This window comes from Pseudaminobacter soli (ex Li et al. 2025) (assembly GCF_003012705.1).
Classification (GTDB): domain Bacteria; phylum Pseudomonadota; class Alphaproteobacteria; order Rhizobiales; family Rhizobiaceae; genus Pseudaminobacter; species Pseudaminobacter soli.
This window is the reverse complement of sequence record NZ_PXYL01000014.1, coordinates 1-57,671: the sequence shown is the minus strand read 5'-3', so window position 1 is coordinate 57,671 and position 57,671 is coordinate 1. Positions and strand designations below refer to the sequence as shown.

42 protein-coding genes, 4 pseudogenes and 1 riboswitch (1 of these 47 running past the window's edge) are annotated in these 57,671 nt (G+C 65.8%); of the genes and pseudogenes, 32 read left to right on the top strand and 14 right to left on the bottom strand.

The features are described from left to right. A protein-coding gene (hglS, locus tag C7I85_RS22385) for a 2-oxoadipate dioxygenase/decarboxylase HglS (protein ID WP_106726244.1) crosses the window boundary here: on the bottom strand, positions 1 to 1,303 show its 5' portion. The gene continues 98 nt to the left of window position 1, outside the view; 1,303 of the gene's 1,401 nt are visible here — the first part of the coding sequence; the start codon lies at positions 1,301 to 1,303; its stop codon lies off the left edge, out of view. Positions 1,304 to 1,409: 106 nt separating this feature from the next. Here hglS and C7I85_RS22380 point away from each other — a divergent pair, with 106 nt between their 5' ends. Beyond that, positions 1,410 to 2,324 (top strand): LysR family transcriptional regulator, encoded by a 915-nt coding sequence (locus tag C7I85_RS22380; RefSeq protein ID WP_106726243.1) that lies wholly within the window; start codon positions 1,410 to 1,412, stop codon positions 2,322 to 2,324. A gap of 15 nt (positions 2,325 to 2,339) precedes the next feature. Here the strand turns inward: C7I85_RS22380 and C7I85_RS22375 are convergent, their stop codons facing one another. Next, positions 2,340 to 3,668, bottom strand: a complete 1,329-nt coding sequence (locus C7I85_RS22375; protein ID WP_106726242.1) for an NAD(P)/FAD-dependent oxidoreductase — start codon at positions 3,666 to 3,668, stop codon at positions 2,340 to 2,342. A 211-nt stretch (positions 3,669 to 3,879) separates the two neighbouring features. Here C7I85_RS22375 and C7I85_RS22370 point away from each other — a divergent pair, with 211 nt between their 5' ends. After that, positions 3,880 to 5,016, top strand: coding sequence for a molybdopterin-binding protein (locus C7I85_RS22370; protein ID WP_245445049.1), 1,137 nt, complete (start codon positions 3,880 to 3,882; stop codon positions 5,014 to 5,016). Beyond that, on the top strand, positions 5,013 to 6,950 hold the full coding sequence (locus C7I85_RS22365) for a molybdopterin biosynthesis protein (RefSeq protein ID WP_106726241.1): 1,938 nt from the start codon (positions 5,013 to 5,015) through the stop codon (positions 6,948 to 6,950). Before C7I85_RS22370 ends, C7I85_RS22365 begins: the two co-directional genes overlap by 4 nt. Before the next feature lie 4 nt (positions 6,951 to 6,954). On the opposite strand, the gene mobA is transcribed toward C7I85_RS22365, so the two are convergent. Further along, positions 6,955 to 7,581, bottom strand: a complete 627-nt coding sequence (mobA, locus tag C7I85_RS22360; RefSeq protein ID WP_106726240.1) for a molybdenum cofactor guanylyltransferase MobA — start codon at positions 7,579 to 7,581, stop codon at positions 6,955 to 6,957. Further along, the gene (locus C7I85_RS22355; protein ID WP_106726239.1) at positions 7,574 to 8,467 is read right to left on the bottom strand and encodes a formate dehydrogenase accessory sulfurtransferase FdhD; all 894 of its coding nucleotides are present in this window, start codon (positions 8,465 to 8,467) and stop codon (positions 7,574 to 7,576) included. The genes mobA and C7I85_RS22355 overlap by 8 nt, the downstream gene beginning before the upstream one ends. A gap of 159 nt (positions 8,468 to 8,626) precedes the next feature. On the opposite strand from C7I85_RS22355, the gene C7I85_RS22350 reads away from it, so the two are divergent. The 4 genes from C7I85_RS22350 to fdhF all read left to right on the top strand — a co-directional run bounded on the left by C7I85_RS22350 (position 8,627) and on the right by fdhF (position 14,738). Beyond that, a complete protein-coding gene (locus C7I85_RS22350; protein WP_106726238.1) occupies positions 8,627 to 9,883 on the top strand; it encodes a molybdopterin molybdotransferase MoeA in 1,257 nt (418 codons plus the stop codon). Between the two features lie 44 nt (positions 9,884 to 9,927). Beyond that, a complete protein-coding gene (locus C7I85_RS22345; RefSeq protein ID WP_106726237.1) occupies positions 9,928 to 10,173 on the top strand; it encodes a sulfurtransferase TusA family protein in 246 nt (81 codons plus the stop codon). A 96-nt stretch (positions 10,174 to 10,269) separates the two neighbouring features. After that, the gene (locus C7I85_RS22340; RefSeq protein ID WP_428832891.1) at positions 10,270 to 11,952 is read left to right on the top strand and encodes an NAD(P)H-dependent oxidoreductase subunit E; all 1,683 of its coding nucleotides are present in this window, start codon (positions 10,270 to 10,272) and stop codon (positions 11,950 to 11,952) included. Then, entirely contained in the window at positions 11,952 to 14,738 is a 2,787-nt protein-coding gene (gene fdhF / locus C7I85_RS22335) for a formate dehydrogenase subunit alpha (RefSeq protein ID WP_181257276.1), read from the top strand. Before C7I85_RS22340 ends, fdhF begins: the two co-directional genes overlap by 1 nt. Positions 14,739 to 14,867: 129 nt before the next feature. Here the strand turns inward: fdhF and C7I85_RS22330 are convergent, their stop codons facing one another. Beyond that, entirely contained in the window at positions 14,868 to 15,317 is a 450-nt protein-coding gene (locus C7I85_RS22330; protein WP_106726234.1) for a universal stress protein, read from the bottom strand. Between the two features lie 261 nt (positions 15,318 to 15,578). On the opposite strand from C7I85_RS22330, the gene C7I85_RS22325 reads away from it, so the two are divergent. Both C7I85_RS22325 and C7I85_RS22320 read left to right on the top strand, forming a co-directional pair. Beyond that, positions 15,579 to 16,703, top strand: coding sequence for a metallophosphoesterase family protein (locus C7I85_RS22325; protein ID WP_106726233.1), 1,125 nt, complete (start codon positions 15,579 to 15,581; stop codon positions 16,701 to 16,703). Beyond that, positions 16,690 to 19,311 carry an AAA family ATPase gene (locus C7I85_RS22320; RefSeq protein ID WP_106726232.1) on the top strand — a complete coding sequence of 874 codons (2,622 nt, stop codon included), beginning with the start codon at positions 16,690 to 16,692 and terminating at the stop codon, positions 19,309 to 19,311. The genes C7I85_RS22325 and C7I85_RS22320 overlap by 14 nt, the downstream gene beginning before the upstream one ends. A 2-nt stretch (positions 19,312 to 19,313) precedes the next feature. Here the strand turns inward: C7I85_RS22320 and C7I85_RS22315 are convergent, their stop codons facing one another. Then, the gene (locus C7I85_RS22315) at positions 19,314 to 20,528 is read right to left on the bottom strand and encodes a GGDEF domain-containing protein (RefSeq protein ID WP_106726231.1); all 1,215 of its coding nucleotides are present in this window, start codon (positions 20,526 to 20,528) and stop codon (positions 19,314 to 19,316) included. Between C7I85_RS22315 and C7I85_RS31075 the strand changes: the two genes are divergently transcribed. From C7I85_RS31075 to hemN, 6 genes are all read left to right on the top strand, one after another. Continuing rightward, entirely contained in the window at positions 20,527 to 20,694 is a 168-nt protein-coding gene (locus C7I85_RS31075) for a hypothetical protein (RefSeq protein ID WP_181257274.1), read from the top strand. The genes C7I85_RS22315 and C7I85_RS31075 overlap by 2 nt on opposite strands. 337 nt (positions 20,695 to 21,031) lie before the next feature. Continuing rightward, positions 21,032 to 21,352 carry a quaternary ammonium compound efflux SMR transporter SugE gene (sugE, locus tag C7I85_RS22310; RefSeq protein WP_106726230.1) on the top strand — a complete coding sequence of 107 codons (321 nt, stop codon included), beginning with the start codon at positions 21,032 to 21,034 and terminating at the stop codon, positions 21,350 to 21,352. Positions 21,353 to 21,363: 11 nt separating this feature from the next. Continuing rightward, complete coding sequence (locus C7I85_RS22305; RefSeq protein WP_106726229.1) at positions 21,364 to 21,591, top strand: hypothetical protein; 228 nt, start codon at positions 21,364 to 21,366, stop codon at positions 21,589 to 21,591. 8 nt (positions 21,592 to 21,599) lie between these two features. Beyond that, a complete protein-coding gene (locus C7I85_RS22300) occupies positions 21,600 to 23,525 on the top strand; it encodes an autotransporter assembly complex protein TamA (RefSeq protein ID WP_428832888.1) in 1,926 nt (641 codons plus the stop codon). After that, positions 23,522 to 28,132, top strand: a complete 4,611-nt coding sequence (locus C7I85_RS22295; RefSeq protein ID WP_106726228.1) for a translocation/assembly module TamB domain-containing protein — start codon at positions 23,522 to 23,524, stop codon at positions 28,130 to 28,132. Before C7I85_RS22300 ends, C7I85_RS22295 begins: the two co-directional genes overlap by 4 nt. 99 nt (positions 28,133 to 28,231) lie before the next feature. Then, the gene (hemN, locus tag C7I85_RS22290; RefSeq protein WP_106726227.1) at positions 28,232 to 29,581 is read left to right on the top strand and encodes an oxygen-independent coproporphyrinogen III oxidase; all 1,350 of its coding nucleotides are present in this window, start codon (positions 28,232 to 28,234) and stop codon (positions 29,579 to 29,581) included. Between the two features lie 9 nt (positions 29,582 to 29,590). Here the strand turns inward: hemN and phnF are convergent, their stop codons facing one another. After that, positions 29,591 to 30,352: a phosphonate metabolism transcriptional regulator PhnF gene (gene phnF, locus C7I85_RS22285; RefSeq protein ID WP_245445047.1), complete on the bottom strand. Its 762-nt coding sequence runs from the start codon at positions 30,350 to 30,352 to the stop codon at positions 29,591 to 29,593. 91 nt (positions 30,353 to 30,443) lie between these two features. On the opposite strand from phnF, the gene phnG reads away from it, so the two are divergent. From phnG to C7I85_RS22245, 8 genes and pseudogenes are all read left to right on the top strand, one after another. After that, a complete protein-coding gene (gene phnG / locus C7I85_RS22280; RefSeq protein ID WP_106726226.1) occupies positions 30,444 to 30,914 on the top strand; it encodes a phosphonate C-P lyase system protein PhnG in 471 nt (156 codons plus the stop codon). After that, positions 30,914 to 31,519, top strand: coding sequence for a phosphonate C-P lyase system protein PhnH (gene phnH / locus C7I85_RS22275; RefSeq protein ID WP_106726225.1), 606 nt, complete (start codon positions 30,914 to 30,916; stop codon positions 31,517 to 31,519). Before phnG ends, phnH begins: the two co-directional genes overlap by 1 nt. A 3-nt stretch (positions 31,520 to 31,522) precedes the next feature. Then, on the top strand, positions 31,523 to 32,632 hold the full coding sequence (locus C7I85_RS22270) for a carbon-phosphorus lyase complex subunit PhnI (protein WP_106726224.1): 1,110 nt from the start codon (positions 31,523 to 31,525) through the stop codon (positions 32,630 to 32,632). Positions 32,633 to 32,634: 2 nt separating this feature from the next. Further along, positions 32,635 to 32,745: pseudogene (locus tag C7I85_RS22265) on the top strand (FosX/FosE/FosI family fosfomycin resistance thiol transferase); the annotation flags it as partial. After that, entirely contained in the window at positions 32,742 to 33,620 is an 879-nt protein-coding gene (locus C7I85_RS22260; protein WP_106726223.1) for an alpha-D-ribose 1-methylphosphonate 5-phosphate C-P-lyase PhnJ, read from the top strand. The pseudogene C7I85_RS22265 and the gene C7I85_RS22260, both read left to right, overlap by 4 nt. Beyond that, positions 33,617 to 34,393, top strand: coding sequence for a phosphonate C-P lyase system protein PhnK (gene phnK / locus C7I85_RS22255; protein WP_106726222.1), 777 nt, complete (start codon positions 33,617 to 33,619; stop codon positions 34,391 to 34,393). The genes C7I85_RS22260 and phnK overlap by 4 nt, the downstream gene beginning before the upstream one ends. Before the next feature lie 2 nt (positions 34,394 to 34,395). Further along, positions 34,396 to 35,103, top strand: coding sequence for a phosphonate C-P lyase system protein PhnL (gene phnL / locus C7I85_RS22250; RefSeq protein ID WP_106726221.1), 708 nt, complete (start codon positions 34,396 to 34,398; stop codon positions 35,101 to 35,103). Continuing rightward, on the top strand, positions 35,100 to 35,717 hold the full coding sequence (locus C7I85_RS22245; protein ID WP_106726220.1) for a DapH/DapD/GlmU-related protein: 618 nt from the start codon (positions 35,100 to 35,102) through the stop codon (positions 35,715 to 35,717). Before phnL ends, C7I85_RS22245 begins: the two co-directional genes overlap by 4 nt. A 976-nt stretch (positions 35,718 to 36,693) precedes the next feature. Here the strand turns inward: C7I85_RS22245 and phnE (C7I85_RS22240) are convergent. The 5 genes from phnE (C7I85_RS22240) to C7I85_RS22220 all read right to left on the bottom strand — a co-directional run bounded on the left by phnE (C7I85_RS22240) (position 36,694) and on the right by C7I85_RS22220 (position 42,119). Beyond that, positions 36,694 to 38,031 (bottom strand): phosphonate ABC transporter, permease protein PhnE, encoded by a 1,338-nt coding sequence (phnE, locus tag C7I85_RS22240; protein ID WP_106726219.1) that lies wholly within the window; start codon positions 38,029 to 38,031, stop codon positions 36,694 to 36,696. A 2-nt stretch (positions 38,032 to 38,033) separates the two neighbouring features. Further along, positions 38,034 to 38,993, bottom strand: coding sequence for a phosphonate ABC transporter, permease protein PhnE (phnE, locus tag C7I85_RS22235; RefSeq protein WP_106726218.1), 960 nt, complete (start codon positions 38,991 to 38,993; stop codon positions 38,034 to 38,036). A 77-nt stretch (positions 38,994 to 39,070) separates the two neighbouring features. Next, positions 39,071 to 39,985: a phosphonate ABC transporter substrate-binding protein gene (gene phnD, locus C7I85_RS22230; protein ID WP_106726217.1), complete on the bottom strand. Its 915-nt coding sequence runs from the start codon at positions 39,983 to 39,985 to the stop codon at positions 39,071 to 39,073. A 75-nt stretch (positions 39,986 to 40,060) separates the two neighbouring features. Continuing rightward, positions 40,061 to 40,903: a phosphonate ABC transporter ATP-binding protein gene (phnC, locus tag C7I85_RS22225; protein WP_106726216.1), complete on the bottom strand. Its 843-nt coding sequence runs from the start codon at positions 40,901 to 40,903 to the stop codon at positions 40,061 to 40,063. A gap of 157 nt (positions 40,904 to 41,060) precedes the next feature. Continuing rightward, positions 41,061 to 42,119, bottom strand: coding sequence for a succinylglutamate desuccinylase/aspartoacylase domain-containing protein (locus tag C7I85_RS22220; protein ID WP_106726215.1), 1,059 nt, complete (start codon positions 42,117 to 42,119; stop codon positions 41,061 to 41,063). Between the two features lie 143 nt (positions 42,120 to 42,262). Here C7I85_RS22220 and C7I85_RS22215 point away from each other — a divergent pair. Both C7I85_RS22215 and C7I85_RS22210 read left to right on the top strand, forming a co-directional pair. Then, positions 42,263 to 43,582 (top strand): annotated as a pseudogene (locus C7I85_RS22215) (amidase); the annotation flags it as partial. 192 nt (positions 43,583 to 43,774) lie between these two features. Beyond that, positions 43,775 to 44,179 (top strand): Fur family transcriptional regulator, encoded by a 405-nt coding sequence (locus C7I85_RS22210; RefSeq protein ID WP_106726312.1) that lies wholly within the window; start codon positions 43,775 to 43,777, stop codon positions 44,177 to 44,179. Between the two features lie 18 nt (positions 44,180 to 44,197). Here C7I85_RS22210 and C7I85_RS22205 read toward each other — a convergent pair whose 3' ends face one another. After that, the gene (locus tag C7I85_RS22205; RefSeq protein ID WP_106726311.1) at positions 44,198 to 45,256 is read right to left on the bottom strand and encodes a D-TA family PLP-dependent enzyme; all 1,059 of its coding nucleotides are present in this window, start codon (positions 45,254 to 45,256) and stop codon (positions 44,198 to 44,200) included. A 128-nt stretch (positions 45,257 to 45,384) separates the two neighbouring features. Further along, a riboswitch (cobalamin riboswitch) is annotated at positions 45,385 to 45,591 on the top strand. A 171-nt stretch (positions 45,592 to 45,762) separates the two neighbouring features. Here C7I85_RS22205 and C7I85_RS31710 point away from each other — a divergent pair. From C7I85_RS31710 to C7I85_RS22180, 5 genes and pseudogenes are all read left to right on the top strand, one after another. Continuing rightward, positions 45,763 to 47,633 (top strand): annotated as a pseudogene (locus C7I85_RS31710) (TonB-dependent receptor domain-containing protein). A gap of 34 nt (positions 47,634 to 47,667) precedes the next feature. After that, a complete protein-coding gene (locus C7I85_RS22195; RefSeq protein WP_106726213.1) occupies positions 47,668 to 48,567 on the top strand; it encodes an ABC transporter substrate-binding protein in 900 nt (299 codons plus the stop codon). Beyond that, positions 48,564 to 49,568: a FecCD family ABC transporter permease gene (locus C7I85_RS22190; protein WP_106726212.1), complete on the top strand. Its 1,005-nt coding sequence runs from the start codon at positions 48,564 to 48,566 to the stop codon at positions 49,566 to 49,568. Before C7I85_RS22195 ends, C7I85_RS22190 begins: the two co-directional genes overlap by 4 nt. Then, positions 49,565 to 50,340, top strand: a pseudogene (locus tag C7I85_RS22185) (ABC transporter ATP-binding protein). The gene C7I85_RS22190 and the pseudogene C7I85_RS22185 overlap by 4 nt, the downstream one beginning before the upstream one ends. A gap of 35 nt (positions 50,341 to 50,375) precedes the next feature. Next, a complete protein-coding gene (locus tag C7I85_RS22180; RefSeq protein WP_106726210.1) occupies positions 50,376 to 51,410 on the top strand; it encodes a DUF6925 family protein in 1,035 nt (344 codons plus the stop codon). Positions 51,411 to 51,448: 38 nt separating this feature from the next. On the opposite strand, the gene polA is transcribed toward C7I85_RS22180, so the two are convergent. After that, a complete protein-coding gene (gene polA / locus C7I85_RS22175; protein ID WP_106726209.1) occupies positions 51,449 to 54,421 on the bottom strand; it encodes a DNA polymerase I in 2,973 nt (990 codons plus the stop codon). 407 nt (positions 54,422 to 54,828) lie between these two features. Between polA and C7I85_RS22170 the strand changes: the two genes are divergently transcribed. Continuing rightward, positions 54,829 to 56,217, top strand: a complete 1,389-nt coding sequence (locus C7I85_RS22170; RefSeq protein WP_106726208.1) for a M20/M25/M40 family metallo-hydrolase — start codon at positions 54,829 to 54,831, stop codon at positions 56,215 to 56,217. A gap of 17 nt (positions 56,218 to 56,234) precedes the next feature. Further along, positions 56,235 to 56,852, top strand: coding sequence for a ribonuclease D (locus C7I85_RS22165; RefSeq protein WP_106726207.1), 618 nt, complete (start codon positions 56,235 to 56,237; stop codon positions 56,850 to 56,852). Positions 56,853 to 57,671 lie beyond the last annotated feature (819 nt).

The window sequence follows — 57,671 nt, the reverse complement described above, 5'->3', positions numbered from 1 at the left end:
CGCCGAGATCGGCTTCAAAGCGAAGCTGGTTGGGGCTCGCCTTGAATTCCTGCTGCGCGTCGTCGCCAAGATTGGACTGAAAAATGCCAGCGGCGCTGACTGGCAAAAAGTCCTCGTAGACGATCGGGTCGAAGCGAATGAGGCCTTCGGCGATGAGGGTTTCGAGCGACAACGCTGCATCCGGAAGCCGCCTGGTCCGGCCCTTCTCGGTCAGCGAGTAGATAAAATAGCCCAGCCCATTGGCGCGGATATCGTCCCAATTGTCGGGGAAAGCCTGGAAGACTTCGGCCAGTGCTGCTTCATATTCGTGGGCGTTGGAGCCGTCGGCCGCAGGGCGGACGACAGCGCGCGAGCGGTTCAGCAGGTCGTCGTAAAGGGCGCGGCCCTTCGGCGTCAAACCGATGCCGCGCTGCTCGATCTCGCCGAAGCGCGCGGTGTGGGAGCCGGTCTTCCAGCTGCCGTCTGCGTCAGCGAAGGACACCGCTTCCTGCAAGGCTTTGAACGAGGTCTGACGCAGCAGGATCGGGCACTTGCGGCTCGGCGGACCCTCGACGACCGCCTTGGGCGCGATCCCATGCTCGGGCATGCGCGCCTGGACCGCGTCGATATCGAGCGTGCGGGGCGTCAGATGGTTGATATGCGGCCCCTTGAAGGACACAACATCGGCGACCAGCCGGTGGGCATCGTGGAGCCGGCGGTACATTTCGAGGCTGACATTGGCCTTGTCGTGCCAGCGGAAGGTCTCCAGCACCTCGGCGACGAAACGGCCGGCGTCCGCCTTGTCGAGCCCGCCCTCCTGTTCCGCCTTCTGCGTCAGCGCGATCGCTTCGTTCGTGAATATCCGGCGCTTGCCCAAAATCTCCTCGGCCTCGCGGCGCAGGGTCTCGTCGGCGATCAGGTCAAGCCGGAGAAGCGAGGTGAAAACGCGGAACGGATTTTTGCTCAGCGCCTTCTCGCCGACCGGACGGAAGGCGGTCGAATGGACAGGAACGCCCGCGGTCGACAGGTCATAATAGCCGACCGGATACATGCCCATGACCGCAAAGACGCGGCGCATCATCGAAAGCTCGGCGGGCGTGCCGAGGCGAATCGCGCCGTGCCGTTCTTCGGAGATACGGTCGAGCGTGTCGGTGTCCTCGAGCCGCTCGCGCAGGGCCGGGTCCCCGGCGAGCGTTTCATCGTTCACCTGGCGCACCAGTTCGATCAGCGTACCGTAGGCGGGAACTTCCGCCCGGTACAGCTCCGACATGGCGGCGGAGAAGGCCGCGCGGATCTCGTCGGCGGGAATGTGGGGCGAAGTCATGACGCTCAACTCTCTCACAGCGGCAAACTTAATTCTCGCGTGACTAATATGCCTTGTCTTGGCCTTCGTCTTATGAGATCGGATGCTGGCTTGATGCGTAAATGGAATGAACATGCGCCGAACGCTGGTTCCCGCTCTCGTTAATCTGCAGGCCTTCGAAAGCGCCGCCAGGCACGGCAATTTCACGCGCGCGGCGGAGGAGCTGAATCTCACGCAAAGCGCAGTGAGCCGCCAGATTGCCGATCTGGAGCGCCAGACCGGGCTGCTGCTGTTCGAGAGGATCAGGCAGCGCGTCGTGCTGTCGGCGGCTGGCGCGCGCCTGCTGCCCGAGGTGCGGCGTCTGCTGCATCAATCGGAGCAGTTGATGATCGGCGCGGTGGCTGCGGCCGATATAAAGGCCTCGCTGCGGGTAGCCACGCTGCCCACATTCGGAACCAGGTGGCTGGTGCCGCGCCTGTCCAAATTTCTGGATACCCACCCGAATGTGTCCGTGACCATCGAATCCCGCTCGACCCCGTTCGACTTCGACGAGGAGGATTTCGATCTGGCGATCCATTATGGCCAGCCCACCTGGGCGCGGGCGCGTTCCACCTTCCTGTGCAGCGAAGTGGTCCTGCCAGTGGCAAGCGGGAAGACGATCGAGAAGCTGGCGGCGCGGAACCCCGAAGATCTTGCCGACGCGCCGCTTATCCACCTCACCACGCGCCCGCGCCTCTGGGCGCAATGGTTCGAAGCCAATGGCGTTGCCGCCCAGAATGCCTATCGCGGCAACCGCTTCGACCAGTTCTCAATGATTATCTCAGCCGTTCTTTCCGGGCTGGGGGTGGGCCTTCTTCCATCCTACCTGATCGAGGAGGAAATCCGCAGCGGCGCGCTGACGACGCTTTTCGACCTGCCCATGGCGACCGAAAACAGCTACTTCGTCGTCTTTCCGGAAAGCCGGCAGAACAACAAGGTCGCCGTCGCTTTCCAGGACTGGCTGCTCAGCCAGGTCGGCGCCGGGCGTCCGAACGCCGCCTAGCGTCGTTGACACACGCTACACGCCGGTGGTCGGCCTCGGTTTCGTGCCGTCGATGAAGCGCTCGTAGCGGAAGGGCGTCGGATCGACGATGGGCGTATCGCCCGTTGCCAGATTTGCCGCCAGCTGGCCGGCAGCGGGGCCGATGCCGAAGCCGTGGCCGGAGAAGCCAGTCGCGATCACCAGCCCCGGCAGCGACTTGACCGGCGAAATCACCGGCACAGCGTCCGGCGTGGCGTCGATGAAGCCGGCCCAGCGCTGCTCTATCGGCACGCCTTTCAGAACCGGGAACATTTCTTCCATCTTCTTGCGCACGAGGTCCAGTCGCGCGGTTACCGGCGCGGGGTCGAGTGTCCTGTGGCGCTCGTAGACGCTCTGGCCCGGCTCCACCGAAGGCGACAGGCCGAAGGGGCCGGTGAAGAAATCCAGGCCGGCGCGCAGCCGCACCATGCGCCATTCCTGCGAGAGCATAGGCAGGAAGTCGCGGAAATAGCGGAAGCTGTTGGGGCTGATGTGGTGGAAATTGAGCGTGCCGTCCGCGAGCGTGTAACCGCCGTCCAGCCTCTTGCGATAGGCAAAATCCTTGCCCCAGGCCGCGCCATCCGGGCCGCCTTCCACTGGCCCCGTGCGCATCACGGAGGCGCGTACCGTCAACTGCGGCAGACGTAGTCCGAGCGAGCCGCACAGGCGGCTCGACCAGGCGCCGCCGGCGACGATGACCGTGCTGGTCCGGATGACGCCCTGTTCCGTTACCACGCCGCTGATGCGTCCGCCTTCGGTTTCGATCGAGCGCACGGCACAGGGTGCGAGGATGCGGGCGCCGGCGCGCTGTGCTGCCCGCGCGATGGCGGGAGCGGCCTTCTGCGGTTCGGCACGGCCGTCGCTCGGGGTATGGAGCGCGGCGCGAAAACTGCGCGTGGCCCCGGGCATCAGCGCCGAAAGCGCCTTGCCTTCGATCAGGCGGGTGTCCAGCGCATAATTGCCAGCGCGTTTCAGCCAGTCCTCATGGTGCGGAATGTCGCTGTCGTCCTCGCACAGATAGAGGATTCCCGTGCGGCGGAAGCCGACATCCTCGCCGACCAGCTCTTCCATCTGCGGCCAGAGCTTGAGGGCCTCGACGATCAGCGGCAGTTCGCGCGGGTCTCGTCCCATGCGGCGAACCCAGCCCCAGTTGCGGCTCGATTGTTCGCCGGCGATGTAGCCCTTTTCGCACAGAACCACCGACACGCCGCTGCGCGCGAGAAACAGCGCGGCGCTGACGCCGATGATGCCGCCGCCGACGATCACGACATCCGCCGCCCCGGGACGGGTATCGCGCGTTGGAACGGGATCGACCACAGGCCCCATGAAATTCCTCCCTCATGAAACAAAGACCGGCGGGCGACATTCCAACGTCGCCCGCCGGTTCCATGAGGCGTACCATACAGTTCTGTACGGGCTTTTGAAGCCCCTTGTTCAGGTCCGGAAAGGTGGCCGCTTCCTGCGAATTGGCGACCGCGACGGCATCACTGCGTTTTGAAACATTGCAAATCGCGCCGGTCATGGATCATCATGGGCCATGATGAGCGTGTCTTCGCAACGCCCTGCGTTGACCGGCGTCGAAGCGGCACGTGCGCTGCTGCTCGACGGGTTGGAAGCGGTTGCGCCCATCGATGTGCCGCTCGCCGAAGCGCTGGGCTGCGTTGCAGCCGAAATGCCGCCATTGGCCGAGCCGGTGCCGTCGACCGACGAGGCTGTGATGGACGGCTGGGCGTTCGCCTCGGCCGATCTCGTGGGCGCCTCGTCCTATTCGCCGGCCGTGCCGCCCGGTGAGGCGCGCTGGGTCGAGGCCGGCCAGCCCATGCCGCGGGGCTGCGACTGCGTCGTCGAGCCCGGGCAGGTCGAGGCGGCCGAGGAACAGGTGCTGGTGCTTGCCGACGCGGTGCCGGGGCAGGGCGTCCGCCGCGCCGGGCAGGATATTTTGGCCGGCCAGGCGCTCATCGCCGCCGGAAGCTTGATTTCCCCCTTCGATCTGTTGCTCGCCCGTCGCGCCGGCATCGAGCACCTGTCGGTGCGGCGCTCCTCTTTGCGGCTCATCGATGTCGCCGCCAGCGACGGCGGCACCGTCACGGTCGAACTGATCGCGGAGCTGGCGCGTGCGGCCGGCGCCTGGCTGGTCGGCATCGAAGCCGTGGCCCGCGACGCGGTCTCCATAGCCGCCGCGCTCGATGCCGAGCCGGCTGATATCGTCCTGCTCGTCGGCGGCACCGGGCTTGGGCACTATGACGAAACGGCGATGGCCCTGGCCGAGCGCGGCGTGCTTTCCGCGCATGGCATCGCGCTGGAGCCGGGGCGCAGCGCTGCGGTCGGTCGGCTCGGGCGTGTGCCGGTGATCGCGCTGCCCGGCGCGCCGGACCAAGCGTTTGCCGTCTGGCTAACGCTCGCGCTGCCGGCGCTCGACCGCCTGGCGGGCCGCCTGCCGCGTCGGGAGCTGAAGCTGCCGCTGGCGCGCAAGATCGCCTCCATCGTCGGCATCACGGAACCGGTGCTGCTGAAGCGCGAAAACGAGACCTGGGTGCCGCTCGCCACCGGCGTGCTGCCGCTGCATCTCATCGCGGAAGCCGACGCCTGGCTGGCCGTTCCCGCCGACAGCGAGGGTTTTGCCGCAGGCACCGAAGTTGCCGCCTTTAGGCTGCGCGAGGGGGGAACAGAATGAACAACGCTCCGACCAGGCCCGGCATCGAACAGGAGCAGTTCCTGGCGATCCTTTCACGCGAGGAAGCGCTGGCGCGCTTCGAGGCGGCGCTGTTCCCGCGCGCGGTTCCGGTCGAGCACCGGCCGCTCGCCAATGCGCTTGGCATGGCGCTGGCGGAAGACGTCGTCGCGCCCATCGATGTGCCGCCATTCGACCGCGCCAATGTCGACGGCTTTGCCGTGCGCTCGGACGACCTTGCCGAGGCAGGCGAGGGTCGCGCCGTGCGGTTGGCACTTAATGACGAACAGATCGCCTGCGGCACCGAACCCACCCTGCCAGTTCTTAGGGGCACGGCCACGCCGATTTCCACCGGCGGCCCTATTCCGCGCGGGGCCGATGCTGTCGTCATGGTCGAACACACCGAGCCGGCCGGCGACGGCATTTCCGTGCGGCGCGCGGCCAGCCCCGGCCAGTTCCTCTCCTATGCCGGCTCCGACATCGCCCGCGGCGAAACGCTGCTGCGCGCCGGCACCCTGATCGGCTCGCGTGAGATCGGCATGCTGGCCGCCTGCGGCGTCGCTGTCCTGCCGGTGACACGAAAGCCGAAGGTGGCAGTGCTCTCCACTGGAGACGAGCTCGTCCAGCCCGGCGCGCCGCTGCCGCCTGCCGGGGTCTACGACACCAACGGCCCCATCGTTTCGGCGGCCGTTGCCGAAAACGGGGGCGAGCCGGTGTTCCTCAGCGCGTTCCCGGATGACGAGGCGACACTGGAAGCGGCTATGCGAGAAGCGCTGGCCGGGCACGACATGCTGATCCTGTCGGGCGGCACCTCCAAGGGCGCGGGCGATGTCACCCACCGCATCATTGCGCGGCTCGGCAAGCCAGGCATCATCGCTCATGGCGTGGCGCTGAAGCCCGGCAAGCCGCTGTGCCTCGCCGTCTGCGACGGCAAGCCTGTGGTCATCCTGCCGGGATTCCCCACCTCTGCCATGTTCACCTTCCACGACATGATCGTGCCGGTGCTGCGCCGCATGGCCGGCCTGCCGCCGCGCACCGACGCCCTTGTTTCCGCCACCGTGCCGCTGCGGGTGCCGTCCGAACTCGGCCGCACCGAATTCGTCATGGTCTCGCTGGTGGAGGGGCAGGAAGGACTGGTCGCCTATCCCACCGGCAAGGGCTCGGGCGCTATCACCTCGTTCACCCAGGCCGACGGCTTTGTCCGCATCGAGGCGCTGGCCGATCACCTGCCGGCCGGGGCGCATGTCGAGGTGACGTTGTTCACGCCGCAGGTCCATGTGCCCGATCTCGTCATCATAGGCAGCCATTGCACCGGGCTCGACCGCGTGCTGGCGCCATTGGTGCGGCAGGGGCTTTCGGTGCGCTCGTTGTCGGTAGGCAGCCTCGGCGGGCTGGCCGCCGCGCGGCGCGGCGAATGCGACCTCGCGCCAATCCATCTCTTCGACGAGCGGACAAAAAGCTACAACGAGCCCTTCCTGTTGCCCGACCTCGAACTGGTGCCCGGCTGGCGGCGAATGCAGGGTTTTGTCCATCGCAAGGGCGATAAGCGTTTCGAGGACCTGTCGGCGCAAGCCGCTGTAATGGCCGCACTTACCGATCCCACCTGCCTGATGGTCAACCGCAACCAGGGCGCCGGCACGCGCATCCTCATCGACGCGCTGCTTGGCGGCACGCGGCCGGACGGCTATTGGAACCAGCCGAAATCGCACAATGCGGTGGCGGCTGCTGTCTTGCAGGGCAGGGCGGATTGGGGCGTCACCATCGCGCCAGTGGCGGAAGCTGCCGGCCTCAGCTTCATCCCGCTGACGGAAGAACACTACGATTTCGCGCTGGTTTCAGCGCGGCGCGACCGGCCGGCGGTGCAGGCGTTCTTGTCCTCTTTGCGCTCGCCCGAGGTGCGGCAGGCGCTGGAAGAGGCGGGTTTTCGGCCGGCGTAAAGAACTACCCCGCCAGCGCCACCAGCTTTTCCGCCTCGGCCAAATCCTCCACCGTGTTGGCGTTGAAGAACGGATCCACCGGCTCTACCGGCCAGGACACGGTGGCGAGCGGGTAGCGCGCGGTCCATCGGTCGATCTTGCGGATGTCTTCGACGACCAGCGCGTGGCGCAGTTCCTCGCGCAGCGCCACATTCCAGAGGCCGATCACCGGATGCGACTGGCCGGCCGACGCCGCCACCGCCAGCATGGCGCCTTCAGCGGCCCGCGCGTCGTGCAGCCGCGCCACCAGATCGCGGGGCAGGAAGGGGCAGTCGCCGGCGACGCTTGCCACCCATTGAACGCCGGGCCGCATTTGTGCTGTCCAGTCGAGTGCGGCGAGTATGCCGGCGAGCGGTCCCGGAAAATCGGCGACGCTGTCGGCCACCACGGGCAGGCCGAAGGCGGCAAAGCGCGCCGGATCGCCATTGGCGTTGAGGATCAGCCCGTCGCATTGCGGCTTAAAACGCTCGATCACGTGGTCGAGGATGGGACGCCCGCCGATAGCGCGCATCGGCTTGTCGCCGCCGCCCATGCGCCGCGCCAGCCCTCCGGCGAGGATCACGCCGATCGTTTCGGTCTTCGTTTCAGTCATCGCCTTCCGCGCCCTTGCGGTGATGTCTAGAGGCTTCCTCCTCGACGGAAGCGGGGTCCTGGTCGAATACGATCCGCTCCTCGCCCGAGACCGCGACAAAGCGTTTTCCGCGCGCGCGGCCCACCAGCGTCAGCCCCGCCTGCCGGGCGAGCGAGACGCCCCAGGCGGTGAAGCCGGAGCGCGAGACGAGGATGGGTATGCCCATGCGAACGGTCTTGATCGTCATTTCCGAGGTCAGCCGGCCGGTGGTGTAGAGGATCTTGTCGGCCGGGTCGACACCGTGGCGGTACATCCAGCCGGCGAGCTTGTCGACGGCATTGTGGCGGCCGACGTCCTCCATGTAGCAGATCGGCCGGCCCTGCTGGCACAGCACGCAGCCGTGGATCGCGCCGGCCGCGAGATAGAGCGAAGGCGTGGTGTTGACCGTCTTGGTCATCTCGTAGAGCCAGGAGGTGCGCAGTTCCGCGTCCGGCAGATCGATCCCTTCCAGCGCCTCCATAAGGTCGCCGAAGGCGGTGCCCTGCGCGCAGCCCGAGGTCAGCGTGCGCTTTTTCAGCTTGTGCTCATAATTGGTGTGGCGTTCGGTGCGCACCACGGCCACCTGCAGCTCGTCGTCATAGTCGACGCCGGTCACCACGTCGTCGGGCTTCAGCATGTTCTGGTTGAGCAGGTAGCCGATCGCCAGATATTCCGGATAGTCGTTGATCGTCATCATGGTGACGATCTCCTGCGCGTTGAGATAGAGCGTCAGCGCGCGCTCCACCGGCACCTTCACCTCGATGATCGTGCGCGTATGGTCGATACCGGTGACGCGCTCGGTCAGGCGCGGGTCATCCGGGTTGGGCAGGATCACGGCCGGTTCGGCCTTGTGTGGCGTCAGCTCCATGGCGATCTCCACAGGCGGCTTGGCACGCCGCCAGCTTGACCCCCAGTCTATAGCCTGTTCAAATCCAGGCCAATCTTGAAAGGGCGGGGGCTCGCGGCCTCCCTTTCAGGGCAAGCTCAGGCCGGCCTTCCCGCCCGGCGAAGACCGGAGGGAAAAACCATGGCGCAACTTTCCGACGACTGCTTCGCCTTTGGCGGGCCGATGATGACGGTCGACGAAGCGGTGGCGCTGATCGCGTCGCGGCTGACGCCGGTCGCCGACACCGAGACGGTGGCGCTGTCGGAAGCCGACGGACGCGTGCTGGCTGAAGACCTTATCGCGCCTCTACCGCTGCCGCCTTTTACCAATTCGGCGGTCGACGGCTATGCCGTGCACGGCACCGATCTGCCGGCCGAGGGCGAGAAGGTCTTTCCCATCGCCGCCCGCGTCCAGGCCGGCATGTCGCCCGGCGCGCTGATCGAGCCCGGCCACGCCGTGCGCATCTTCACCGGTGCACCCATGCCCGAGGGCGCCGACACGGTGTTCATGCAGGAGGATGTTCGGCTCGACGAGGCTGGCGACGTGATCCTGCCGGCGGGCCTGAAGCACGGCGCCAATGTGCGCCCCGTCGGCGAGGATATTGCCGCCGGCAGCGTGGTGCTGCGCGCTGGGCAAATTCTGCGTCCGCAGGATGTGGCGCTGGTCGCGGCCCTCGGCCTCACCGAGGTTTCCGTTCGCCGGCGCGTGCGGGTTGCGGTATTTTCCACCGGCAACGAGATCGTTTCGCCAGGAGCGACGCGCGGCCCCGCGCAGCTCTTCGATTCCAACCGCTTCATGCTGCGGGCCATGCTGGCCAGGCTCGGCTGCGCCGTCACCGATCTCGGCATATTGCGCGACGAGGGCGAAGCGATTGCCCGCGTGCTGGCGGAGGCCGCGACTGGGCACGACCTTATCCTCACTTCGGGCGGCGTCTCCACCGGCGAGGCCGACCATGTAAAGGCGAGCGTCGAAAGCGTCGGCTCACTGGTGTTCTGGCGCGTCGCGGTCAAACCCGGCCGGCCGGTCGCCATGGGCGTCATCCGCGGCGCGGCCTTCATCGGCCTGCCAGGCAATCCGGTGGCGAGTTTTGTCACCTTTGCCCATATCGCGCGACCTGCGATCCGGGCGCTGGCCGGGGCGACCCCCGAAACCCTGCTGGCAATGCCGCTGCGTGCTGCGTTCTCTTACCGCAAGAAACCCGGCCGGCGCGAATATGTCCGCGCAAGCCTGCGCAAGGGCGCCGACGGAACCTATGAGGCGGAAAAATTCCCGCGCGAGGGTGCCGGCCTTTTGTCGTCGCTGGTCGACACTGACGGGCTGGTCGAGCTCGGCGAGGAGGTCACGGACATTAAGCCGGGCGACGTCGTCCGCTTCCTGCCCTATTCGAGCTTGCTGTAGCTCCGATTGACCATCCGCCGGCCCCAGGTCATCGTGTCCGCGACATGACGACGAAGCTTGATCTGAGCGGACTAAAATGTCCCTTGCCGGCGTTGAAAACCCGCAAGGCGCTTCGTGGACTCGCCTCGGGCGAGCGGATCGAGGTCGTCTGCACCGACCCGCTCGCTTCCATCGACATTCCCAACCTGCTTGCCGAAACCGGCGACCTTCTTGTCGGAACCGAACGGCAGAACGGCCGCATCGTTTTCGTGATCGAGAAGGCAAACGGGGTCGTCAATGGTGGGGGTTGATTTACCTAGCGTCAGCTGATTGGCTTGCTCTATTGTGCTTGCAGGCTGGCATTGCTCCAACGTCGACGCGAAATGCGGGAGGCGGCGCAGGTGAACATCCAGGACCCGAAATTCAGGCGAGGCGGCGGCCGCGACCGTGGCCCCAAGGGCCGAGGCCTCGACGACAAGGCGCTGCACGAGGTGCGCGACCTGCTGATCGACAGGCCTCGCCGCCGCGACCTGCTGATCGAATTCCTGCACCTGATCCAGGACCACTATGGCTGCCTGTCGGCCGCACATCTGCGGGCGCTGGCAGAGGAGATGCGGCTGTCGCAGACCGAGGTCTACGAGGTCGCCTCGTTCTACGACCATTTCGACATCGTCAAGGAAGGCGAGACCCCGCCCGCGCCGCTGACCATCCGCGTCTGCGATTCCATCAGCTGCATGTTAGCAGGCTGCGAGACGCTGCTGAAGGAACTCGCCGCCGGCGTCGACCCGAAGGAAGTACGCGTGGTGCGCGCGCCCTGCATGGGCCGCTGCGATGCTGCGCCCGCCGCGCGCATCGAGGAGCGCGAGGTCGACCACGCCACCAGCGAGGGCCTGATGCAGATGGCCCGCGACGGCGAAACCAAGACTGTGGTCCCCACCTATATCGGCCTCGACGCCTATCGCGCCACCGGCGGCTACCGCCTGCTGGCAAAAGTGCGCGCGGGCGAGATCGGCGCGGATGCGCTGATCGAAACCATGCAGGCCGCCGGTCTGCGCGGGCTCGGCGGGGCAGGGTTCCCGGCCGGCAAGAAGTGGAGCATTGTGCGCTCCTTCAAGGGCCCGCGCCTGATGACCGTGAATGGCGACGAGGGCGAGCCGGGCACCTTCAAGGACCGCTTCTATCTCGAAAGCGACCCGCACCGCACGCTGGAAGGCGCCCTGATCGCCGCTCACGCGGTCGAGGCCGAGCGCATCTATTTCTACATGCGCGATGAATATCCGGCGGTGCTGGAAATCCTGCGCACAGAGATCGCCGCACTTGCTCAGGCCGGCATCATCATCTCGGGCTTGATCGAGCTACGGCGCGGCGCCGGCGCCTATATCTGCGGCGAGGAAAGCGCGATGCTGGAAAGCATCGAGGGCAAGCGCGGCCTGCCGCGCAACCGCCCGCCCTACATTGCCGAGGTGGGGCTGTTCGGCCTGCCAACCCTCAACCACAATATCGAGACGCTGTGGTGGGTGCGTGACATCGTCGAACACGGCGCGGAATGGTTCGCGGCCAAAGGGCTGCCCGGTCATCCCGGCATTCGCTCCTGGTCGGTCTCCGGCCGGGTGAAGGAGCCGGGCGTGAAGATGGCACCTGCTGGGGTCACCGCGCGCCAGCTGATCGAGGACTATTGCGGCGGCATGGCCGACGGCCACGAGTTCAAGGCTTATCTGCCGGGCGGCGCATCGGGCGGCATCCTACCCGCTTCGATGGGCGACATACCGCTGGATTTCGGCGGAGAGCTCGCCAAGCTCGACGCCTTCGTCGGCTCGCATGCCATCGTGGTATTCTCGCAGTCCGACAGCGCCAAGGACGTCACGCTCAATCTGCTAAAATTCTTCAAGCACGAAAGCTGCGGCCAGTGCACGCCGTGCCGCGAGGGCACGGCCAAGATGGTCGCGCTGCTGCAGAAGCAGGCGCCGTTGGACGAAGCGGCGGTCCGCGATCTCGAAAGCGTCATGCGCGACGCTTCGATCTGCGGGCTCGGTCAGGCGGCGCCCAACCCGGTCAACCACCTGCTGAAATACTTCCGGGGCGACCTGTGATGGCTGGCACGATCAAATTCACGCTCGACGGAAAGCCGGTCACCGCCGCCGAAGGCGAGACCATCTGGGACGTGGCCAAGCGCGAGGGTACGCTGATCCCGCATCTGTGCCACGTCGACCTTCCCGGCTACCGGCCCGACGGCAACTGCCGCGCCTGCATGGTCGATGTCGAGGGCGAGCGCGTGCTCACCGCCTCCTGCATCCGCAAGCCGGCCGAGGGCATGGTGGTGAGCACCGAGTCCGCGCGCGCGAAAATGGCGCGAAAAATGGTGTTCGAGCTTCTGGCGAGCAACATGCGCCCGGCGGAAGAGGGGCCGGACAACCAGTCCGCCTTCTGGCAGTGGGCCGCGTCCATGGGCATTTCGGGCAGTCGCCGCTACCCCTCCAAGTTCGACGGTGAGGCTGCCGAGTTCGACATTTCCAATCCGGCGATTGCGGTCAATCTCGATGCCTGCATCGCCTGCAATGCCTGCGTGCGCGCCTGCCGCGAGGTGCAGGTCAATGACGTGATCGGCATGGCTGGGCGCAGCAACCACGCCATCCCCGTCTTCGACATGCACGACCCGATGGGGCACTCCACCTGCGTGACCTGCGGCGAATGCGTGCAGGCCTGCCCGACCGGGGCGCTCTACGAAAAGTCGTTGATGGACAAGGAATTCCGCACCCGCGCGGTGCAATCCTTCGATCGCGTGGTGGACACGCTCTGCCCGTTCTGCGGCGTCGGCTGCCAGACGCGGGTAGCGGTGAAGGACAATCGCATCGTCCAGGTCGATGGTCGTGACGGCTTTGCCAACCAGAACCGGCTCTGCGTCAAGGGCCGCTTCGGCTTCGACTATGCGATGTCGCCCGAGCGGCTGACCAAGCCGCTGATCCGCCGCGACGGCGCGCCGAAGCACGCCGATGCCGACCTGCGCAACGTCGACCCGCTCACCGTGTTCCGCGAGGCAACGTGGGAAGAAGCGCTTGCGCGCGCCGCGAGCGGGCTGAAATCCATCCTCGACGCCCATGGCGGCAAGGCGCTGGCCGGCTTCGGCTCGGCCAAAGGCTCCAACGAGGAAGCTTATCTGTTCCAGAAGCTGGTGCGGCAGGGTTTTGGCACCAACAATGTCGACCACTGCACGCGGCTGTGCCACGCATCGTCCGTGGCGGCGCTGATGGAGGGCGTGGGGTCCGGCGCTGTTTCGGCGCCCTTCAACGATGCGATGAAGGCCGATTGCATCCTCGTCATCGGCGCGCGGCCGACTGTGAACCACCCTGTGGCGGCGACTTTCTTCAAGCAGGCGGCCAAGCGCGGCAAGAAGCTGATCGTCATCGACCCGCGCGGCCAGGACCTGATGCGTCACGCCACCCATGCGCTGAAATTCACCGCCGGCAGCGACGTGGCGCTGCTCAACGCGCTCATCCACGCCATCGTCGAGGAAAAGCTCTACGACGAGCAGTACATCCAGGCCAATGTCTCCGGCTTCGAGGCGCTGAAGGCCAAGGTGAAGGATTTTTCGCCCGAGGCGATGGCGCCGGTCTGCGGCATCGAGGCCGCCTTGCTGCGCGAGGTGGCGCGCACCTATGCCAAGTCCGAGCACTCGATCATCTTCTGGGGCATGGGGATTTCGCAGCATGTCCACGGCACCGACAATTCGCGCTGCCTGATCGCGCTGTCGCTCATCACCGGCCAAGTCGGCCGGCCGGGAACGGGGCTGCACCCGCTGCGCGGCCAAAACAACGTGCAGGGCGCGTCCGACGCAGGCCTGATCCCGATGTACTATCCCGACTACAAGTCGGTCGAGAACGTCGATATCCGCAGCCACTACGAGAATTTCTGGGGCCAGACGCTCGACCCGAAGACGGGGCTGACGGTGGTCGAGATTGTCGATGCCATCCATGCCGGCGAGATCCGGGGCATGTACATCATGGGCGAAAACCCCGCCATGTCCGACCCCGACCAGATGCATGCGCGCAACGCGCTGGCGAAGCTCGAGCATCTGGTGGTGCAGGACATCTTCTTCACCGAGACGGCCTGGCACGCCGACGTCATCCTGCCGGCCTCGGCCCATGCCGAGAAGCGCGGCACCTACACCAACACCAATCGGCAGGTGCAGATGGGCCGGGCGGCGCTCGACATGCCCGGCGAGGCGCGGCAGGACTGGGAGATCATCGTCGATCTTGCCGGCCGCATCGGGCTCGATTGGCACTATGGCGATGTCTCGGAGGTCTACACCGAGATGGCGAGCGTCATGCCCTCGCTGAACCACATCTCCTGGGACCGCATCGAGCGTGAGGATTCGGTCATCTATCCGGCCGACGCCGACGACAAACCCGGCAACGAGGTGGTGTTTTCCTCCGGTTTCCCGACGGCGGATGGCAGGGGCCGCATCGTGCCGGCCGACCTTCTGCCGCCCGACGAGGTGCCGGACGAGGCCTATCCGCTGGTGCTCACCACTGGGCGCCTCCTGGAGCACTGGCACACCGGCGCCATGACGCGCCGGGCGGGCGTGCTCGACGCCATCGAGCCCTATGGCATCGCCGCCATGAATCCTTACGAGATTGCGCGCAACGGTCTCGCCCCCGGCGACATGATCACGGTGGAGACGCGGCGCGGCATCGTCGAGGCTATCCTGCGGGCCGATCGTGAGGTTGCCGACGGCACCATCTTCATGCCGTTCTGCTTCAACGAAAGCCCGGCCAACAAGCTGACCAACCCGATGCTCGATCCTTACGGCAAGATCCCGGAATTCAAGTATTGCGCCGCCCGCATCGGCAAGGTCCGGCACGTCGAGGCCGCGGAGTAGCCGCGCCAAGCGGATGGAGCCATAGACCTCCAAAGAAAAAGGCCCCTCTCCTAGGGCAAGGGAGAGGGGCGCTGAACGGCGGCCGGTTGAGAGAGGGTCTTTGAGCGCCCGGCCGCTCGTGCTCCTTGTTTACTTGACTACCAGCACCGGCACCTTGCTGTGCGTTACCACTTCCAGCGTCTGGCTGCCGAGCAGGATGCGGTTCAGCCCGCGCCGGCCGTGCGAGGCCATCACGACCAGGTCGCATCCCTTGCTTTCCGAGGTGGCGAGAATGGCTTCCGCCGGCGTGCTGTCGTCGGCATGCATGATCTCGATCTGCACGCCCATCTTGTCGGCGGCTTCCTTTGCCGCACCCAGCACTCGCTGGGCGAATTCCTTGCTGCTCTGGTTGTAGCCCTCGATATCGGCGGGGCTGCCCACCCAGGCAAAATTGCCGGCCATGCCGTAGACCGGAAACGGCTCGGTCACCGTCAGAGCCACGACCTTGGCTTCAAGCGACTTCGCCAATGAAAGGCCCTGTTCGACGCCCTTCTGCGCCAGGTCCGAACCGTCGGTGGCAATGAGGATGTGCTTGTACATTCCCGCGTCCTTTCTATCGTCGAAATCACTATCGCTCGGCCGGCGCAATCCGTCCTTGATATGGATCAAACACCCAAAGCTTCCACGTGCACAGTGGGGACCGTTGGTCCAGAGGCCCCCGGGTGAAGGGACTTTCCGGTGCTTAACGCAGTTGCCGGGCTTGCGCGGGCCGGCGCGAGCGCGGATATGTGGATCAGGGTTAACAGACCACGAATTTAACAGTCGCGCCGGGCGACGGGCGGGGACAGACGACAAGGCGGCATGGCGTTCCGGTTTCTTCACACGGCGGACTGGCAGATCGGCAAGCCCTTCGGTTCCATACCGGGGGATGCGGGCGCTGAACTGCGCAGCCAGCGCATCGCCACCATCGGCGAGGTCGCCCGGCTTGCGGCCGCGCGCAACGTCGATGCCGTGCTGGTGGCCGGCGATGCCTTCGACAGCAACGAGGTGCAGGACCGCACCATCCTGCGCACGCTGGATGCGCTAAAGCCCTTTTCCGGCCGCTGGATTTTTCTCCCGGGCAATCACGATGCGGCACTCGCCCACAGCGTCTGGAGCCGGCTTCGCCAGATGGGGCCGGAAGAAAACATCGTCATCGCCGACCGCCCGCAGCTTATCGAAGGCTGGGACGGCCGCGCCGTCATCCTGCCTGCGCCGCTGACGCGCCGACGTGAATCGCTCGACCAGACGGAATGGTTCGATACAGCCGCGACGGCCGAAGGCGCCATTCGCATCGGCCTTGCACATGGCAGTGTGGCTAACCGCCTGCCGGGAGCGGCCGAGGCGAGCAACGAGATTCCCGACAACCGCGCCACCACCGCCGGCCTCGCTTATCTGGCGCTGGGCGACTGGCACGGGTCGCTGCAAATCGCCCCGCGCACCTGGTATTCCGGCACGCCGGAGACCGACCGCCACCGCGCCAACCGCTCCGGCTTCGTGCATATCGTGGAGCTCGACGGCCCGGATGCGCCCGAGCGTGTCGAGGCCGTGCCGGTCAGCCATTACCGGTGGCATCAGGTCGAGGCCGAGATGCTGGACGGCACCTGCAATGCCGGGCTCGACGCTCTGGCGGAACTCGAAGCGGACGCTGCCCGCCGCGTCGTTTCGCTGACGCTCAAGGGCGGCATCAGCCTTGCCGAGCGCTACCAGCTCGGGATCGAGTTGGAAAAATGGCGCAACCGTTTTCATCATCTCGATGTCGATGATGCGGGCCTGTTCGAGGAGCCGACCGACGACGATCTCGATGCGCTGGATTCTTCCGGCTTCGTGCGGCTGGCGGTCGAGCGGCTGAAGGCCCAGGCGGCCAATAATGCCGATCCGCAAGCGGCGGCCGCACGCGTGGCGCTTCGCATGATGTATGTCGACCACATGAATGGCGGGCGCTGAGATGAAGCTGCGCCGCATCGAGGTGAAGGATTTCCGCAAGCTCGGCCATGTCGTCATCGACGATCTCGGCGATGGGCTGAACGTCATCGTGGGCGATAATGAAGCCGGCAAATCAACCCTGCTCGCCGCGCTGCGCGCCGCATTGTTCGAGCGCCATCGTGTGGGCGGTGCTGCGGCTGCTGCCATGCAACCCTACAACCAGTCGGTCCGGCCCGAGGTTGCGCTGGAGTTCGAGCGCGACGGCGCGATCTGGAACCTTCGCAAGGCGTTCTGTCAGCGGCAGGAGGCGCAGCTTTCCGGCAATGGCGAGCGCTACACGGGCGACGCCGTGGAGGACAAGCTCGCCGAAATGTTCGGCTTCACGCCGTCGAGCTCGGGCGGCACCAAGCCGCAGGAGCATCACGGCGTGTTCGGCCTGCTCTGGGTCGAGCAGGGCATGTCGCACCGGCAGCTTGGCATCGGCGCCGGGCGCAATCATCTGGCGTCTGCTCTGGAGCGCGAGATCGGCCAGGTGACTGGCGGCGAGCGCGGTCGCGCCCTTCTGTCGGCGGCGGAGGCGCGCCGGGACCAGTTCTGGGACAAGCGTGGAAACCCGCGCGGCGACTTCAAGTCGCTCGCCGGGAAGATCGAAGACGACCGCCAGCAACTGGCCGACATGAACCGGCAGATGGCCGAGCACGACGAGCGCGTCAATCGCCTTGCCGGCATCCAGAATATCCTTGCCCGCTACCAGCGCGACGACACGCTGGAGGTTTTGCGCAAGCGCGCCGCCGCCGCGCGAGAGGCCTTCGCCGCCGTCTCCGGCCTGGAGGAGGCGCTGCGTGCCGCCGAGAGCTCGGCGGAGCGGGCGAAGCTGAGGCACGAGGCGAGCGTCGCGCGTAACGCGACCCGACAAAAACTCATTGCCGATCTCGCGGCCGATCTCGGCGCTTCGGAATCGGCGCGTCTGGCCCGCGAAGAAGCGTCCGCCACGCTGGCCCGGCTGGACGCCGTCGCGGCGCAAGCCGCAACGCGCCTGGACAAAATGGTCGAGGCCGAACGCGCCGCCACGGCCCGGCTGCGTGGCATGGAGCAGGCTCTTGCCCGCCGGCAGGCGGCGCAGGCCGTCGCGCGTTTGACCGGCCAGCTGAAACTTGCCGAGGAGGCGGACGAAGCCCGCCGCAAGGCGCTGGCGCTTGTTCAGGGCGCGACGCTCACGGCCGAGGACCTCGCTGCGCTGGAAAAGCTTGAGCGCGGCGTCGAGCAGGCGCGCATGCGGCTGGAAGCGGCCAGCGTGCGCATCACGCTTCATCCTTCGGCAGGGCAGGCCGCGCAGGTCGGCGGCAAGCCCGTCGGGGCGGAGCTGTCGCTGTCGCGTGATACCACCCTTGTGCTCGAAGGTTTCGGCGAGATCGGCATCCACCCCGGTGGCGGCACCGAGGAATTGGCACGCGCGGCAGACCAGTCCGCACAGGCGCTCGAAAGCGCGTTGCGCCGGCTCGGCCTTGCCGACATCGCCGCGGCGCGCGCGGCGCTGCGCCAGCAGGACACTGCCCGCGCCGAGGTGAAGACGCATGGCGCGACCGTCGCGGCCCTTGCGCCGAACGGCATCGAGGCGCTGCGCCAGGAACTGGTCCGCAATGCGCTGCTCGCCGAGGGCGGCGAGGCGCAGGCCGTCGAGCCGGCCGATATCGAAGCCGCCCGCCGCGCCAGCGTCGAGATCGAAGCGCAACTGCGCGGGGCGGAAGTCGAGCTGCGCGAGCGCCGCAATGCGGTCGAGGCGGCAAGGCGCGAACTGGCGGTGCTGGACGAGCGCGTCTCGGTTGCCGAGACCCGATGCGCCAGGTTGCGCGAGGAGCTTGCATCCGCGCGCGCCACCGCCGACGATCGTTTGTTGGATGAAGAGGTCGAGCGTGAGCGGCAGGCATTTCAGGCGGCCAATGAGGCGCGCGACGCCGCCCGGGCAGCACTTGCCGGCGCCGATCCGGAAGCCAAGCAGATCGCCCTAAAACAGGCCGAGCAATCGGAGCGCGAGATCGAGGCCGATATCCGCAGGCTCGACGTGGAAAAGCGCGAGATCGAGGCAGCACTTCGCGCGCTGGGCAAGGATGGTCTGGGCGAACAGCTTGCCCTGCTCGAAGGCCAGATCACCGCCGCCGAAGCCAAGCTCAAGAGTGTGGCGTTGGAAGCGGAGGCAGCAAAACTGCTCCACACGACGCTGGCAGATGCCCAGCGCGAAACCAAGGATCGCTGGCTGGCGCCAGTGCGCGAGCGCTCGGCGCCCTATCTGCGGCTCATCCAGGCCGACAGTGACATCGTTCTGCACGACGAGACTTTCGAAATCGAGCAGTTGGTGCGCAACGGCGTGGCCGAGCCTTTCGGGGCCTTGAGCGTCGGCGCGCGTGAGCAGATCGCCGTCATCACCCGCATTGCGCTGGCCGACATATTGCGCGAGGCCGGGCAGGAGGCCTGCATCGTGCTCGACGACGCGCTGGTCAACACAGACGAGGCGCGGCTGGAGCGCATGCATCTGGTTCTCGGCAAGGCTGCGCAGAACCAGCAGGTGCTGATCCTCACTTGCCGTGAGCGCGATTTTCTCCAACTCGGCGCGCCGATCCGCCGGATGTAGCTTTACGCCCGCATGATGCTGTGGCCGGCGGCCGCGCCTTTTGCCTTCTGCTCCACCGGGGCGGGCGCCTTGGAGCCGGCCAGCGCATAGCCATTGCGGCCGTTGCGCTTGGCTTCGTAGAGGGCGATGTCAGCCGCCTCAAGCGTCTCATCGACCGTCATGGCTGCAGCGGGTGCCCATTCCGCCACGCCGACGCTGATGGTGACGGGAATGGAATGGCCCCGCCAGTCGGCATCGTTTGCCGCCAGAAGGCGCACGAGCTCCTCCGCGATCACAGCCGCCTGCTGCAGACCGGTTTCGGGCAGCAGGATGCAGAATTCGTCACCACCGGTACGGGCCAAAAGATCCTGGCCGCGCAGCCGGCGCACCGCCAGCCGAGCGAAATGCTGAACGCAATGGTCGCCGGCGGCGTGGCCATGGCCATCATTGATCGACTTGAAGTTGTCGAGGTCGAGCAACAGGACGGAAAAGCCGCGACGGCTGCGACGGGCCCGCGGCATTTCCGCAGCCAGCCTTTCCATGAAGCTGCGCCGATTGGGCAGGCCGGTCAGCTCGTCGGTGCTGGCGAGCTGCGCAAGTTCGGCCTGAAGTCTGTCGACCGCCATCAGCAGGAAGCCCAGGTTCCATACCGTGGCGCCGAAGATGATGGTGAGCAGGCAGAACGCGCCGACCTTGTAATAGCCTTCCGTGGAAAGCTCGCCGAGCAGCCGCAGCGAGTTCATCACCGCTTCCGCACCCTGGCCGATAATGCCCACCGCTATCGCCACCACTGCGACCATGGCGCCCAGGCTTCGCCGTTTGGGGTGTAGAAGATAGATGGCGGCCATGCTGAGCGGCACGATCTGCGCCGTCGCGTAGACCACGTTACGCGCCACCTGGCTGTCGCGCACGACGAACATCGCACAGACCGCAAGTGCCGTCAGGACAAGGCTGAACGCCCACCCGGCTCGCTCTCCGTGGAAATGCAGCACACCGAGCCGCACCACGCAGAAGCCGAAGATCACCAGCGCATTGCCGAAGAATGCGAAGAAAAGATCAAGCCCGCCGCCCTGGAACATCAAGAGGCCGCCGCCGACGGTGGTCAAAATGCAGGCCGCCAGCCAGTAGCGCGCGGTATCGAAGCCGCGATAGACGACGGTGATTGCGCCCCACACCACGGTCAGGGTGAGCGAGTTGAGCAGGATGACCAGATAGAGGGTCAGAAAATCCAGTTTCATGGCGATCCGGATTGGGGGCGCTGTGAGCCTGAAGGTCTATGCGCGTGACGATCACCCAGCCATGGGCCGGGAATTTCACCGCGGGATGAAGGTGAAAGCTGAAGAATTAGGAAACATTGCCGCGAGATGGCACGGAAATGCCGGTATTGCCAGTCAATTCGACTGAACGCTCAGGTCTGGCCATCCGTACTGGAATTCACTATATGGGGCTCGCGCGGGACGGCCCGCGCTTCAAGACCAACGGGGACGGCCCCATTGTTTCGGAGATCCGAAGTGATGGAGCGAACTCGTTCTCTTCCACTTTCCCGGAAATCACCAGTCATCGCCGCAGCACGCCACACGGCTTGGACCTGCCTTCGGGCAGATCTGGTCCCGCGACATCGTGCGTCGGCCCATGGTGAATCAGCCTTACAACTTGGCGAGTCGCGATTCCCCTCCCGCTCGTCCAGCATTTCAAACCCGCGCTGCCACGCCAGCGCGAAAGTATAGGATCAACACAAGCAATGGCCTGGATTTATCTCTTCTTTGCCGGTGTCTTCGAAGTCGTCTGGTCGTCGACCATGAAGCAGTCGGAGGGCTTTAGCAGGCTGATGCCTTCCATCGTCACGGCTGTCACCATGCTGATCAGCCTGTGGCTTTTGGCGCTTGCCATGCGCACGCTGCCGTTGGGCACTGCCTATGCCATCTGGACCGGCATCGGCGCGGTCGGCGCCTTCATCGTCGGCATCATAGCCTTCGGCGAGGCCGCGACCCCGTTCCGCATCGTCAGCGTGTGCCTGATCGTGGCGGGACTCATAGGGTTGAAGCTCAGCTCGGGCCACTGACGAAATCGCAGATGGCGGCCATGCCGGCCGCCATTTACGATCCAGCAACCTTCCTGCAACCTTTAGCGTCTATTTTTGGTCACATGCCGACCGAAAATTGTAATCAATGGAATGCCCGCGATCTCGACGAGGCTTTTGTCCAGCTCCACAAACACCTAGTATCGGGGCCTTCTTTGGAAGGGGCGGAGAGCTTATCAGGCGCGCTGACAGGTGCGTTTAACTTGTTCGGCGGCGTGTAGGAGCTTGAGTGAAAGTCATTTCTGCCAGCACGCGGGGGCTTTGCCTGCTTGTCGGATTGAGTCTGGGCGCCGCGCCGGTCGCGCCGGCGGCGGCGTTCGACCTGTTCGGCGTCCATCTTTGGGGCGCCAAGAAGGCTGATTCGTTCGAAGACATCATCGGCGAGCCGCAGAACTACACGGTCGATTTCTCCGTTTCCGGCGGCAACGAGGATGTCGAGAAGAAACTGCAAGGCGCCTCCGGACTTTGGGCGCACCGTGAAAAGCCGGCATCGGGTGCTGCGGGCCTTTTGGCCAAGGCGCGCGGCGACTACCGGCGCCTGCTTGCCGCGCTCTACAGCGAAGGCCGCTATGGTGGCAGCATCAGCATCCTGGTCGGCGGGCGCGAGGCAGCCGACTTGCCGCCCGACACAGAGCTGCCCGACCCGGTGGCCGTGCGGGTGGTGGTCAATCCCGGCCCGATCTTCCTGTTCGGCGAAACCAGCATCATCAACCGCGCCCCGCCGCTGATCGATCGCAAGGACAAGATCAGGCTGCCCGAGGACCAGGGTTTCAGGCCGGGCGAGGTGGCGCGCTCCGGCGTTATCCTGTCCGCCGAGCGGCTGTCGGTCGATGCCTGGCGCCAGCAGGGCTTTGCCAAGGCGAAAGTGGCGGAGCGCAACGTCGTCGCCGAGCACGACCGCGACATCGTCAACGCGACGCTGACCATGGATCCGGGGCGCAAGGCCTATTACGGTCCGATCGATGTAGAGGGCACCGAGCGGATCGATCCGAAATTCCTGGCCTGGATGACCGGCATCGAGCCGGGCAAGGAATACGATCCCGACGATCTTGCCCGTGCCAGCAAGCGGCTGGCGCGGCTCGAAGTCTTCCGCGCCATGCGCTTCCAGGAAGCCGACGAGATCGGCAAGGACGGCTCGCTGCCCGTCAGCCTCATCGTACAGGAGCGCCTGCCGCGCCGTTTCGGCGTCGGCGGCAGCTATTCCACGCTCGACGGCGCGGGGCTCGAGGCCTACTGGCTGCACCGCAACCTGTTCGGCCATGCCGAGCGGCTGCGCGTGGAGGGGAAGGTGTCCGGGCTGGTGAACACCTTCAAGCCGGACGAACTGACCTACCGGCTCGGCGCGACCTTCGTCAGGCCCGGCGTCTATACGCCCGACACCGATTTCGTCTCCTCGGTCGTCGGCGAGCGGGAGGTGCTCGACGCCTATACCCGCAACGGCGCGACCGTGCAGGCTGGCTTCAACCGCATCTTCAGCGACGAGCTGTCCGGCCGGATCCTTCTCGAATCGAGTGCGGCGCGCTTCAAGGACGATGTCTTCGGCACGCGCAACTTCATCGACGTCGGCTTGCTCGGCGGCATCGTCTACGACAGCCGCGACAACAAGACCGACGCGACGGAAGGCTACTACGCCGAGGCGACACTGGAGCCCTACTACGAGTTCAACTACGGCAACCCGACCTTCCGCGCCACGGCCGAGGGCCGCGCCTATTACGGCTTCGGCGCCGAAAAGCGCGTCGTCGCGGCCGGTCGCATCAAGGTGGGCAGCATTGCCGGCCCGTCGGCTGCCGAGATCGCTCCCGACAAGCTGTTCTTCGCCGGTGGCGGCGGCTCGGTGCGCGGCTACGCCTACCGCAACATCGGCGTTCCGGTGGGCGATGGCCGCATCATCGGCGGGCGCTCGCTGATCGAAGGCTCGGCGGAACTGCGTGTTCGCGCCACTGACAGCATCGGCGTGGTTGGCTTCGTTGATGCCGGCTATGTCGGCGGCGATTCAATCCCGAACTTCAAGGACCATCTGCGCGTCGGCGTCGGTGGCGGCCTGCGCTACATCACCGGCCTCGGCCCCATCCGGCTCGATGCCGCCGTACCGCTCAATCGGGGCCCGGGCGATCCGAGCTTCGGTTTCTATGTCGGAATAGGACAAGCGTTTTGACCCGAATCTTTCTGGCCATCGCCCTTTTCGTCTGCGCGCTCCCGGCTTTCGCGCTGTCGGCGCTTGCGCAGGAGGCGGCCGATGCCGAGCGCTCCTATTTCGTCGGTTTCGTCGAGAACCAACTTTCGACGCCCGACCGCCAGATCCGCCTCAACAACATCCAGGGCGCGCTGTCGTCTGACGCCACCATTGGCGAGATCACCATTGCCGATCGCGAGGGCGTGTGGCTGCGCATCACCAATGCGCGCATCGTCTGGACGCGCTCGGCGCTGCTGCTGGGCCGGCTGGTCGTCGACAGGCTGGCCGCCGACCGCATCGACGTCATCCGCAAGCCCCTGCCGGCACAAGGCGCGCCGGCGCCTGAGGCAGGCGGCTTCCAGATTCCTGAGCTGCCGGTCTCCGTTTCGCTTGGCGCGCTCGACGTGCCGCATATGACTTTTGGTGAGGCCGTCTTCGGCCTCGCCGCCGACGTGGCGATCACCGGTAATCTGCAACTCGCCGACGGCTCGCTCGACACGACGCTGAACGTCAACCGTCTCGACGGGCCGGGAGGCAAGCTGGCGCTGAGAGCGGCCTATGCCAATTCCACCCAGGTGCTCGACCTCGACTTGAAGCTCGACGAGCCGGCCAACGGTATCGTTGCCAACCTTCTCAATGTCGACGGCCGGCCGCCGATGGCGCTCGCCTTGGCGGGCAAGGGGCCGCTCTCCGAGCTCGACCTCAACCTTTCGCTCGATGCCGACGGGCTGCGTGCGCTGACAGGCACGACCGAAGTGCGCCGCCGGGCCGACGGCTTCGGCTTCAATGCCGACGTCCACGGGCCGATCGCCCTCCTGGTGTCGCCGCGCTTCCGCGATTTCTTCGGCGCCGAGACGAAGCTCCAGACCTCCGGACTGGTGCGCGACGGCGGTGGCGTGCTGCTGGAAAAACTCGATTTGCGGAGCGCTGCGCTCACCCTCAAGGCCGCGGCTGAGACGGCCAGCGACGGCTTTCTCCAGCGCCTGACGCTCGATGCCGACATTGCCGATCCGGCCGGCAAGCCGGTGCTGCTGCCTGTGCCGGGCAAGAACACCGTGCAGCGCGCCAGCCTGAAGCTCGGCTTTGGCGACAAGCCGGGCGACGAATGGTCGGGTGCGCTCACCGTCAACGACCTTGCCACCCAGACCTTCTCATCCAAGTCGGTCGAGGTGCTGCTGTCGGGCCTCGCGCAGAACATCGCCAATCCGGCCGCGCGTCATGTGACTTTCGCCGTCACCGGCGGTGTGTCGGGCATCGTCGCCAAGCAGGCCGATGTGGGCAAGGCTCTGGGCGACCGCATAACGCTCGATATCGGCGGCGAGTGGACGGCCGGCTCGCCAGTCAGGCTCGCCAAGGCGCAAGTGGGCGCCAACGGCTTTGCGCTGTCGCTGACGGGCGATATTTCCGAGTTTGCCTTCAAGGGGGACATCGGCCTCAAGGCGAAGTCGCTCTCGCCTTTCTCTGGTCTCGCCGGGCGACAGCTTTCGGGCGGCGCCGATCTCGTCGCCAAGGGCGACGTGAAACCGCTGACCGGCGGCTTCGACCTGACGCTCGACGGCACGGCCGAGGGGCTGGGCATCGGCACACCAGCCGCCGACCATTTGCTGCAGGGTCAGACCCGCATCACGGGCGGCGTCGCGCGCGGCGAAACCGGCCTCGAGGCGCGACAGCTGCGCATCTTCAACGATCAGGTCGAGGCCAAGGCCGACGGCCGCTTTGCCACGGGTGCTGCCGATTTCGGGTTCGACCTTTCGGTGTCCGATCTGGCGCTGGTGTCCGACAAGGCCGCTGGCCGCCTCACCGCCAAGGGCCGCGCATCCGGCACCGAGGGACGGATCGGGCTGACCTTCGGCGCGGAAGTTCCGACAGGCACGCTCGTCGGCAAGACGCTTCGCAATGCCGTGCTGGGCTTCGAAGGCACCCTGCAGAAGGGCGATCTCAACGGCAATGTCACGGGCAATGCCTTCCTCGACGGCGTGAAGATCGATCTCGCATCGGCGGTCGCGCTCAATGACAATGAAAAGCGCCTTGGCGATCTGAAGTTCACTGCGGGCGGCGCGCGTCTCACCGGCGACGTGACGCAGAACAAGGACGGTCTGCTCGACGGCAAGCTGTCGCTCGCCGCACCCGATGTCTCCACCGCCGCCGCGCTGCTGCTCAAGCAGGCGACCGGCGCGGTCAATGCCGACATCGCGCTTAGCCACCAGGACGGCAAGCAGAACGCAACCGTTCGCGCCGACATCAGCAAGCTGACGGTCGACACCGTTCGCGTCGGCAAGGCCGACCTCAACGCAACGATCGCCGACTTGCTCGGCGTGCCGATCGCCGACGGCTCGCTGAATGCCAGCAAGGTTGCAGCCGGCGGCGTGGATATTTCGACACTCCAGGCCACCGCGCGGCAGGAAGGCCAGACGACGAATTTCGAGGCCATTGCCAAGCTCGACAACGGCGCAGTCGCCGCTGCCACTGGCGCGCTGTCGCCCGTCGAGGGCGGCTACAGGCTCGCCCTGCAGAAGGCGCAGCTGACCCAGGGCAATCTGGCGGCGAAGCTCGCCGAACCGGCCGCCCTGCAGATGCGCGGCCAGCGGATTTCCATCGACAATCTCGTGCTCGATGTCGGTGGCGGCCGCGTCAGCGCGCGCGGCGAGGTCGACGACAAGCTGGATATCGCGATCACCATCGCAAACCTGCCGCTGGCGATCGTCAACGCGATCCGCCCGGATCTGGCGCTGGGCGGCACCGTCAATGGAACCGCCAATGTCGGCGGCACCCGCGAAAACCCTGACGTGCGCTTCTCGCTCAAGGCCAATTCGATTGCCGCTGCGGCGCTGCGCGAGGCAGGGCTTGCCTCGATCAATCTGGACGCCGAGGGCAATTCCACCGCCAGCCGGCTGAACATCAAGGCGGCGGTGACGAGCCCTGACGGACTGCGCGCCACGGCAAACGGGGCCGTGCCACTCGACAAGGGCGCGCTGGCACTCGATATCGGGCTCGAATCCTTCCCGCTCGCGGTGCTCAATGCCGCCGCCCCCGGCCAGCGGCTCGGCGGCAACATCTCCGGTACTGCCAAGGTTTCCGGCCAGCTCGCCAATCCGGCGGCGACGTTCAACCTGCGCGGCACGGGCATCCGCGCCGCGGCCCTGGAAGAAGCCGGCGCAGCCCCCCTCGAAATCGCCGCCGCCGGCAACTTCGCCGACAAGGTGCTGACGCTGTCGTCGGCCAGCGCCAACGGTCCGCAGGGCCTGTCGATCACAGCCAGCGGCCGCGTTCCGGTTTCCGGCGAGGGCGTGGACCTGACGGTTCGCGGCGAGGCGCCGCTGGCGCTCGCCAACCGCTTCCTGGCCGAGCGCGGCGCGCAGGCCAGCGGCACGCTTTCGGCCAATGCCACCATTACCGGTAGCCTGAAGAAACCGTCCATCCGGGGCATGTTCTCCACCCAGGGCGCCGAGTTCGTGGATCCGGAAAGCAATGTGCGGCTGCGCTCCATCGCCGTCATGGGCACCATCGACGGCGACCAGGTGACCCTCCGCAACACCTCGGCCAATCTCGCCGCCGGCGGCTCGGTCAGCGCCAGCGGCAGCGTCTCGCTCGATGCCACAGCCGGCTTCCCGGCAAACATCAGCGTCACGCTCAACGATGCCCGTTATGCCGACGGCAATCTGGTGGTGGCCACGGTGGGCGGCAGTCTTGCCGTCACCGGCCCGCTCACGCGCGACCCGGTTCTTTCGGGCAACATCAGCGTCAGCCGGGCCGAGATCACCGTACCAGACAGCTTCGCCGGCGGGTCGGCCGCGCTCGACGTCAAGCATGTCAAGCCTGCCCAAGCCGTCGCCGAGACGCTGAAACGCGCCCGCGCCAATGACGGCACGCCGACGCCGACGGCCCGGCCCAGCGTCATGCGGCTCGACGTCAACGTAAACGCGCCCGCCCGCATTTTCGTGCGTGGACGCGGGCTGGACGCGGAGCTCGGCGGTCAGGTCAAGCTCACCGGCCCGGTCTCCGACATCCAGCCAGTGGGCGGCTTCCAGCTCATCCGCGGCCGGCTCAGCATCCTCAGCCAGCGCATCACCTTCGACGAGGGGTCGGTTACGCTGGTCGGCGACCTCAACCCGTTCCTCAACTTCGTCGCGCGCTCGCAGGGCACCGACATCACCGTCTTCGTCACGGTCAGTGGGCGCGCCAACGACATCAGCGTGACCTTCTCCTCGCAGCCGGAACTGCCGCAGGACGAAGTGCTCGCCCGCCTCATCTTCAATCGCGGCCTCAACGAACTGTCGGCCTTCCAGATCGCACAGCTTGCCGCCGCCGCAGCCGAGCTTGCCGGCGGCTCCAACGCCTCGCTGCTGGGCAATCTGCGCAGCGCCACGGGGCTCGACGATCTCGACGTGATCACCGACAGCAAGGGCAATGCGGCGGTGCGCGCCGGCCGCTACATCCGCGACAACATCTATCTGGGCGTCGAGGCGGGCGCGCAGGGCTCGACGCGCGGCACTGTCAATCTCGACATCACCAAGGACCTCAAGGCAAAGGGCGCGGTGGGGTCCGATGGCGACTCGAGCCTCGGCGTATTCTACGAAAAGGACTATTGAGCCATCCCAGCGATAAGGCCGGCTCTTTGATCGAGATCAACGACGCCGGCCGAGCGGGGTTTATTGCATTGCGGGACGGACAAGTCCGGAGACCGCATCATGCAAACAGATCTCATCCGCAAGCACGCCGCGCCCGTGCCGCGTTACACCAGCTATCCGACCGCGCCGCATTTCCATGCCGGCATCAATGCCGGCACTTATCGCGAATGGCTCGGCGCCATCGCGCCGGGCACGGCGCTTTCGCTCTATGCCCACATTCCATTCTGCGACCGCCTGTGCTGGTTCTGCGCCTGCAACACCAAGCAGACGCGCCGCTACCAGCCGCTCGCGGACTATCTGACCTATCTTTACCGCGAGATCGCCACGGTCGCGGGCGCCGTCGACAGTCGTGTCGAGGTCGGAGCGCTGCATCTTGGCGGCGGCTCGCCCACCATGCTTGCGCCGGACGACATGCGCGCGCTGAACGACGTGTTGCGCTCGGCCTTCAGGTTCCGACCGGACGCCGAGATCAGCGTCGAGATCGACCCCAACGACATGGACGAGGCGCGCTTCGACGCGCTGGCCGAGATCGGCATGACCCGCGTGAGCCTCGGGGTGCAGGATTTCGATCCGAAGGTTCAGCAGGCGATCAACCGCGAGCAGACGTTCGACCAGACGCGCGCGGTGGTGGACGGAGCCCGCATGCGTGGGGTCTCGTCGGTCAATATCGACCTGCTTTATGGCCTGCCGCACCAGACGCGTGAGAGCGTCGAGGCAACGGTGGAACAGGCCCTGCTGCTCAACCCCGACCGCATCGCGCTCTTCGGCTATGCGCATGTGCCGTGGATGCGCAAGCACCAGACGATGATCGACGAAGCAGCACTTCCCGATGCGCTGGAGCGTTTTTCGCAGTCCAGCCGCGCGGCCGAAATCCTGCTTTCCTGTGGCTACCAGGCCATCGGCATCGACCATTTCGCGCGGCCCGACGACACCATGGCGATCGCGCATCGCGAGGGCCGGCTGCGCCGCAATTTCCAGGGCTACACGGTCGACGATCTCGACACGCTAATCGGCTTCGGCGGCTCGGCCATCGGCAAGCTGCCGCAGGGCTATGTGCAGAACACCACCGCGACCAGTGAATATCAGCGGCTGGTGTCCGAAACTGGGTTGGCCGTGGCGAAGGGCTTTGCGTTGTCGGAGGAGGATCGCATGCGCGCCTGGGTGATCGAACGGCTGATGTGCGATTTCTCCTTCTCCAAGTCGGAGTTCGCGCGCTGCTTCGGCGCGCAAGGCGCGCCGGTGATCGAGATCGCCGACAGGCTCATGGAGGAGGACGAGGACGGCCTGATCGCTTCGAGCGGCGACCGCTTCGTCGTCACCAGCCGCGGTCGCCCGGTCGTACGCTCGGTGGTGGCGGCCTTCGACGCCTATTTCGGCACGAATGGCGCGCGGCATTCGATAGCGGTGTGAGGGGCTACCCTAGGTCTCGATCGTCAGTTCCACCAGGTCGGCCGAGAAATGCGTCTCGGAAAACTGGATCGGCCGGCCGTCGAGATCGTCGTTGATGGCGATCGTCACCAAAACGATGGCGCCGGGCGAGAGCTTCAGGGTGTCGAGGTCTTCGGCATCCGCATGCCGCGCCGACACCAGCGTCGAACGGCGTACATAGTCGTCCACGCCGAAGCGGGCGAAGGATGCGGTGATCGATCCCGTCTCGACAAAGACATCCGCAAAGCCCGGAAAGCGGGTGGCGTCGAACCAGCTCGTGCCGCGTGAGACGCAACGGCCGTCGGCTTCGCTGAGCGTCTCCAGCCGATGCACCGGTGCGCCGGGTTCAAGCTGCAAGGCTTCGGCGACGCGTGTGGGGGCTGGCTCCACAACATGCCTCAGCAAGTTCACGCGCCGCGCGCGCGTCTGGTCCTTGAGGCCGGTTGAGAATCGCGTGCGCGTGGTGATCGGATAGGCCAGCCGCTTGCGGCTCTCTACGAAGGTGCCGCGCCCTTGCTCGGCGCGCAGCACGCCTTCCTGCACTAGCGCCGAGATCGCCGCCCGCACCGTGTGGCGGTTCACGCCGAACTGTTGCGAAAGCGTGATTTCCGGCGGCAGCCTGCCGCCTTCTCCCAGCGTTCCGTTGCTGATGCCGAGCCGAATGCGGTCCGCCACCTGTCGCCACAGCGCCACGCCGCTGCGGCGTTCCATCAGGTCTTCGCCGGTCTGTTCCATCTTTTTCAGCTCCGTCATTCAGCCGTCATGGACAGCGATTAGAAAGGGAGTATAATTTGTTCGGTTGTATAGAGCAATAGACAAATCTACGGAAGTCAATGGAGCGGCCATGAAGACCGATAGGCGGCACGAAAAAGAAGAGGCGCTGGCGCGCAAGGCGGCAATGGCCGCGCTTGCCGATGCGCCGGGCGAAACGCTGAAGGCGCTGTGGGACGAAGCCGGCCTGCCGCGCGATGCGCAGCGGCTGCGCGGACCCGAAACCGGGCTCGTCACGGTGCGTGGGCGCATCGGCGGTGGCGGTGCGCCCTTCAACTTCGGCGAGGCGACCGTCACCCGCGCCACCGTGCGCGTGGAAGGCGGCTCGGTGGGCCATGCCTATGCGCTCGGCCGCGACAAGGAAAAGGCGCTGCTTTCGGCCATAGCCGATGCGCTCTGGCAGGACGCGTCGCGCCGCAACGACATCGAAACCAAGATCATAGCGCCGCTGCAGGCAGCGCAGGCCGAAGCCGATGAACGTCGCCGCGCCGAGACGGCGGCGACCAAGGTCGACTTCTTCACCATGGTACGCGGAGAGGACTGATGGAAACTGAGGCAATCGAGGGCGGCTTCGCCAATCCGGTCTTCGACGCGCAGACGATGTTCCGCGCCGTCATGGACGCAATGGCGCGCCCCGGCACCATCCAGCCCTGCGGCGAGCTCACCGCTCCGCCCGCGCCGCTTTCGCCGGTCGCGGCTGCCGTTGCGCTGGCGCTTTGCGACGCCGACACGCCGCTCTGGCTCGATCCGGCCCTGCAGGCATCGCCCGCTGCCAAGCACTGGCTTGGTTTCCACACCGGTGCGCCGCTCGCCCACACGCCGGCGGATGCCCATTTCGCCATCGTGTCGGACCCGGCCGAGCTGATTGCGCTCGAGAATTTCGCCCAGGGCACGCAGGAATATCCCGACCGCTCCACCACGCTGATCCTTCAGGTGCCGAGCCTGTCGGGTGGCGAAACGCTTCACCTCGAAGGCCCCGGCATCGAAACGTCGTTCGCCTTCGCGCCCGTTTCTCTGCCGCGCCACTTTGTCGAGCAGTGGAAGCAGAACCGCGCCCGCTTCCCGCGCGGCGTCGACGTCATCCTGGCTGCGCCCGAAGGGGTGGCCTGCCTGCCGCGCACCACGCGCATCAAGACCAAGGAGGCCTGACCCATGTATGTGGCCGTTAAAGGCGGCGATGCCGCCATTTCCAACGCGCACAAGCTGCTTGCCGACCGCCGCCGCGGCGACCGCTCGGTGCCGGCGCTGCGCATCGACCAGATCGTGGAACAGCTCGCGCTCGGCGTCGACCGCGTCATGGCCGAAGGCTCGCTTTATGACCGCGAGCTGGCCGCGCTCGCCATTGCCCAGTCGCGCGGCGACCTGATCGAAGCCGTCTTCCTGGTGCGCGCCTATCGCACCACGTTGCCGCGCTTCGGCTACACCAACGCCATTGACACCGGCGCCATGCTGGTCGAGCGTCGCGTCTCCGCAACCTATAAGGACCTGCCGGGCGGCCAGCTGCTTGGGCCCACCTTCGACTACACGCACCGCCTGCTCGATCCCGAGATCGCTGCCGGCTCGCCGGTCGATGAGCCGGAGCAGCGCGACGTCGAGGAAGGGCGGATGCCGCGCGTTTCGGAAATCCTGGCGCATGAGGGCCTGATCGAAGGCGACGGCGACATGCCGCTCGATCACGTCACCGGCGACCTGACGCGCGAGCCGCTGGACTTCCCCATCGAGCGCGACCTGCGCCTGCAGGCACTGGCCCGCGGCGACGAAGGTTTTCTGCTCGCGCTCGGCTATTCCACGCAGCGCGGCTATGGCCGCAACCACCCGTTCGTCGGCGAGATCCGCATCGGCGAGGTGGAGCTGGAGCTGGACGTGCCGGAACTGCCCTTTGCCGTACCGCTCGGCCGCATCCGCGTGACCGAGTGCCAGATGGTCACCCAGTTCAAGGGTTCGGCCAAGGTGCCGCCGCAGTTCACGCGCGGCTACGGGCTCGTCTTCGGCCAGTCCGAGCGCAAGGCCATGTCGATGTCGCTCTGTGACCGTGCCCTCCGCGCCCGCGAATTCGGCGAGGATGTCGTCGCGCCTGCGCAGGACGAGGAATTCGTCATCTCGCATTCCGACAACGTCCAGGCCACCGGCTTCGTCGAGCATCTGAAGCTGCCGCATTATGTCGACTTCCAGGCCGAGCTCGACCTCATCCGCCGCATGCGCGCCGAGCACGATGCCCGCCGCACCGACCATGTCGAGCAGCAACGCGAGGCGGCCGAATGATCGAGGGCCTCTCCTACTTCTACGACGACGACAACCATTTGTTCGAATTGCACACCGGCACGCTGACCGAGCGTCTGGCGCGGTATGCGAAAGGTCTGGAGCCCGCGCAATGAACATAGCCGACTACAACTTCGCCTATCTGGATGAGCAGACCAAGCGGATGATCCGCCGCGCCATCCTCAAGGGCATCGCCATTCCCGGCTACCAGGTGCCGTTCGCCAGCCGCGAAATGCCCATGCCCTATGGCTGGGGCACCGGCGGCGTGCAGATCACCGCTTCCATCATCGGCCCGGACGACGTGCTGAAGGTCATCGACCAGGGCGCCGACGACACCACCAACGCCGTCTCCATCCGCGCCTTCTTCAAGAAGGTTGCCGATGTCGCCGTCACCACCGAAACGGCCAAGGCCACCATCATCCAGACCCGCCACCGCATTCCGGAATATCCGCTGCGGGCGGGGCAGACGCTGGTCTACCAGGTGCCGATCCCCGAGCCGCTGCGCTTCCTCGAGCCTCGCGAGACCGAGACGCGCAAGATGCATGCGCTGGAAGAATACGGCCTCATGCATGTGAAGCTTTACGAGGATATCGCCAAGCACGGCCGCATCGCCACCACCTATGCCTATCCGGTCAAGGTCGAGGGGCGCTATGTGATGGACCCGTCGCCGACGCCGAAATTCGACAATCCCAAGATGCACATGTCGCCGGCGCTGCAGCTGTTCGGCGCTGGCCGCGAAAAGCGCATCTACGCCGTTCCGCCCTTCACGGAAGTGGTCAGCCTGGACTTCGAGGATCATCCCTTCGAGATCCAAACTTTCGACCAGCCCTGCGCGCTGTGCGGCGCCGAAAACGTCTATCTCGACGAGGTCATCCTCGACGACAAGGGCGGACACATGTTCGTCTGCTCCGACACCGACCACTGCGAAAAGCGCCAGGCGGAAGGCCATCGCGGCCATCTCGCCCCTGAAGCCATGGAGCCTGCCGAATGACCGACGAACCGCTTCTGCGCGTCAGCGCGCTGTCCAAATATTACGGCGCGCGGCTGGGCTGCGAGGATGTCACCTTCGACCTCTGGCCGGGCGAGGTTCTGGCCGTGGTCGGCGAATCCGGCTCGGGCAAGACCACGCTGCTCAACTGCCTGTCGACCCGGCTGACGCCGAGCTCCGGTGGCGTCAGCTATCGCATGCGCGATGGCAGCTGGCGCGACCTCTACCGCATGAGCGAGGCGGAGCGCCGCTTCCTCATGCGCACCGACTGGGGTTTTGTGCATCAGAACCCGGCCGACGGCCTGCGCATGACCGTCTCGGCCGGCGCCAATGTCGGCGAGCGGCTGATGGCCATCGGCGACCGCCACTACGGCAACATCCGCTCCACGGCGGTCGACTGGCTTTCCCGCGTCGAGATCGGCAAGGACCGCATCGACGACGAGCCGCGCTCCTTCTCGGGCGGCATGCGCCAGCGCCTGCAGATCGCGCGCAACCTCGTCACGGGTCCTCGCCTCGTGTTCATGGACGAGCCGACCGGCGGCCTCGACGTGTCGGTGCAGGCGCGCCTGCTCGACCTCCTGCGCGGGCTCGTCACCGACCTCGGTCTCGCGGCCATCGTCGTCACGCACGACCTCGCCGTCGCGCGCCTGCTCTCCCAGCGCATGATGGTGATGAAGGACGGCTACGTTGTCGAAACCGGTCTCACCGACCGCGTGCTCGACGATCCGCGCGCGCCCTACACCCAGCTTCTCGTCTCCTCCATTCTCCAGGTGTGATCATGGCAACTCCTCTCGTCGTTTCAGAAGTCGCCAAGAGCTTCACCATGCATCTGCGCGACGGCATCAAGCTGCCGGTGGTGGCCGATGTCTCCTTCTCGCTGGCCACCGGCGAATGCGCCGTGCTGGGCGGGCCCTCGGGCGCCGGCAAGAGCTCGGTCCTGAAAATGCTCTACGGGAACTATTCGGTCGACTACGGCCAGATCATCGTCGAGCACGGCGGCCAGCTGGTCGATCTCGCCTCGGCAAGCCCGCGCACGGTGCTTGCCGTCCGCCGCGACACCATCGGCTATGTCAGCCAGTTCCTGCGCACCGTGCCGCGCGTCTCCGCGCTCGACGTGGTCGCCGAGCCGCTGGTGGCGCGGGGCGAGGGCAGGGAGCCGGCTCGCGAAAAGGCACGCGAGCTGCTGTCGCTCCTCAATCTGCCCGAAAGGCTGTGGATGCTGCCGCCGGCGACCTTCTCCGGCGGTGAACAGCAGCGCGTCAACATCGCGCGCGGCTTCATCACCAGCCATCCCGTCCTGCTGCTCGACGAGCCGACCGCCTCGCTCGACGCCGTCAATCGTGAGGTCGTCGTCGGCATGATCGCGGAGAAGAAGAAGCAGGGCGTGGCCTTGCTCGGCATCTTCCACGACCAGGACGTGCGCGAGGCCGTGGCCGACCGCATCATCGACGTCACCCAGTTCGCGCCCGCGAGGATTGCCGCATGAGGACAAAACTCTCCGAACAGCCGCTGGTCCATCCGACGGCGGAAGTCAGCCAGTCGACGCTTGGCCGCTACACCGAGATCGCCGACCGCAGCCGCGTGCACGAGAGCACGCTCGGCGACTATTCCTACGTCATGCAGGATTGCGGCGTCTGGTGCGCCGAGATCGGCAAGTTCTCCAACATCGCGGCGGCCGTGCGCATCAACGCCACCAACCATCCGACCTGGCGGCCGACGCTGCACCACTTCACCTACCGCGCCTCCGACTACTGGGAGGATGCCGGCCACGAGGAGAAATTCTTCGAGTGGCGGCGGTCCAACGCCGTGCGCATCGGCCACGACACCTGGCTTGGCCATGGCGTCACCGTGCTGCCCGGCGTCACGATCGGCGATGGCGCCGTTGTCGGTTCGGGCGCGGTGGTGACCAAGGACGTCGCGCCTTACACCATCGTAGCCGGCGTGTCGGCCAAGCCGATCCGTGAGCGCTTCGACCGCCGCACCGCCGACCGCTACCAGGCGCTCGCCTGGTGGGACTGGGACCACGCCCGCCTGCGCACAGCACTCGACGATTTCCGCGAGCTTTCGGCCGAGGCGTTTTTGGAAAAGCACGGCGGGTAAGGAAGACCGCTGAAGCGTCTAACCCGGATGGCCGAAGCGCGAGCGACGGCTATCCGGGTTTTATTTGTCGCCCCGCCCTCATGGTTCGAGGCTCGCCCTGCGGGCTTCGGCCCTCCGCTATGGCTCCGGGCGTTCGTCATTCGAAAAGCCAAATCGTTGGCTTTTCGTGCGCTCCGCGCACCATTCCTCACCCTCACCATGAGGGCTATCGTCGCGCCAGCGTCCCTCATTCTGAGGAGGCGCGAAGCGCCGTCTCGAAGAACGCACCTAAGCGCACCTATTCATTGCCACGCCCGGTTTTCACCGTCTGGCTGTTGTCAAAGAACTGGGAAGACGGGCGGTCGTCGGACACGCTCGTTTTGGTAAAACTTGCGGCCCTTCGACCGCCCGTTCGATGCTCTTGCCTGGGTTTGTTCGCCTCCGCATTCGCGCGGCCAGCCACACCCTGGGCCCGGACTTGGGGGTTCATCACCCAGCAGTGCGACCGTAGCACCACCAGCCCGGACATCGTCGCCCTCCACGCTCATCCGGTTCATGACCCGTGTTCCCGGTGAGGCCGATGCGCGTGATTATGCGGGAGGTGAAAAGGTGGGGGAGAAAAGAAGCTGAGATTTTCTCTTTGGGGCAACAATTTCAATGGCTTGTCGGCAGCCGGTCGGCGAATTGAAGCCGAATTCATCCCCCGCGCCAGCACGTTTGCTTGACTGGACCGCTGCAGCAGCCTGAGCCGAGTTCTCTCTTCAAAGGCGAGCTTCGCCCCCTCTCCGGTTTGCTTCGCAAACCACCTCTCCCCCATTTCATGGGGGCGAGGAACCCACGTTCTGAGAGGAACCACGTTCTATGATGTCGCGACCTTGGCGGGTGCCGGTTCCTCGCCCCGCTTGCGGGGAGAGGTGTCGAGCGCAGCGAGACGGAGAGGGGAGATCATGCGCACACGTAGCAACCCGGACAAAACCCGGTGCAGCGCCGTGGAAAACTACCGCCCCGCGCTGCCTTCCATCAGCCGGCGCCGGAGCGCGTTGGAGATGTTGTCGAAGATGAACACGACGATCAGGATCAAGAGCACCATGTAGGCCACGTTGGACCAGTTCGAATTGGTGCGCATGGCTTCCCACAGCTTCAGGCCGATGCCGCCCGCGCCGACGGCACCGATGATGGTGGCCGAGCGGGTGTTGGATTCCCAGAAATAGAGCGCCTGGCTGAGGAACACCGGCAGCACCTGCGGCGCCACGCCGTAGCGCTGCACCACCACCGGCGAGGCGCCCACCGAGCGCACGCCTTCGCGCTGCTTGTCGTCGATGTTTTCCAGCGTCTCGGAATAGACCTTTCCGAGCGTGCCGGTGTCGGTGAAGAAGATCGCCGAGATGCCGGCCAGCGGTCCGGGGCCGAAGGCGCGGGTGAAGAACAGCGCCCAGATCAGCATGTCCACCGAGCGCAGGAAGTCGAAGAAGCGCTTTGTCGCCTGGTTGGCGAGGAAGCTCGGCGTGATGTTGCGCGCGGCGATGAAGGCCAGCGGCAGCGCCACGAAGGAGGCGAACAGCGTGCCCACGAAGGCCATCACGATGGTCTGCAAGAGCTTGGTCCAGACGTCGCCATGCTGCCATTGCGAGTTGTTCCAGATGTTGTCGAAGGCGAGCGCCGCATTCGACATTTCGGGCTTGATGCGATCGCCCGACACGATCAGGCCCGCCACTTCGGTCAGCGGCTTGCCCCAGAAGGGCGAACGCGGGTCGAACAGGAAGTTCGGCCAGCCGAGGAAGCGGCGGCTCAACGACACGCGCTCGGGCATGATGCGCACCTCGCCGGCGAAGCCGAAATCGGCCTTCACCTCGTCCTCGCGCAGCGTTGCCCAGGCGGGCAACTCGCCCTGCGGCTTGGCGCCCGTGGGTTCGACAACCACCGTCAGCTTCTCGCCGCGATGCTCTATCTCGACCAGCTTGGCATCGGCCACGATGCGGCCGGCCGAACCGAAGTCCACGGTCACCTTGCGGCCGTCCTGAACCAGCCAGTCTGGGTTCGGGTTGTCGCCGAGCGGCGAAAAGCGCGGCCAGGTGACTTTTGCGTCGTCGCCCGAGAAGCGGATCGTCGGCCGCAGGTCATAGGAATACCACTGCCGTGCATAGATCTCGGCGCGGTCCCACTGGCCGCCGGCGATCACCGTGCCGATCGCGAAGAACCACCAGCAATAGGCGACGTAGAGCAGCGTGCCGAGCACGATGAGCAGCGGCAGCGAGCGCTTCAGCAGCGGCTGGTGGAACACGTCCGGATAACGGCTTTCGATCTCGGACAATTGGGCGGCGGAAAGAAGCGTCATGGTCAGCGTCCGAAGTCGAAGGATTGCGCGCCCACCAGCTTGGCGCGCAGCCAGGCGGAAAGCTGGTCGACTGCCACGATGGTGGTGAACAACAGAAGGATGATGGCGAGCGTCTTGGCCTCGTGGCCGCGGCCGATCGACAGGCGCAGCTCCTCGCCGATGCCGCCGCCGCCCACCGCGCCGATGATGGTGGAGGCGCGCACATTGATCTCGAAGCGCAGCAGCGCATAGGACATGAAATTGGGCATCACCTGCGGCACGATGGCGAAGCCCACGCGCTCGAACCAGTTGGCGCCCACGGCGCGCAGGCCTTCCTCGGCCTTCATGTCGGCGTTCTCGACCACTTCGTAGAACAGTTTTCCCAGCGCGCCGATTGTGTGGATGCCGACCGCGAAGATCGCCGGGATGGCGCCCAGCGAAAGCACCGCCGCGAAGAAGCCGGCGATGACGATTTCGGGGAAGGCGCGCAGGATTTCCATGTAGCGCCGCACCACGAAGCGCAGCAGGCGGCTGGCCACGAGGTTCTTGGCGGCGAGGAAGCAGAGCAGGAAGCCGAAGATGAAGCCGATCAGCGTGGAGAGCGCTGCGATGTTCAGCGTCTCCAGCATCTTGTAGAAATATTCGGGGACGTAGAAGCCCGAGCCGAACAGATAGACGCGGCCCTCGGGGTAATCGTATTTTAGGCTGCCGTCGAAATAGGGCGAGGGCAGGTCGAACAGCGCGCGCCACATCTCCCAGCCGTCGCGGGGCAGCATGTCGCCGGCGAAATCGAAGAAATGGGGCAGCCGGTCGAGGAATTTGCCGGCGTTGGATTCGTTGGCGAACCAGAGCGAACTGCCAAGTGCGATCGCCAGCGCGCCGACGATGAGGGCGGTGTAGAGACGGCGCCGAGCCGCCAGTTCATGCCAGTGCCGCTCGATGGCGAGGCCCTCGGCGGACAGGGTGTGGGCAGTCTGGCTCATGCCGTCTCCACTTTGGAAAGTCGATTATAGAAATGGCCGGGCGCTGTTCGCACCCGGCCATCGTCATGCGAGGGCTCTTAGCCGCCGATCTGCGCCTTACGGGCGTCGATGATCGGCTGGTAGAAGGCCGGCGTCACTTCGGTGTAGCTGGTGAAGTCGCCACCCTGGATGGCCGAGAAGCAGGCCGGGTCGGTCTTCGGCAGGTCGACCATGAACTGCTTGAACTTGGCCTTGAGGTCGGTGTCCAGTGCGGTGCGGATGACGATCGGGCCGTTCGGGATCAGCGGCGACTTCCAGAGCTCGACGAAGTCCTTCATGTCGATCATGCCCTTGGCGACCATCTTGTGCAGGTTGCCCGAGGTGTAGCCCTCGTCGAAGTTGCCGACGCCCGAGCCGAAGGTGGTGCCGGCGTCGAACTTGCCGTCCTTGACGGCGAGAACGAGGTTCTCATGGCCGCCGCCGAAGCCGGTCTCGCCGAAGAAGTCCTTCACGGCGACGTTGTTGAGGTCCTTCGGCAGCGAGGTGACCGGGATCAGGTAGCCCGAGGTCGAATCCGGATCGGCGAAGCCGAGCTTCTTGCCCTTCATGTCGGCCAGCGTCTTGATGCCCGAGTCCTTGCGGGCGACCATGATCGAGTAATAGCCCTTGGAGCCGTCGGTCTGCACCGTGGTCAGGATCGGCTCGACCGCATCGGCGTTGGCCAGGTAGATCTTGGCATAGCCCGAGGCGCCGAGCTCGGCGTAGTCGAGCGTGCCGCCCAGCAGGCCCTGGATGACGCCGTCATAGTCGGTGGCCGGGAACAGCTTCACTTCCTTGACGCCGATGGCGGCGGGCAGCTTGTCGGCGAGGCACTGGTAGTTGCGCAGGCTGTCGGCCTCGTTCTCGCCGCCGAGGATGCCGACGCGGAAGGTTTCCAGGGATTCGGCGCGGGCGGCGGTGCCGCACGAGAGGGCGAGGGCAAGCGCGCCCAGAAGGGCTTTCTTGAGCGACATGGTGTACTCCTGTTGGGTCGAAGTGTCGTTGCGGTTGGCAGTTGCCCTTCACGCGGGCGAGACGATCACGGTCGTTCAGTGCCCGGCAAAGGCGGGCACGAGGCTTCCGGCGGATTCTATTCTGGGCAGCCGCTCGGCGCGGATGCTGGTGGAGGTGATGGCCTCGGAGATTTCCTCGCCATTGGCGTCGGCGCCGTAGACCAGGCGCACGGCCTCGCGCGTCAGCTCCTCCGGCGGGCCGTCGAACACCACCTTGCCGCCGGCCATGCCGATAATGCGGTTGCAATAGGCGCGGGCAGTGTCGAGCGTGTGCAGGTTGGTGATGACGGTGATGCCTTCGCGCAGGTTGATGTCGCGCAGCGAGTCCATCACCACCTTGGCGTTCATCGGGTCGAGCGAGGCGATGGGCTCGTCGGCGAGGATCAGCTTGGGCTGCTGCATGAGTGCGCGGGCGATCGCCACGCGCTGCTGCTGGCCGCCCGAAAGGGTGCCGGCGCGCTGCAGCGCGGTCTGGGCGATGTCCAGCCGCTCAAGGGCTCCAAGCGCCATCGCGCGCTCCTCGCGGGAGAAGATGCCCATCAGGTTGAGCGCGGTGGAGCGGTGGTTCAGGCGGCCCAGCAGGACGTTGGTCAGCACGTCGAGGCGCGGGACCAGGTTGAACTGCTGGAACACCATGGCGCAGTCGCGCTGCCAGCGGCGCAGCGTGCCGCCGCGATGGGCCGACACTTCCTTGCCGTCAAAAAAAATCGCCCCATCGGTAGGATCGATGAGGCGATTGATCATGCGCAGAAGGGTAGACTTACCGGCGCCGGAGCGACCGATGATACCGACCATCTGACCCTGTTCGATTTCGAGCGCGACGCTGTCGACGGCGGTCTTCTTGCCAAAGCGGCGCGAGACATTGCGGATTTCGAGCATAGCGGCTTCCCTGTTTGGCTGTATCAGCCTCTTGGGAAGACTCCGCTAACGGACCAACATGAAACCGCCGTGTCAGTTACATGTCAGTTTTGTTACGTTGCACAGGGGCGAACGGCCCGTTCCCTATGCGAAACGGGCCGAAATCAGGCTTTGACGTTTACTGTTCCAGTGCGCCGGAGCGGGCATCGGCGCTGCGCGCCACACCGGCCAGCTTGACCAGGTCGTCGCCCGCGCGCGTGGCGCGGGTGGCGCGGCGGGTGAGGATAAAGCCGTCCTGCGGGGCGAGCACTTCCACGCGGCCGCCTTCCTCGCCGGGGGCCGACACGATCGTCGCCAGCCGCTGGCCGGCCTTCACGCGGTCGCCGGGCTTGACGTCATAGAGGATCGCGCCGGCGGCCGGGGCAGGCATCATATCTATGTAATCGATCGGCACGATCTCGCCCTTGAACGCCTTCGGTGTCTCGACCGACTTGTCCTCGATGACGCCGCGCGCGACCAGAAGCCGGTAGATGCCCTCGGCATCGGCTTCCGCAAAGCGCGTCTCCACGTCGAGGATGCCGCGATATTCCACGGTGGTCACCACGCGGCGCTCCAGCTTCGCCTCTTCGGCCGGCAGCTTCAGATAGGGGCGCAGCGACGCTTCGTCGAAGGATGCGCCCGACTCGTCGCTCCACAGCACCACTGCGTCCACGCCCATGCAGGCCGCGCAGTCGGCCATGGCCGGCCACAGGTCGCTCTGGATGTAGAGGTAAGGCAGGCCCTCGTCGTCGCAGTGCAGGTCGAGCACGATCTCGTGGCCGAGCGACAGCTTGATCAGCCGCGCCTTCAGCCGGTCGTCGGCGTTGAGGGGCTTGTCGTCACCCGGCAAAAGCTTCGCATCGGGCCGGTCGAGCCGCGGGAAGTCGCGGTTGAAATTGGTGCGCGAGCCGAGGTGATAGCGTCCCTGCGCCGCGCCGAAGAACTGCTGCGCGCGGCCCACCGGGTTGGCGCGCGGCACGATGGTGAGGTCGCCGCGCACGCGGCCCTCGGCCTCGGCCTTGCGCAGCTTCGGCATCAGCACGTCGATGGCCACCACGCCGGGCAGTTCGTCGCTGTGCAGGGCCGCCTGGATATAGGCCTTCGGCGCATCGGGCGCGGAGCCGGCGATGCGCAAGACCGGGAATTCATAGGTCACGCCGTCGCCGTTGCCGCGGATCGTTTCGATCGTTTTCTGCATCTTGTTCCCCTTGCGCGCTCTGTGCTTGACCGGCTCACCGAAAAGTGGGAACCGGTCTCCCGAAAAATCGTGATTGAATAGATGGATAGCGTCCGTTCACGGTAGGCAGCGATCCTTTTACCCAATCGCGCCGCCTTGAAGCAAGTTGGGGGAGAGCCATGCAGTCAAGCCGCGAACGTCTGGAAGCCATTCTCGCGCGCCTGGCGGCCCGGGCAGGCGAGGAGCGTGTGTTCACCGCCGTCTACGCCGATGCCGCGCGCGCCGCGGCCGACGCAGCCGACGCCCGCCGCAAGGCCGGCGTTTCGCTGGGCGCGCTGGACGGCAGGATCGTCTCGATCAAGGACCTGTTCGACGTTGCCGGCGAAACCACGCTGGCCGGCTCGGCGATCCGCCGCACGGCCGCACCGGCAGAGCGCGACGCCGTTATCGTGCGCCGCCTGCGCCAGGCGGGCGCCGTCATCGTCGGCAAGACGGCCATGACCGAGTTCGCCTTCACTGCGGTCGGCACCAACCCGAATTTCGGCATCCCCGGCAATGCGGCCGATCCGGCCCGCATCCCCGGCGGCTCGTCCTCGGGCGCCGGCGTTTCCGCCGGCGAGGGCACCAGCGAGATCGGCATTGGATCGGATACGGGCGGCTCGATCCGCGTTCCCGCCGCGCTGAACGGCGTGGTCGGCTTCAAGCCCACGGCGCGCCGCGTGCCGCGCGAAGGCGTGTTCCCACTTTCCTTCACGCTGGATTCCGTCGGCCCGCTCGCCAAAAGCGTGGCCGATTGCGCGCTGGCCGATGCCGTCATGGCGGGCGAGGAATTTTCGGGGCTGCGTGCGATGCCGCTCGCTGGCCTGCGTGTCGGCCTGCCGCATGGCCGTCTGCTCGAAGGCATGGAGCCGGCAGTCGAAGCCGCTTTCCAGCGCAGCCTGCGCCAGCTTGAAGCGGCCGGCGCGCATATCGTCGATCATCCGATCGATGACCTTGTCAATGCGATGGTCGAGGCCACCAGCGCTGGCTCCATCGCCGGCATCGAGGCCGCCGCGCTACATGCCGACTGGCTGGCTGATGACGCACTGAGCGCGCGGGTCGATCCGCGCGTTACGCGCACGCTCAAGCGGCGGGCCACCGTCTCGGCCGGGGGCTATATCAAGCTGATCGAGCGCCGCACCGCGCTTGCCCGCGCCATGGACGAGCGCCTTGCGCCGCTCGACGTGCTCGCCCTGCCCACTGCGCCGATCGTCGCGCCGCTCATCGCTGCGGTGGAAAACGACCTCGATGCGCAGGACCGGACGGACGACATCGTGCTGCGCAACCCGCAGGTCGGCAACCAGTTCGACCTCACCGCCATTTCGCTGCCCATGCCCGGCATGGAGCTGCCGGCGGGGCTCATGCTGTGTGCCCGCAACGGCCACGATCATCGCCTGCTCGCCGTCGCGGCGGCCGTGGAAGCCGAATTGGCCAAGGCGGGGTAAGGTAGCAGGGCCCACTCCCCCTGACGCCCCTTATTCGGCGCGCGTGCAGCCGCCCGTGAGGGGCCGTTTCCGGCCCAAATTCCCTCCACGGTGGCAATTTAGCCCGCCAATCGCTATTTGAAGTCGGGAGGTGACAATCCTGCCGTTTCGAGCCAAGTTTCGGCGGCGGGCAAGGAGATCGAGAGCAAAATCATGGCGGCAAGGGATACGCTGACGAAAAACCAGCTTCGCGTGCTCGAGAAACTCGAGGCGTCCAGCGGGCCGCTCAGCGCCTATATGCTGCTCGACCAGCTGCGCGATCAGGGTTTTCGCGCGCCCTTGCAGGTCTACCGCGCGCTCGACGGGCTGATGAATGCCGGCTTCGTCCATCGCCTCGAGAGCATGAACGCTTTTGTCGCCTGCTCGGAACCGCACGACCACAGCCATCGCATGATCGCCTTCGCCATCTGCGACAAATGCGGCCAAGTCGCCGAATTTTCCGACGAGGCGGTCGGCAAGCAGCTCGACGCCTGGGTCGGCTCCACCGGCTTTGCGGCCAAGAAGGCGGTCATCGAATTTCGCGGCACCTGCGCCAAATGCGCGGCGCTGGCGGCATAGGCCGCCGCTCTCCGCGCCTCAGGTGATGCGGCCGCGCGCCACCACCGGCCAGGATTCGACGAACTCTTCCCCACGGATGATCTGAACCTCGTCGACCATATTGACGACGACGCAGGCGTGGTTAGGCACGATGCGGATGCGCTGGCCGACCGTCAGCCCGATCTCGCCTTGCGAGACGAGGCGGCCGTGCTCTTCCGAAAGCGTGTCGATGGCGATGTCCGGGCGGCCCAGCACGTGGCCGTAGCCGGTCTGGCCGAACAGGTCGGAGGTCAGCGTCTTGGTGCCGGCGTCGACGATGGCGCGGTTGGGCGCGGGCACCGAAACCACGGTGGCCAGAACCGTCAGCGCGCAATCCTCCCAGCCGCAGGCGCCGCGTTCCACCAGCGACCGGTCGTTGTAGATGTAGGTGCCGGGCCGGTATTCGGTGACGATGGGCGCCTCGGCCGCGTCCATCATGCTGGGCGTGCCGCCCGACGTGATGACCGGCACCGCGATGCCGCTCGCCTCGATGAGGTCGCGCGCCTTGGTCATGAAGTCCTGCACTGCCGCCGCCGCGCCTACCGGCGGATAGGTCATCAGCCCGCCGAAGACGAGGCCGGGCGCCGCCGCGATCCGCTGCGCCAGCGCGGCTGCTTCCTCCGGCGTCGAGACGCCGCAGCGATTGGCGCCGGTGTTGCACTCCACCAAAACCGTCAGGAGCTTTTCCAGCTTGCCGAAGAAGGCCGAGAGCCCATCGACGACGACGGCATTGTCGGCGACGACGCTGAGCCTGAGCTTGTCGTTGAGCCCCGCCAGGCGCGCGATCTTGGCCTCGCCGATGATGTTGTAGGTGATCAAAACGTCGGTGATGCGGTCGCTGGCCGCGACCATCGCCTCGGCTTCCGAAACTTTCTGGCAGGTGATGCCGATGGCGCCGGCGTCGAGCTGCATCTCGGCCATCTGCGGCAGCTTGTGGGTCTTGATGTGCGGGCGCACGGCAAGGCCGTTCTGGTCGGCATAGGCCTGGAACTTCTCGACATTGCGGCGCGCCAGATCGAGATCGACGAGCACGGCGGGTGTTTCGATGCGCGAGGTCATTTTTATCGGGTCCTTCCGCGAGATGCAGGGCAGGGGCACGGTTTCCGCCATGCGTGGCGGTCGTGTCAACGTTCCACAGGCTGTTTCGATTGCAACCAGGGCGATTGACGTTGGGCCGCCGCGTGGTTACCAGTGGATTCGGAATTGGTTCCGCTTCGCGGCGGATGAAAAGGGAACACGGTGAGACCTTCGGGTCGAAGCCGAGACTGCCCCCGCAACTGTAACCGGCGAGCTTTCCTTCAACCAAGCCACTAAGAGCGCATCGCGCAATTGGGAAGGCGAAGGACAAGCGACGACCCGGAAGTCAGGAGACCTGCCTGTTCCGGTCACCCATGCTTGAATACGGGGTGTGTTCAGGCGCGGTCGTCCGTGGCGGTGACATTTGAAAAAGTGTTGCCGCAGCCGGATACGGCCGAGGGTGGAACGCGTCCGTTCCTCAGCCCATCGATCTTTCCCCTGCGGTTTGGAGACAAACCTTCGGGCGCTTTTGCGTCCGCCAGAAGCCTTTGGGGGCAGACGTGCAGAAATGGACAATTTGTGTTGGCGCATTCGCGCTGGCATTTACGGGGCATGCCAATGCGCAGGATGTCGAGAGCGGATCCGACGAGACGATAAAGCTCGACCGCATCATCGTCACCACGCCGCTGCGGCGCGAAACGACGCTCGAGCGCTCGACGTCCTCGGTCACCGTCGTCGACGAGCAGGAGATCGCGCAGTCGGCCGCGCCGGATCTGCCGTCCTTGCTGAAGCGCTACACCGGCGTTTCCATCGTGTCCTATGGCGGGCAGGGGGCGTCTTCCAACGTCTATCTGCGCGGCATGTCGGCCACGCAGACACTGGTGCTCATCAACGGCGTGCGGGCAAGCTCGGCCACGTCCGGCACTACCTCGATCTTCAACATTCCGCTGAGCGCCATCGAGCGCATCGAGATCGCCAAGGGCGCGCATTCGGCGCAGTACGGCGCGGACGCCATGGGCGGCGTCGTCAACATCATCACCAAGCAGGGCGGCCCTTGCGGCGAAGGGCGTGACCATTGCGCCTCGGTTACTGCCGGCGTCACCTATCCCTGGGGCGGGTCGCTTTCCGGCAGCACCCAGGGCGGTGCCAATGGCGTCAACTATTCGGTTGGCGGCAGCATCCTCGGAACCCGCGGCTACGATTTCACCACGCCGCAGGCCTGGGGACACGAACCGGGTGACGACGGCTTCCTGCAAGGCTCGGCCAACCTGTCGGTCTCCAAGGACTTCGACTGGGGCCGGCTTTTTACGGACGGTCTCTTTGCGCGCGGCCGCAGCCAGTACGACAACATTTATCCCAAAGATAACGAAGTCGACACCAGCACCTTTGCCGGCAAGCTCGGCGCGCAGATCCTGCATGCCGACGACTGTCCTCGACCGTCGAGTTGAACTCGGGTCTCGATTACTCGACGAGCTTCCGCAAAGGCGTGCCTGGCAATGGCAGGTTCGACACCCAGCGTTACGGCATTTTCGGCTCGACCGAGAAAGGCTTTCAGACCGGCAGCGTGGCGCATATCCTGACCGGAGGCTTCGAGGCCTATCGCGAACATGTCGATTCCACCGATTACGATGTCGCCTCGCGCACGTTGGCGGCGGTGTTCAGCCAGTATTCGCTGGAATACGAGGCGCTGCGCGTGGACAGCGGCATCCGCTACGATCACAGTGATCAGTTCGGCGGCGCGACCACCTACAATATCGGGGCCAGCTACGAACTGCGGCCCGATCTGGTGCTGCGCTCGTCCTATGCAACCGGCTTCCGTGCGCCAACCTTCAACGACCTCTACTATCCGGGCTACTCCAACCCCGACCTCAAGCCGGAGAAGTCGCGTTCCTACGAGGTTGGCCTGAACTGGCAGACGTCCTCGGGCACCAGCCTGGACCTCGCCTTCTACCAGACCTGGCTGACCGACGCGATCGCCTCCAACCCGCCGACCTACGTCCCGTTCAACGTCGGGCGTGCCCGCATCACCGGCTTCGAAGCGGTGCTGGGGCAACAGTTCAACGAGGAATGGAGCGGCAAGGTGAGCGTCGATATCCGCCAGCCGCTCAACCTGGACAACGGCAACTACATTCCCTATCGCGACCGCTTCAAGGCAACGGCCGAGCTGGGCTATACCCCGACCGAGCAACTGGCCCTGTCGGCCAAGCTGCTCTATGGCGCGGCCCGCTATGCCAATGCCGCCAATACGATCGAGCTGCCAGATTATGTGACGGTAGACTTCACCGCGCTTTATGCTCTCGACGCACAGTCCCAGGTGAAATTCTCCGTCGAGAACGCCTTCAACGAACAGTACTCCACCGTCACCGACTATCTGGCGCCGGGGCGTACAATTGGTCTTAGCTTTACCCGGACTTTTTAGGTTCTGGCGGCATCCCCTCCGTAGAAAGACAACGATGCGACAGGCAACGGCAACAAGGCAAAGCAAGGCGGAAAGGGTGGGCGTTCTTTCACGCGTGGTCGCCGCTGTCTCGGCACTTGTCTTTGCGCCGGCAGCCTCCGTGCCTGCGATTGCGGCAGAGCCGCCGCATCGCGTGGTGTCGATGAATGTCTGCACCGACCAGCTTGCCATGCTGCTGGCGGGCGAGGGGCAGCTCTATTCGGTGTCCTATCTGGCCTCGGACCCGTCCGCCTCGGTGCTGGCGGGCGAGGCGGGGCGCTATGCGGTCAACCACGGCCTCGCCGAGGAAGTTTTTCTCATGTCGCCCGATCTGGTGATTGCCGGCACTTACACGACCCGTACCACGGTGGCGCTGTTGCGCCGGCTGGGCTTTCGCGTGGAAGAGTTTGCGCCGGCAAGCTCCTTCGCGGACATTCGGGAGCACATCATGCGCATGGGCGAGATTTTGGGCCGGCAGGAGAAAGCCTTCGAGCTGGTCGCACAGATGGACGCCGAGCTTGCCGAGCTGCGCGCGCAGCCGTCATCCGGCAAGACCGTCGCGCTCTACTACGCCAACAACTACACCTCCGGCGCCGGCACGCTGGTGGACGAGACGGTGAAGGCGGCCGGCCTCGTCAACATTGCCGACAAGCTGGGCATGCAGGGCACGAGCCAGCTGCCGCTCGAACTGCTGGTGCTCGAGAAGCCCGATCTGGTGGTCACCAGCGAGGGTGAATATGCCGCGCCGGCGCTGGCCGAGCAGGGCTATGTCCACCCTGCCTTCAAGGCGCTGACAGGGGGCCGCAAGGCAGTCAATGTGCCCTCCAAATACACCATCTGCGGCGCGCCGTTCACGCTCGAGGCCGTGCGGATCATGCGGGATGCGGCGCGGACGCAGGAGGGGAAAACCCAATGATTGAAACCGCACGCTACCGCCTGCTTCTGGGACTGCTTGCCGCGGCAGCGATAATCCTCTTCGTCCTGTCGCTGACGGTTGGACCCGCCGCGATCGGTTTCGGCGAGAGCATCGCCGCCCTTTTCGATAGCAAGGAGGCCGGGCCGCTGGCGTTGATCATGCAGGAAATCCGCCTGCCGCGCGCCATTTTGGGGCTGATGATAGGCGCGACCCTCGGGCTTTCCGGTGCTGTGCTGCAGGGCTATCTGCGCAACCCGTTGGCCGAGCCGGCGCTGCTTGGCATCAGCGCCACCGCTTCCCTGGGCGCGGTGCTGGCCATCTATACCGGCTTTTCGCTGGTCTTTCCGCTCGGTCTGCCCCTGGCGGCACTTGCCGGTGCGGTGGTCGCGGTCATCGTGGTTCAGGCCATGGCCGGCATGCGCGGCGGCGCGCTCACCATCATCCTGGCAGGTGTCGCTCTGTCGAGCCTTGCGGCAGCCATGACCTCGCTGGCGCTCAACCTGTCGCCCAATCCCTTCGCGGCGCTCGAAATCATGTTCTGGATGCTGGGTTCGCTGACCGACCGCTCCATGACGCATGTGTGGCTCGCAGCGCCCTTCATGGTCGTCGGCTGGGCGATGCTGGCAAGCGTGGGGCGCTCGCTCGACACGCTGACGCTCGGCCGCGATGCCGCCGCCAGCATGGGCGTCGACCTGCGCCGCGTGCAGCTTCTGGCCGTGCTTGGCACCGCCGCCTCGGTCGGCGCGGCGACCGCCGTGGCCGGCGCCATCGGTTTCGTCGGTCTCGTCGTGCCGCATCTGTTGCGGCCTTTCGTCGGCGCGCGCCCGTCGCGGCTCCTGCCGGCAAGCGCGCTCGGCGGTGCCTGCGTGCTTCTGGCGGCCGACATTCTCGTGCGTGTCATCGCCCCGGGCAAGGACCTCAAGCTCGGCGTGCTGACGGCGATCGTCGGCGCGCCGTTCTTCCTTTGGCTCGTCTACCGCACGCGGAGGAACCTGCTGTGACCCTGCTTTCGGTAAAGGGGCTGCATGCCTCGCTGGGGGCAAGCCGGTGCTGAACGGTGTTTCCTTCAGCGTCGGCGAGGGCGAGTTCGTGGGCCTCATCGGCCCCAATGGCGCGGGCAAGTCGACGCTGCTGCGCGCGGCGCTGGGCCTCGTCGAAGCGCGCGGCGAAGTCGCCATCGCCGGGCAAAATGCTGCCGCCATGACGGCGCGCGAGCGGGCCCGCCGCATCGCCTATCTTCCGCAGGAGCGCGAGATCGGCTGGCCGGTTTCAGTGGAGATGGTGGTGTCGCTCGGCCGCGCGCCGCACCGCCCGGCCTTTGCCGGCCTCGATGGCGCCGACCGCGCCCGCATCGAGAATGCGATGGGCCGCATGGAGCTTGAAGAATTCCGTCGCCGACCTGCAACCGAGCTTTCTGGAGGCGAAAAGGCGCGGGTGCTGATCGCACGCGCGCTGGCGCAGGATGCGCCTCTGCTCCTGGCCGACGAGCCGACGGCCGGCCTCGACCCGTCCCACCAGATCGCCTTGATGCGGCTCTTTGCCGAGCTTGCGGGGGAGGGGCGCGGCGTGGTCGCCTCGCTGCACGACCTCAGCCTCGCCGCGCGCTGGTGCACGCGGCTCGTCCTGCTCGACAGGGGTTCTATCATCGCCGATGGCCCGCCGCGCGAGGTGCTGACGCGCGAGCGCCTGCGCTCGGTCTATGGCGTCGAAGCCCATCTCGCCGAAGCTGAAGGCGGCATGCTGGTGGTGCCGCTCGACATGGCCGCGCGGTGAAGGCCGGTCCCCGAACTGCCGATACGAGGAAAACCATGATCACCTTGCACGATCTCATTCGCGACCATCTGCGCCTCTGGCAGTCCGGCTGGAGCATGGGCACCTTCGGCGCGATTGCCGAATTTCATCAGGACCGCGACGAAATGCCGGTGATCGACGACGGCTACACGCTGTCGCGCGCGACCCGGCGCGGCGCGGTTCATATCGACCGCAAGCGGGTCGACCAGATCGTTCCGGTCGCCTACGAGACCTTGAGCCCGCGGCCGAACCGCTGGAGCCAGGCGGTGGCGCTGTGCATGCCTGACGCGCTGGCGCGCCGCGCCGCGCGGCCGGTGCTGACGGAACTCGGCCCCGACGACGACGCGGTGCGCGGCATCGACCGCACCGGCATCCTGTTCGACATGGGCCTGTCGCTGCCGCAATGCGATTTCTGCATCCGCACCAGCGACCCGAAGCTGCTTGCGGTGCTGCGCGCCAATCTCGGCCGCTCGCTGTTCGAGCCCGGCAACGACACCATGCATGCGATATTGGCCGCCCATCCGCACCGCGTGGCGCTCACCAATATCGGCCGCGTCGAGGTGTTCCAGAAGATCGGCGGACCCGACACGGGTGGCGTTTCGCCGGCCGGCCCGCACACCCATGTCCTGCCCAAGCTTTTGAAGACCGGGCGCACGCACTCGGCCAACACGCCGATCCCGGCGGGGCTGATGCCGCTTGCCTCGCTGCATCCTGGCAATCCGGTGATCGGCCCGATGGGTGAGGACACCGATTTCGATCCGGCCCTCCATCGCCAGTTCCAGGATCTTCTCGCAGCCTATGGCCAGCCGGAATTCGTGCGCCTGAAAACCGCCGTGCTTGCCGCCCTAAGGCACAGCGAGAAGCCGGAAAGCTTCGTCGTGCCGGACGGCCGCTTCGAGCGCGGCGTGGTGCGCCTTGCCCTGCGCCAGCAGGCCAGGCTTGCCGACCTTCTGCACGACGTCGAATTCATGCGCCAGGTGGCCGACTGGCGGCGCGTCCATGACCAGCGTTTCGAAGGCGAGGACGAGGACGACGATTCACCGGGCCATTGACGGACGGTTGGCTCAAGCGGGACAGCAGGAGCGAGGCGTCAATGCGCCTCGTCCCAATTGTCGGCGGCGCGGGCTTCGACCTGCAGCGGCACCTTCAGCGCCACGGCGGGCATGGCCGCACCCTCCATGACCGTGCGCACGACCGGCAGCGTCGCCTCGACTTCGGCGTCGGGCACTTCGAAGATCAGTTCGTCGTGCACTTGCAAGAGCATGCGGGCGTTGAGCCCGGCTTCCGGCAGCGCCTTTTCCATCCGCACCATGGCGCGGCGGATGATGTCGGCGGCCGAACCCTGGATCGGGGCGTTGATGGCCGCGCGCTCGTTGAAGGAGCGCACCTGCGGGTTGGACGAGCGGATCTCCGGATAGTGCGCGCGGCGCCCGAAGATGGTTTCGACATAGCCGTTTTCGCGGGCGAAGGCCTTGGTGCCATCCATATAGTCGCGAATGCCGGGGAAGCGCTCGAAATAGCGCCTGATGTAGTCGCCGGCTTCTTCGCGGGCTATGGAAAGCTGGTTGGCGAGGCCGAAGGCCGAGATGCCGTAGATGATGCCGAAATTTATCGCCTTGGCGCGTCGGCGCACCTCGGAAGGCATGCCCTGGACCGGCACGCCGAACATCTCCGACGCCGTCATGGCATGGATGTCGATGCCGTCGGCGAAGGCCTGCCTGAGCTGCGGAATGTCGGCGACATGGGCCAGCACGCGCAGCTCGATCTGGCTGTAGTCGGCCGACACCAGCTTGTGGCCCTTGTCGGCGATGAAGGCGGTGCGGATCCTGCGGCCTTCCGTTGTGCGGATTGGGATGTTCTGCAGGTTGGGCTCGGACGACGACAGGCGACCCGTCGAGGTGGCGGCCATTGCATAGTTGGTATGGACCCGCTTGGTCTCCGGGTGGATGTAGCCGGGCAGGGCGTCCGTATAGGTCGATTTCAGCTTGGTGAGCTGGCGCCAGTCGACGATTTTGCGCGGTAATTCATGGCCCGACGCTGCCAGGTCTTCCAGCACCTGCGCCGAGGTCGACCACTGGCCGGTTTTGGTCTTGGAGCCGCCCGGCAGGCCCATCTTGCCGAACAATATGTCGCCCAGCTGCTTGGGCGAGCCGATGGTGAAGCGCTCTCCTGCGAGCCGGTAGATCTCGTCCTCGAGGGCTGCGGCGCCCTGCGCAAGCTCGCCCGAAAGGCGGCTCAGGATCTGCCGGTCGACGGAAATGCCACGCTGCTCCATCTGCGACAGCACCGGCACCAGCGGCCGCTCCAGCCGTTCATAGACCGACGCCAGGCCCTTTGCCGCCAGGCGCGGCTTCAGCACGCGCCAGAGGCGGAGCGTCACGTCGGCGTCCTCGCCGGCGTAGCGCGTCGCCTTGTCGATATCGACGAAGTCGAAAGTGGTCGCCGCCTTGCCGTTGCCGGCAACGTCCTTGTAGGCGATCGTCTTGTGACCCAGCCAGCGCTCGGCAAGCGAATCCATGCCATGACCGCCATTCGCGCCCGCGTCGAGCACATAGGAGATCAGCATCGTGTCGTCGTAGGAGACGATGTCGATGCCGTAGCGGTTCATGATGACGAGGTCGTACTTCATGTTCTGCGCGACCTTGAGGACCGAAGGGTCCTCCAGGAGCGGCTTGAGAAGCGCCAGCGCATCGCGGACGGCGATCTGGTTCTCGACAAGGCCGCCGCCAAGCAGGTCGCCGCGCCCGCTCTTGTGGATCAGCGGCACATAGGCGGCGCGGCCCGGTCGCGTGGCGAGCGAAAAGCCGCAAAGCTCGGCCAGCATCGGGTCGAGCGAGGTCGTTTCCGTGTCGAAGGCGACAACGCCCGCCTCGGTCGCCTCGGCCACCCAGTCGGCCAGCGTCCTGAGGTCGCGGATGCAGACATAGCGGTCGGTGTCGATCTTCTCGGCGACGGCCGCATGCGCGCGTGTGTCGGCAAGCGCGGCCGGCGAGAGCCCATCCCCGGCTCGGGCCGAAACGGCTTCCGTGGCGGGTGGCGTCTCTGCAGCCGTCGTGGCAGCGGCGGTCTGCGGCGCGGACGCCTGGGCAGGGGCAGCAATATCCAGGTCCGGGCCGTGCGCCTCTTCTTTCCGCTGCACGACGACGGTCGCCGGCTCGATCTCCGCTGCTTCGGTGCCCGTCGTTTCGGCCACGCGGCGGGTGAGCGACGAGAATTCCATCGCCTTCAGGAAGGAGATCAGTTTTGGCCCGTTCGGCGGCTGCAGCAGGAAGTCGTCGAGGCCTTCGGACACCGGCACGTCCGCTTTCAGCGTCACCAGCTCGCGCGAAACGCGCGCCTTGTCGGCATTGTCGATGATCGTCTGGCGGCGCTTGTCCTGCTTGATCTCGCCGGCGCGGGCGAGCAGCGTGTCGAGGTCGCCGAACTGCTCCAGAAGCTGGGCTGCCGTCTTGGGGCCGATGCCGGGCACGCCGGGCACGTTGTCGACGGAGTCGCCGGTCAGCGCCTGCAGGTCGATCATCTTCTCGGGCGGCACGCCCCATTTCTCGACCACTTCCGGAATGCCGATCTGGCGATCCTTCATCGGGTCGTACATCGCAACCGATGGCCCGACGAGCTGCATCAAGTCCTTGTCGGACGAGATGATGGTCGTGTCGCCGCCGGCCTCGCGCGCCATCCTCGCATAGGTGGCGATCAGGTCGTCGGCCTCAAAACCTTCCATCTCGATGCAGGGCACTTCGAAGGCCCGGGTCGCCTGGCGGATCAGCCCGAACTGCGGGATCAGGTCTTCCGGCGGCGCCGAACGGTTGGCCTTGTATTCCGAATAGAGGTCGTGGCGGAAATTCCGCGAAGAATGGTCGAAGATCACCGCGAAATGCGTCGGCACGATGCCGACATCGGTGTTGCGCGCGTCCTTCATCAGCTTCCACAGCATGTTGCAGAAACCGGACACCGCGCCGACCGGAAGACTGTCGGATTTGCGCGTCAGCGGGGGCAGCGCGTGATAGGCCCGAAAGATGTAGCCGGAGCCGTCAACGAGGAAGAGGTGATCGCCTTTTTTCATGGTCAAAGCCCTACCGTGGAGGGCGAAAACTGTCCATTGCAAAGCGCGGAAAAGGGCCTGCGTCTTGCCGGTCCCTGACAGTTTTTGCCGATCACGTCTATGTTACAAAGTTGTAATGTGCGTGCCCTTGAATTGCCACGTTCACCGCTCCAAATACCTCGCATCGGCAATCTTATGCCGAGTCCGGAATAAGGCCCGTCCCCCGCCTGGACCGGACGTTGCGGCAGCCTAATCCCCCCTCTCCGGGCTGCCGCACCCTTTTTTAAAGCGCCGCCGTGGTTCCCCTCCACCACGGCGGCATTTTTTTGCCCTGTCGAAATCGTTGTCGTCTGGCCTAGTGCAGTCGGGCTTTTCGTTTGTGCCCGAGAGTTCTAGGTTGGCGCCAAAGAATCGAAAGGCCAGGAAACATGCTCGCCATCGCACCCGTTCTCGATCATCTCGACGCCAATCTCAACCAGAGCCTCGAGCGCCTCTACGAGCTGCTCCGCATTCGCTCGATCTCCACCGACCCGGCTTTTGCCGCCGACTGCCGCAAGGCGGCAGAGTGGCTGGTGGCGGATCTCAAGTCGATCGGCTTCGAGGCAAGCGTGCGCGACACGACAGGTCACCCCATGGTGGTCGCCCATCACGAAGGCCCGTCGCCCGATGCACCGCATGTGCTGTTCTACGGTCACTACGACGTGCAGCCGGTCGATCCGCTCAATCTCTGGGAAGACGATCCGTTCGATCCCAAGCTCAAGGAACTGAGCCCGGGCCGCAAGGTCATCACCGGCCGCGGTTCTTCCGACGACAAGGGCCAGCTGATGCTCTTCGTCGAAGCCTGTCGCGCCTATAAGGCCGTGCACGGCAAGCTGCCCTGCAAGGTGAGCATCCTGTTCGAGGGCGAGGAGGAATCCGGCTCGCCATCGCTCAAGCCTTTCCTCGATGCGAATTCGGAAGAACTGAAGGCCGACTTCGCCATGGTCTGCGACACCGGCATGTGGGACAGGACCACGCCGGCCATCTGCGTGGGGCTGCGTGGCCTCGTCGGCGAGGAAATCGTGGTGCATGCCGCCAATCGCGACCTGCATTCGGGCGAATTCGGCGGCGCTGCCGCCAACCCGATCCGCATCCTGGCCAAGGTGCTGGCCGACATGCATGACGACACCGGCCGGGTGACCATTCCCGGCTTCTATGACGGCGTCGAAGAGACGCCCACGCAGGTGCTTAAGTCGTGGGAATCGCTGGGCGAGACCACCGAAAGCTTCCTCGGCGAAGTCGGTCTCTCGATCCCGTCGGGCGAAAAGGGCCGCTCCGTGCTGGAGCTGACCTGGGCGCGGCCGACGGCCGAATTCAACGGCATCACCGGCGGCTACACGGGCGAAGGCTTCAAGACCGTGATCGCGGCCAAGGCTTCCGCCAAGGTCTCGTTCCGGCTGGTGCACAAGCAGGACCCGGACAAGATCCGCGCCGCCTTCCGCGACTTCGTGCGCGCGCGCATTCCGGCCGACTGCTCGGTCGAGTTCCACGAGCACGGCGGCTCGCCTGCCATCCAGCTCTCCTACGACTCGCCGTTCCTCATCAGGGCGCAGCAGGCGCTGACCGACGAGTGGGACAAGCCGGCGGTCACGATCGCCATGGGCGGCTCTATCCCGATCGTCGGTGATTTCCAGAACTTCCTAGGCATGGAATCGCTGCTGGTGGGCTTTGCGCTGGTCGACGACCGCATCCATTCGCCGAACGAGAAGTATGATCTCTCTTCGTTCCGTGGCGGCCAGCGCTCCTGGGCGCGCATCCTCGACGCCCTGACCCGCTGAATCTGGAAAGAGCCAATATGACCATCCGTTTCCACAAGAACGACCTGCCGGATCTGTCGCACTACAATGTCGATGCGGTTGCCATCGACACCGAGACGCTCGGCCTCAACCCGCATCGCGACCGCCTCTGCGTGGTGCAGATCTCGCCCGGCGACGGCACGGCCGACGTCATCCAGATCGCGCAGGGGCAGAAGACCGCGCCGAACCTGGCCACGCTGCTTGCCGACAAAAACATCACCAAGCTGTTCCACTTCGGCCGCTTCGACCTTGCGGTGCTCTGCAACGCCTTCGGCGTCATGCCGGAGCCCGTGTTCTGTACCAAGATCGCCTCGCGGCTGACGCGCACCTACACGGATCGTCATGGCCTGAAGGACATCTGCTCCGAACTTCTCGGCGTCAGCATCTCGAAGGTGCAGCAGTCGTCCGACTGGGCCGCCGAGACCTTGAGCCCCGAGCAGCTCGAATATGCCGCGTCGGACGTGCTTTATCTGCACCGCCTGCGCGACGTGCTGGTGGGCAGGCTGAAGCGCGAAAATCGCCTCGAGGTCGCGGAAGCCTGCTTCCGCTTCCTGCCGTCGCGAGCGAAGCTCGACCTGATGGGCTGGGACGAGGACGACATTTTCGCCCACAGCTGAGGCGGGAACACCCCGCAAATAGTCTCGCAGTTCCGGGATTGTCGACTGCGGTCACGCATTGTGGCTGCGGGTCGATAATTCTTGGAACAAAAGAAGGAGCGCGAAGTTATTGGCAATGATGCGTGGCGATGGCCTGGGTCGTTCACGATATTGATATTTGTCCTGTGGGGGAAACTTGTGTGACATAAGTTTCAGAGTAATGATGATTATACGGGGGCTTGGAGGTGAGTATGGTTTTCCTTGCGCTCTGGATAATTTCCACTGGCGTTACGCTGGTGATTGCTTCAAGTAATGGATATAATACAATCAACTGGATTATAATTGGATTATTTCTAGGACCTCTCGGTTTACTTCTATCAATATTGATGCCTCCGGCAAGAAATGTGCATGGCTGTGATACGCATGGCAGGGGGCCGCGACGCTGAACACGAACGCCTTAGCGGGCGGTTTCAGTCAGCTGCGCGGCTCCTTTTGATCCGGATCTTCCGGTCTAGCCCTTCGCGCTTCCCCTGAAACTCCACGCAAAGCCTCAAACTCCTTGTGCCAGACGATCCGGCGCTCCAGCGGGTTTTGCCTGACTTGAGATTGCCGGGGCTCCTGTCAGGATTGTTCTATCCGTGGGAGCCGTTCGGCATCGGAGGGAGCTGCCGAACGCCCCATCCCTCCTGAGAGCGTTCCAACCTAGCCCGCTTCGGCGGGCTTCTCTTTTGGGGCGGGAACTGTCAAGCGCAAGAAAGTACCCCGGATAGCAAGCTCCAGGCTCTAACGATGAGCACAAAGGATCGTGTCAGCAATTCAGGTGCTGCCGCGTGGTGCTTG

Excerpts from the sequence above, each read along its gene's own strand:
- sugE (WP_106726230.1), top strand. The coding sequence starts at position 21,032 with ATGGCCTGGATTTATCTCTTCTTTGCCGGTGTCTTCGAAGTCGTCTGG.
- C7I85_RS22190 (WP_106726212.1), top strand. The coding sequence starts at position 48,564 with ATGATTGAAACCGCACGCTACCGCCTGCTTCTGGGACTGCTTGCCGCG.
- phnD (WP_106726217.1), bottom strand. The coding sequence starts at position 39,985 with ATGTCGCTCAAGAAAGCCCTTCTGGGCGCGCTTGCCCTCGCCCTCTCG.
- phnK (WP_106726222.1), top strand. The coding sequence starts at position 33,617 with ATGACCGACGAACCGCTTCTGCGCGTCAGCGCGCTGTCCAAATATTAC.
- C7I85_RS22330 (WP_106726234.1), bottom strand. The coding sequence starts at position 15,317 with ATGTACAAGCACATCCTCATTGCCACCGACGGTTCGGACCTGGCGCAG.
- C7I85_RS22270 (WP_106726224.1), top strand. The coding sequence starts at position 31,523 with ATGTATGTGGCCGTTAAAGGCGGCGATGCCGCCATTTCCAACGCGCAC.
- C7I85_RS22375 (WP_106726242.1), bottom strand. The coding sequence starts at position 3,668 with ATGGGGCCTGTGGTCGATCCCGTTCCAACGCGCGATACCCGTCCCGGG.
- phnF (WP_245445047.1), bottom strand. The coding sequence starts at position 30,352 with ATGACGGAGCTGAAAAAGATGGAACAGACCGGCGAAGACCTGATGGAA.
- hemN (WP_106726227.1), top strand. The coding sequence starts at position 28,232 with ATGCAAACAGATCTCATCCGCAAGCACGCCGCGCCCGTGCCGCGTTAC.
- C7I85_RS22305 (WP_106726229.1), top strand. The coding sequence starts at position 21,364 with ATGGCGGCCATGCCGGCCGCCATTTACGATCCAGCAACCTTCCTGCAA.
- C7I85_RS22180 (WP_106726210.1), top strand. The coding sequence starts at position 50,376 with ATGATCACCTTGCACGATCTCATTCGCGACCATCTGCGCCTCTGGCAG.
- C7I85_RS22245 (WP_106726220.1), top strand. The coding sequence starts at position 35,100 with ATGAGGACAAAACTCTCCGAACAGCCGCTGGTCCATCCGACGGCGGAA.
- phnC (WP_106726216.1), bottom strand. The coding sequence starts at position 40,903 with ATGCTCGAAATCCGCAATGTCTCGCGCCGCTTTGGCAAGAAGACCGCC.
- polA (WP_106726209.1), bottom strand. The coding sequence starts at position 54,421 with ATGAAAAAAGGCGATCACCTCTTCCTCGTTGACGGCTCCGGCTACATC.
- C7I85_RS22355 (WP_106726239.1), bottom strand. The coding sequence starts at position 8,467 with ATGGAGCTGACGCCACACAAGGCCGAACCGGCCGTGATCCTGCCCAAC.
- phnE (WP_106726218.1), bottom strand. The coding sequence starts at position 38,993 with ATGAGCCAGACTGCCCACACCCTGTCCGCCGAGGGCCTCGCCATCGAG.
- C7I85_RS22170 (WP_106726208.1), top strand. The coding sequence starts at position 54,829 with ATGCTCGCCATCGCACCCGTTCTCGATCATCTCGACGCCAATCTCAAC.
- C7I85_RS22380 (WP_106726243.1), top strand. The coding sequence starts at position 1,410 with ATGAACATGCGCCGAACGCTGGTTCCCGCTCTCGTTAATCTGCAGGCC.
- phnL (WP_106726221.1), top strand. The coding sequence starts at position 34,396 with ATGGCAACTCCTCTCGTCGTTTCAGAAGTCGCCAAGAGCTTCACCATG.
- phnH (WP_106726225.1), top strand. The coding sequence starts at position 30,914 with ATGGAAACTGAGGCAATCGAGGGCGGCTTCGCCAATCCGGTCTTCGAC.
- C7I85_RS22195 (WP_106726213.1), top strand. The coding sequence starts at position 47,668 with ATGCGACAGGCAACGGCAACAAGGCAAAGCAAGGCGGAAAGGGTGGGC.
- C7I85_RS22260 (WP_106726223.1), top strand. The coding sequence starts at position 32,742 with ATGAACATAGCCGACTACAACTTCGCCTATCTGGATGAGCAGACCAAG.
- phnG (WP_106726226.1), top strand. The coding sequence starts at position 30,444 with ATGAAGACCGATAGGCGGCACGAAAAAGAAGAGGCGCTGGCGCGCAAG.
- mobA (WP_106726240.1), bottom strand. The coding sequence starts at position 7,581 with ATGACTGAAACGAAGACCGAAACGATCGGCGTGATCCTCGCCGGAGGG.
- C7I85_RS22165 (WP_106726207.1), top strand. The coding sequence starts at position 56,235 with ATGACCATCCGTTTCCACAAGAACGACCTGCCGGATCTGTCGCACTAC.
- C7I85_RS22350 (WP_106726238.1), top strand. The coding sequence starts at position 8,627 with ATGGCGCAACTTTCCGACGACTGCTTCGCCTTTGGCGGGCCGATGATG.
- C7I85_RS22345 (WP_106726237.1), top strand. The coding sequence starts at position 9,928 with ATGACGACGAAGCTTGATCTGAGCGGACTAAAATGTCCCTTGCCGGCG.
- C7I85_RS22315 (WP_106726231.1), bottom strand. The coding sequence starts at position 20,528 with ATGAAACTGGATTTTCTGACCCTCTATCTGGTCATCCTGCTCAACTCG.
- C7I85_RS22365 (WP_106726241.1), top strand. The coding sequence starts at position 5,013 with ATGAACAACGCTCCGACCAGGCCCGGCATCGAACAGGAGCAGTTCCTG.
- C7I85_RS22210 (WP_106726312.1), top strand. The coding sequence starts at position 43,775 with ATGGCGGCAAGGGATACGCTGACGAAAAACCAGCTTCGCGTGCTCGAG.
- C7I85_RS22320 (WP_106726232.1), top strand. The coding sequence starts at position 16,690 with ATGGCGGGCGCTGAGATGAAGCTGCGCCGCATCGAGGTGAAGGATTTC.
- C7I85_RS22370 (WP_245445049.1), top strand. The coding sequence starts at position 3,880 with ATGATGAGCGTGTCTTCGCAACGCCCTGCGTTGACCGGCGTCGAAGCG.
- C7I85_RS31075 (WP_181257274.1), top strand. The coding sequence starts at position 20,527 with ATGGCGATCCGGATTGGGGGCGCTGTGAGCCTGAAGGTCTATGCGCGT.
- phnE (WP_106726219.1), bottom strand. The coding sequence starts at position 38,031 with ATGACGCTTCTTTCCGCCGCCCAATTGTCCGAGATCGAAAGCCGTTAT.
- C7I85_RS22325 (WP_106726233.1), top strand. The coding sequence starts at position 15,579 with ATGGCGTTCCGGTTTCTTCACACGGCGGACTGGCAGATCGGCAAGCCC.
- C7I85_RS22205 (WP_106726311.1), bottom strand. The coding sequence starts at position 45,256 with ATGACCTCGCGCATCGAAACACCCGCCGTGCTCGTCGATCTCGATCTG.
- C7I85_RS22220 (WP_106726215.1), bottom strand. The coding sequence starts at position 42,119 with ATGCAGAAAACGATCGAAACGATCCGCGGCAACGGCGACGGCGTGACC.
- fdhF (WP_181257276.1), top strand. The coding sequence starts at position 11,952 with ATGGCTGGCACGATCAAATTCACGCTCGACGGAAAGCCGGTCACCGCC.